The sequence below is a fragment of the Streptomyces sp. NPDC037083 genome (assembly GCF_055606485.1).
In genome coordinates this window covers 1-57671 of sequence record NZ_JBVJSQ010000011.1, presented here as the reverse complement: position 1 = coordinate 57671, position 57671 = coordinate 1, and the positions used below count along the sequence as shown (strand labels likewise).

46 protein-coding genes, 1 tRNA gene, 1 rRNA gene and 2 pseudogenes (1 of these 50 running past the window's edge) are annotated in these 57671 nt (G+C 71.4%); 19 read left to right on the top strand and 31 right to left on the bottom strand.

Going from position 1 to position 57671, the window contains the following annotated elements; genetic code table 11:
• The 6 genes from hflX to miaA all read right to left on the bottom strand — a co-directional run.
• On the bottom strand, positions 1–1096 hold the 5' portion of the coding sequence (gene hflX, locus ACZ7DE_RS27310) for a GTPase HflX (protein ID WP_470765617.1). It extends 398 nt beyond the left edge of the window; only the first 1096 of its 1494 coding nucleotides appear in the window; the start codon lies at positions 1094–1096; its stop codon lies off the left edge, out of view.
• A 137-nt stretch (positions 1097–1233) separates the two neighbouring features.
• Complete coding sequence (locus ACZ7DE_RS27305; protein ID WP_470765615.1) at positions 1234–2736, bottom strand: M1 family metallopeptidase; 1503 nt, start codon at positions 2734–2736, stop codon at positions 1234–1236.
• 137 nt (positions 2737–2873) lie between these two features.
• Positions 2874–5060 (bottom strand): RelA/SpoT family protein, encoded by a 2187-nt coding sequence (locus tag ACZ7DE_RS27300; RefSeq protein WP_470765613.1) that lies wholly within the window; start codon positions 5058–5060, stop codon positions 2874–2876.
• A 298-nt stretch (positions 5061–5358) separates the two neighbouring features.
• Positions 5359–6228: a diaminopimelate epimerase gene (gene dapF, locus ACZ7DE_RS27295; protein ID WP_470765611.1), complete on the bottom strand. Its 870-nt coding sequence runs from the start codon at positions 6226–6228 to the stop codon at positions 5359–5361.
• Positions 6229–6301: 73 nt separating this feature from the next.
• Positions 6302–6811 (bottom strand): hypothetical protein, encoded by a 510-nt coding sequence (locus ACZ7DE_RS27290; RefSeq protein ID WP_470766070.1) that lies wholly within the window; start codon positions 6809–6811, stop codon positions 6302–6304.
• Between the two features lie 108 nt (positions 6812–6919).
• Positions 6920–7858, bottom strand: coding sequence for a tRNA (adenosine(37)-N6)-dimethylallyltransferase MiaA (gene miaA, locus ACZ7DE_RS27285; RefSeq protein ID WP_470765609.1), 939 nt, complete (start codon positions 7856–7858; stop codon positions 6920–6922).
• A 219-nt stretch (positions 7859–8077) separates the two neighbouring features.
• Here miaA and ACZ7DE_RS27280 point away from each other — a divergent pair, with 219 nt between their 5' ends.
• Both ACZ7DE_RS27280 and ACZ7DE_RS27275 read left to right on the top strand, forming a co-directional pair.
• A complete protein-coding gene (locus tag ACZ7DE_RS27280; RefSeq protein ID WP_470765608.1) occupies positions 8078–8329 on the top strand; it encodes a hypothetical protein in 252 nt (83 codons plus the stop codon).
• Positions 8330–8353: 24 nt separating this feature from the next.
• Positions 8354–8623 (top strand): antitoxin, encoded by a 270-nt coding sequence (locus ACZ7DE_RS27275; RefSeq protein WP_470765606.1) that lies wholly within the window; start codon positions 8354–8356, stop codon positions 8621–8623.
• Between the two features lie 173 nt (positions 8624–8796).
• On the opposite strand, the gene ACZ7DE_RS27270 is transcribed toward ACZ7DE_RS27275, so the two are convergent.
• From ACZ7DE_RS27270 to ACZ7DE_RS27260, 3 genes and pseudogenes are all read right to left on the bottom strand, one after another.
• The gene (locus ACZ7DE_RS27270; protein WP_470765604.1) at positions 8797–9513 is read right to left on the bottom strand and encodes a class III extradiol dioxygenase subunit B-like domain-containing protein; all 717 of its coding nucleotides are present in this window, start codon (positions 9511–9513) and stop codon (positions 8797–8799) included.
• A gap of 145 nt (positions 9514–9658) precedes the next feature.
• The gene (gene miaB, locus ACZ7DE_RS27265) at positions 9659–11188 is read right to left on the bottom strand and encodes a tRNA (N6-isopentenyl adenosine(37)-C2)-methylthiotransferase MiaB (protein ID WP_470765602.1); all 1530 of its coding nucleotides are present in this window, start codon (positions 11186–11188) and stop codon (positions 9659–9661) included.
• Between the two features lie 66 nt (positions 11189–11254).
• Positions 11255–11602, bottom strand: a pseudogene (locus tag ACZ7DE_RS27260) (LuxR C-terminal-related transcriptional regulator); the annotation flags it as partial.
• Here ACZ7DE_RS27260 and ACZ7DE_RS27255 point away from each other — a divergent pair.
• Positions 11597–12241: pseudogene (locus ACZ7DE_RS27255) on the top strand (cation:proton antiporter); the annotation flags it as partial. The pseudogenes ACZ7DE_RS27260 and ACZ7DE_RS27255 overlap by 6 nt on opposite strands.
• Positions 12242–12482: 241 nt before the next feature.
• Here ACZ7DE_RS27255 and ACZ7DE_RS27250 read toward each other — a convergent pair.
• Positions 12483–12887 carry a pyrophosphohydrolase domain-containing protein gene (locus ACZ7DE_RS27250; RefSeq protein ID WP_470765601.1) on the bottom strand — a complete coding sequence of 135 codons (405 nt, stop codon included), beginning with the start codon at positions 12885–12887 and terminating at the stop codon, positions 12483–12485.
• A gap of 97 nt (positions 12888–12984) precedes the next feature.
• Between ACZ7DE_RS27250 and ACZ7DE_RS27245 the strand changes: the two genes are divergently transcribed.
• A complete protein-coding gene (locus ACZ7DE_RS27245; protein WP_470765600.1) occupies positions 12985–13983 on the top strand; it encodes a TAXI family TRAP transporter solute-binding subunit in 999 nt (332 codons plus the stop codon).
• Positions 13984–13993: 10 nt separating this feature from the next.
• Here the strand turns inward: ACZ7DE_RS27245 and ACZ7DE_RS27240 are convergent, their stop codons facing one another.
• Both ACZ7DE_RS27240 and ACZ7DE_RS27235 read right to left on the bottom strand, forming a co-directional pair.
• Positions 13994–15406, bottom strand: a complete 1413-nt coding sequence (locus ACZ7DE_RS27240) for a sensor histidine kinase (protein ID WP_470765598.1) — start codon at positions 15404–15406, stop codon at positions 13994–13996.
• 11 nt (positions 15407–15417) lie between these two features.
• Positions 15418–16104 (bottom strand): response regulator transcription factor, encoded by a 687-nt coding sequence (locus ACZ7DE_RS27235; RefSeq protein ID WP_470765596.1) that lies wholly within the window; start codon positions 16102–16104, stop codon positions 15418–15420.
• Between the two features lie 322 nt (positions 16105–16426).
• On the opposite strand from ACZ7DE_RS27235, the gene ACZ7DE_RS27230 reads away from it, so the two are divergent.
• From ACZ7DE_RS27230 to ACZ7DE_RS27195, 8 genes are all read left to right on the top strand, one after another.
• Complete coding sequence (locus ACZ7DE_RS27230; RefSeq protein WP_470765594.1) at positions 16427–17203, top strand: amino acid ABC transporter ATP-binding protein; 777 nt, start codon at positions 16427–16429, stop codon at positions 17201–17203.
• 72 nt (positions 17204–17275) lie between these two features.
• Entirely contained in the window at positions 17276–18139 is an 864-nt protein-coding gene (locus ACZ7DE_RS27225) for a glutamate ABC transporter substrate-binding protein (RefSeq protein ID WP_470765592.1), read from the top strand.
• A gap of 111 nt (positions 18140–18250) precedes the next feature.
• Positions 18251–18916 carry an amino acid ABC transporter permease gene (locus ACZ7DE_RS27220; protein WP_470765590.1) on the top strand — a complete coding sequence of 222 codons (666 nt, stop codon included), beginning with the start codon at positions 18251–18253 and terminating at the stop codon, positions 18914–18916.
• Positions 18913–19821 carry an amino acid ABC transporter permease gene (locus ACZ7DE_RS27215; protein WP_470765588.1) on the top strand — a complete coding sequence of 303 codons (909 nt, stop codon included), beginning with the start codon at positions 18913–18915 and terminating at the stop codon, positions 19819–19821. The genes ACZ7DE_RS27220 and ACZ7DE_RS27215 overlap by 4 nt, the downstream gene beginning before the upstream one ends.
• Positions 19822–19998: 177 nt before the next feature.
• On the top strand, positions 19999–21630 hold the full coding sequence (locus ACZ7DE_RS27210) for an FAD-dependent monooxygenase (protein WP_470766068.1): 1632 nt from the start codon (positions 19999–20001) through the stop codon (positions 21628–21630).
• Between the two features lie 314 nt (positions 21631–21944).
• On the top strand, positions 21945–22058 hold the full coding sequence (locus ACZ7DE_RS27205) for a putative leader peptide (RefSeq protein ID WP_470766065.1): 114 nt from the start codon (positions 21945–21947) through the stop codon (positions 22056–22058).
• A 99-nt stretch (positions 22059–22157) separates the two neighbouring features.
• Positions 22158–22685 (top strand): cupin domain-containing protein, encoded by a 528-nt coding sequence (locus tag ACZ7DE_RS27200; RefSeq protein ID WP_470765586.1) that lies wholly within the window; start codon positions 22158–22160, stop codon positions 22683–22685.
• Positions 22682–23110, top strand: a complete 429-nt coding sequence (locus ACZ7DE_RS27195; protein WP_470765584.1) for a rhodanese-like domain-containing protein — start codon at positions 22682–22684, stop codon at positions 23108–23110. The genes ACZ7DE_RS27200 and ACZ7DE_RS27195 overlap by 4 nt, the downstream gene beginning before the upstream one ends.
• A 46-nt stretch (positions 23111–23156) precedes the next feature.
• Here the strand turns inward: ACZ7DE_RS27195 and recX are convergent, their stop codons facing one another.
• Positions 23157–23948 carry a recombination regulator RecX gene (gene recX, locus ACZ7DE_RS27190; protein WP_470765583.1) on the bottom strand — a complete coding sequence of 264 codons (792 nt, stop codon included), beginning with the start codon at positions 23946–23948 and terminating at the stop codon, positions 23157–23159.
• Between the two features lie 2 nt (positions 23949–23950).
• Positions 23951–25081, bottom strand: coding sequence for a recombinase RecA (gene recA, locus ACZ7DE_RS27185; RefSeq protein WP_470765581.1), 1131 nt, complete (start codon positions 25079–25081; stop codon positions 23951–23953).
• Between the two features lie 170 nt (positions 25082–25251).
• Between recA and ACZ7DE_RS27180 the strand changes: the two genes are divergently transcribed.
• Complete coding sequence (locus ACZ7DE_RS27180; RefSeq protein WP_470766085.1) at positions 25252–25578, top strand: hypothetical protein; 327 nt, start codon at positions 25252–25254, stop codon at positions 25576–25578.
• A complete protein-coding gene (locus ACZ7DE_RS27175) occupies positions 25575–26267 on the top strand; it encodes a hypothetical protein (RefSeq protein WP_470766063.1) in 693 nt (230 codons plus the stop codon). Before ACZ7DE_RS27180 ends, ACZ7DE_RS27175 begins: the two co-directional genes overlap by 4 nt.
• A gap of 185 nt (positions 26268–26452) precedes the next feature.
• On the opposite strand, the gene ACZ7DE_RS27170 is transcribed toward ACZ7DE_RS27175, so the two are convergent.
• On the bottom strand, positions 26453–27718 hold the full coding sequence (locus tag ACZ7DE_RS27170) for an AI-2E family transporter (RefSeq protein WP_470765579.1): 1266 nt from the start codon (positions 27716–27718) through the stop codon (positions 26453–26455).
• A gap of 60 nt (positions 27719–27778) precedes the next feature.
• A complete protein-coding gene (locus ACZ7DE_RS27165) occupies positions 27779–27973 on the bottom strand; it encodes a DUF3046 domain-containing protein (protein WP_470765578.1) in 195 nt (64 codons plus the stop codon).
• A 78-nt stretch (positions 27974–28051) separates the two neighbouring features.
• Between ACZ7DE_RS27165 and ACZ7DE_RS27160 the strand changes: the two genes are divergently transcribed.
• Positions 28052–28996, top strand: a complete 945-nt coding sequence (locus tag ACZ7DE_RS27160) for a hypothetical protein (protein ID WP_470765575.1) — start codon at positions 28052–28054, stop codon at positions 28994–28996.
• A gap of 157 nt (positions 28997–29153) precedes the next feature.
• Here the strand turns inward: ACZ7DE_RS27160 and ACZ7DE_RS27155 are convergent, their stop codons facing one another.
• The 3 genes from ACZ7DE_RS27155 to ACZ7DE_RS27145 are packed head-to-tail and all read right to left on the bottom strand — an operon-like array spanning position 29154 to position 31113.
• Positions 29154–29462 carry an AzlD domain-containing protein gene (locus ACZ7DE_RS27155; RefSeq protein ID WP_470765573.1) on the bottom strand — a complete coding sequence of 103 codons (309 nt, stop codon included), beginning with the start codon at positions 29460–29462 and terminating at the stop codon, positions 29154–29156.
• Positions 29459–30250: an AzlC family ABC transporter permease gene (locus ACZ7DE_RS27150; protein ID WP_470765571.1), complete on the bottom strand. Its 792-nt coding sequence runs from the start codon at positions 30248–30250 to the stop codon at positions 29459–29461. Before ACZ7DE_RS27150 ends, ACZ7DE_RS27155 begins: the two co-directional genes overlap by 4 nt.
• Positions 30151–31113, bottom strand: coding sequence for an AraC family transcriptional regulator (locus ACZ7DE_RS27145; RefSeq protein WP_470765569.1), 963 nt, complete (start codon positions 31111–31113; stop codon positions 30151–30153). The genes ACZ7DE_RS27150 and ACZ7DE_RS27145 overlap by 100 nt, the downstream gene beginning before the upstream one ends.
• Positions 31114–31345: 232 nt before the next feature.
• On the opposite strand from ACZ7DE_RS27145, the gene ACZ7DE_RS27140 reads away from it, so the two are divergent.
• The 3 genes from ACZ7DE_RS27140 (at position 31346) to ACZ7DE_RS27130 (ending at position 38349) form a co-directional block, all read left to right on the top strand.
• Positions 31346–36295 carry an ATP-dependent helicase gene (locus ACZ7DE_RS27140; RefSeq protein WP_470765567.1) on the top strand — a complete coding sequence of 1650 codons (4950 nt, stop codon included), beginning with the start codon at positions 31346–31348 and terminating at the stop codon, positions 36293–36295.
• Positions 36296–36515: 220 nt separating this feature from the next.
• Entirely contained in the window at positions 36516–37358 is an 843-nt protein-coding gene (locus ACZ7DE_RS27135) for a DNA-formamidopyrimidine glycosylase family protein (RefSeq protein ID WP_470765565.1), read from the top strand.
• A gap of 226 nt (positions 37359–37584) precedes the next feature.
• Positions 37585–38349 carry an SDR family NAD(P)-dependent oxidoreductase gene (locus tag ACZ7DE_RS27130; RefSeq protein WP_470765561.1) on the top strand — a complete coding sequence of 255 codons (765 nt, stop codon included), beginning with the start codon at positions 37585–37587 and terminating at the stop codon, positions 38347–38349.
• A gap of 606 nt (positions 38350–38955) precedes the next feature.
• On the opposite strand, the gene ACZ7DE_RS27125 is transcribed toward ACZ7DE_RS27130, so the two are convergent.
• The 9 genes from ACZ7DE_RS27125 to ACZ7DE_RS27085 all read right to left on the bottom strand — a co-directional run bounded on the left by ACZ7DE_RS27125 (position 38956) and on the right by ACZ7DE_RS27085 (position 53471).
• Positions 38956–39426 carry a Dps family protein gene (locus tag ACZ7DE_RS27125; protein ID WP_470765559.1) on the bottom strand — a complete coding sequence of 157 codons (471 nt, stop codon included), beginning with the start codon at positions 39424–39426 and terminating at the stop codon, positions 38956–38958.
• 202 nt (positions 39427–39628) lie between these two features.
• Positions 39629–40009 (bottom strand): helix-turn-helix domain-containing protein, encoded by a 381-nt coding sequence (locus ACZ7DE_RS27120; protein WP_057575292.1) that lies wholly within the window; start codon positions 40007–40009, stop codon positions 39629–39631.
• A gap of 109 nt (positions 40010–40118) precedes the next feature.
• The gene (locus ACZ7DE_RS27115) at positions 40119–40664 is read right to left on the bottom strand and encodes a CinA family protein (RefSeq protein ID WP_470765556.1); all 546 of its coding nucleotides are present in this window, start codon (positions 40662–40664) and stop codon (positions 40119–40121) included.
• On the bottom strand, positions 40661–41524 hold the full coding sequence (gene pgsA / locus ACZ7DE_RS27110; protein WP_470765554.1) for a CDP-diacylglycerol--glycerol-3-phosphate 3-phosphatidyltransferase: 864 nt from the start codon (positions 41522–41524) through the stop codon (positions 40661–40663). The genes ACZ7DE_RS27115 and pgsA overlap by 4 nt, the downstream gene beginning before the upstream one ends.
• Entirely contained in the window at positions 41521–42990 is a 1470-nt protein-coding gene (gene rimO / locus ACZ7DE_RS27105; protein WP_470765550.1) for a 30S ribosomal protein S12 methylthiotransferase RimO, read from the bottom strand. Before rimO ends, pgsA begins: the two co-directional genes overlap by 4 nt.
• Positions 42991–43079: 89 nt before the next feature.
• Positions 43080–43919 (bottom strand): helix-turn-helix domain-containing protein, encoded by an 840-nt coding sequence (locus tag ACZ7DE_RS27100; RefSeq protein WP_470765548.1) that lies wholly within the window; start codon positions 43917–43919, stop codon positions 43080–43082.
• 254 nt (positions 43920–44173) lie between these two features.
• The gene (locus ACZ7DE_RS27095; protein ID WP_470765546.1) at positions 44174–46897 is read right to left on the bottom strand and encodes a DNA translocase FtsK; all 2724 of its coding nucleotides are present in this window, start codon (positions 46895–46897) and stop codon (positions 44174–44176) included.
• A gap of 163 nt (positions 46898–47060) precedes the next feature.
• Positions 47061–47747, bottom strand: a complete 687-nt coding sequence (locus ACZ7DE_RS27090; RefSeq protein ID WP_470765545.1) for a response regulator — start codon at positions 47745–47747, stop codon at positions 47061–47063.
• Positions 47748–48008: 261 nt separating this feature from the next.
• The gene (locus ACZ7DE_RS27085) at positions 48009–53471 is read right to left on the bottom strand and encodes a HAMP domain-containing protein (RefSeq protein WP_470765542.1); all 5463 of its coding nucleotides are present in this window, start codon (positions 53469–53471) and stop codon (positions 48009–48011) included.
• A 376-nt stretch (positions 53472–53847) separates the two neighbouring features.
• Between ACZ7DE_RS27085 and ACZ7DE_RS27080 the strand changes: the two genes are divergently transcribed.
• Positions 53848–56586 carry a SpoIIE family protein phosphatase gene (locus tag ACZ7DE_RS27080; RefSeq protein ID WP_470765541.1) on the top strand — a complete coding sequence of 913 codons (2739 nt, stop codon included), beginning with the start codon at positions 53848–53850 and terminating at the stop codon, positions 56584–56586.
• A gap of 64 nt (positions 56587–56650) precedes the next feature.
• Here the strand turns inward: ACZ7DE_RS27080 and ACZ7DE_RS27075 are convergent.
• The 3 genes from ACZ7DE_RS27075 to rrf all read right to left on the bottom strand — a co-directional run.
• Positions 56651–56726: transfer RNA gene (locus ACZ7DE_RS27075), tRNA-Thr, on the bottom strand.
• 75 nt (positions 56727–56801) lie between these two features.
• On the bottom strand, positions 56802–57464 hold the full coding sequence (locus ACZ7DE_RS27070) for a DegT/DnrJ/EryC1/StrS family aminotransferase (protein WP_470766062.1): 663 nt from the start codon (positions 57462–57464) through the stop codon (positions 56802–56804).
• A gap of 114 nt (positions 57465–57578) precedes the next feature.
• A 5S ribosomal RNA gene (gene rrf, locus ACZ7DE_RS27065) occupies positions 57579–57671 on the bottom strand; the annotation flags it as partial.

Genomic DNA, 57671 nt, shown 5'->3' with positions numbered 1-57671 from the left:
GGTGCGAGCCGTCCACCACGTGCAGGATCAGGTCGGACTCGCCGACCTCCTCCATGGTGGAGCGGAACGCCTCGACCAGGTGGTGCGGCAGGTGCCGGACGAAGCCGACGGTGTCCGCCAGCGTGTACAGGCGGCCCCCGGGGGTCTCGGCCCGGCGCACGGTCGGGTCCAGGGTCGCGAACAGGGCGTTCTCGACCAGGACGCCCGCGCCGGTGAGGCGGTTGAGCAGGGACGACTTGCCGGCGTTGGTGTAGCCCGCGATGGCCACGGACGGCACCTTGTGGCGCTTGCGCTCCTGGCGCTTGATCTCGCGGCCGGTCTTCATCTCCGCGATCTCCCGGCGCATCTTCGCCATCTTCTCGCGGATCCGTCGCCGGTCCGTCTCGATCTTGGTCTCACCGGGGCCGCGGGTGGCGAGGCCGCCGCCCTTGCCGCCGCCCATCTGACGGGACAGCGACTGACCCCAGCCGCGCAGCCGCGGCAGCATGTACTGCATCTGCGCGAGCGCGACCTGTGCCTTGCCCTCCCGGGACTTGGCGTGCTGGGCGAAGATGTCGAGGATCAGGGCCGTGCGGTCGATGACCTTGACCTTGACGACGTCCTCGAGGTGGATCAGCTGGCCCGGGCTGAGCTCACCGTCGCAGATGACGGTGTCCGCGCCCGTCTCGAGGACGATGTCGCGCAGCTCGTTGGCCTTGCCGGAGCCGATGTAGGTGGCTGCGTCGGGCTTGTCACGGCGCTGGATGACGCCGTCGAGCACGAGCGCGCCGGCGGTCTCCGCGAGGGCGGCCAGCTCCGCGAGGGAGTTGTCCGCGTCCTGCGAGGTCCCCGTGGTCCAGACGCCGACGAGCACGACCCGCTCCAGGCGGAGCTGGCGGTACTCGACCTCGGTGACGTCCTCGAGCTCGGTGGAGAGGCCCGCCACGCGGCGCAGGGCCGCGCGCTCGGAGCGGTCGAACTGATCGCCGTCCCGGTCTCCGTCGATCTCGTGGCTCCAGGCGACGTCCTCTTCCATCAGGGCATCGGCCCGAAGACCTTCGGGGTAGGCGTGCGCAACGCGCTGGGTGTCCTGGGAAGGGGAAGAAGAGGAGGTCATTGGGTCCTTACGTCGTTGGGGTTGCCGATTCGGCGCCCTGCATGAGGGACAACGCACGAGTGCCCCGGGAGATTCCCGTGTCCCGTGCCACGCCGACCTCACGATGGTCGCACGGTACGGCCCGTCTCGTCACGGCCTTATTTCGCGGCCAGGGCGGCCTTCGACGCGGCCTGCGGCTCGCCCTTGGCCACCGGCGCGGCCGGCTTCCAGTCCGGGTGTCCGGGCATCGCGGGGGTCTTCTCGCCGTACAGCCAGTCCTTGAAGAACAGGGTCAGGTCGCGTCCGGAGATCGCCTCGGCGAGGCGCTCGAAGTCGGCCGTCGTGGCCGTGGAGTCGCGGTGGTTGTGCACCCAGGCCCGTTCCAGGCTCTCGAACGCGCGGGTGCCGATCTCCTGGCGCAGCGCGTACAGGACGAGGGCCGCGCCGTCGTAGACGTTGGGGCGGAAGATGCCGATCTTCTGGCCCGGCTTGGGCGCCTTGGGCAGCGCCGGGGGGCCTCCCGCGGCGCGCCAGCGGTCGGAGGCGCCGTACGCCGCCTTCATGCGCGCATCCAGGGTGTGGCCCGCGCCCGCGTTCTCCTCCGCGTAGAGCGCCTCGTACCAGGTGGCGTGCCCCTCGTTGAGCCACAGGTCGGACCAGCTGCGCGGACTGACGCTGTCGCCGAACCACTGGTGGGAGAGTTCGTGCACCATGATCGACTCGATGTACCACTTGGGGTAGCCGGGCTCGGTGAAGAGGTCCCGTTCGAAGAGGGAGAGGGTCTGCGTCTCGAGTTCGAACCCGGTGGAGGCCTCGGCCATGAGCAGGCCGTACGTCTCGAAGGGGTAGGGGCCGACCTTGCCCTCCATCCAGGAGATCTGGGCGGGAGTCTTCGCCAGCCACGGTTCGAGCAGGTCGCGGTCCTTGGTGGGCACGACGTCCCGGACGGGCAGTGCGTGCGGCCCCTCACGGTGCACCACGGTGGAGCGGCCGATGGAGACCTGGGCGAGTTCGGTGGCCATGGGGTGCTGGGTGCGGTACGTCCACGTGGTGGCCGCGCCGACCCGTTCGACACCGGCCGGCAGTCCGCCCGCGACGGCCGTGTAGTCGTTGGGGGCGGTGATCCGGATGGTGAACATCGCCTTGTCGGAGGGGTGGTCGTTGCACGGGAAGACCAGGTGGGCGGCGTCCGCCTGGTTGGCCATGGCGAGGCCGTCCGCGGTCCTGACCCAGCCGCCGTCGCGGTCGTCGGCGCTCACGGGATCGCTGGTGTGCCGCACGGTGATCCGTGTCCAGCTGCCCGGGGGCAGCGAGCTCTGCGGGGTGACGACCAGGTCGTCGCCGGCGCCTGCGAAGTCGGCGGGCCTGCCGTCGACCTCGACCGAGGCGACCTTGCCGTGGGCGAAGTCGAGGTTGATCCGGTCCAGGGCGGTCGTGGTCCAGGCGTCGATGGTGGTGACCGCCTGGAGGGGCTCGCTGTTGGTGCCGGAATAGGTCAAGGACAGGTCGTACGACGCGACGTCGTACCCGGGGTTGCCCAGGTACGGGAAGAGACGGTCGCCGACGCCGAGCGGGACCGCCGGGGCGCTCGCGGCGACGAGGCAGACGGACACGGCCGAGGCGAGCAGCGCGGACTTGAGCCGGAGGCGGGGGGTGAGCATGCACCACCGCTACCAGCGCGCACGTGTGCCGCGTCGGCGACGCGCGCCCGGCCCACCCGAACGGGTTGCTCACGCGCGTGTGGGCGGACGGCCCGGGTAAAACCGGGGCTCGCCGGCGCACGCACGCGTGGAGGCGCCTACGCGGGTTCTGCGGAGGCCTGCGCATGGTGCTGCGCGCGGCCCACGTCGTACACGCCGGGCACGTTGCGCATGGCCCGCAGGAGGGTCGGCAGGTGGGCGGCGTCGGGGAGCTGGACGGTGTAGGTGTGGCGTACCCGTTGCTGGCTCGGGGGCTCGACGGTCGCGGAGACGATCTCGGCGCCCTCCAGCGCCATGGCCTCGGTGAGGTCGGCGAGCAGATGGGGCCGGCCGAACGACTCGGCGACCAGGGTGACCCGGCAGCCGGTGGTGTCGCCCCAGCGCACGTCGACCTCTTCGCGCCCCGCGCTCGCCATGCGCGCCACGGCGGCGCATTCCGCGCGGTGCACGGTGACCACTCCCCCGCGTACGAGGAAGCCGGTGACCTCGTCGAGCGGTACGGGCGTGCAGCACCCGGCGAGCCGCACGGTGGCGTCGGGCCGGTCGACGACCGTGATGGCGGCGCCGGGCCGGGGTGCGGGCGCTTCGGCTCCGGAGGCGTCCGCGGTGGCCCGCGCCGTCGCCTCGGCGGCCCTGGCCGCTCCGGGGGACTCCGCGCGTACCTCGCCCTCGTCCTCGGCGGGCGCCGGGTGCGTCGCCAGCCACCGTTGGATGGCGATCCGGGCCGCCGGGGTGTGGGCGTGCTCCAGCCACTCCCGGGACGGCTCCGAGGCCGGATCCTGGCCCATCAGGAGCTGCACGGTGTCGCCGTCCCGCAGCACCGTGCTGAGGGTTGCCAGGCGGCCGTTCACCCGGGCGCCGATACAGGCGTGGGCGTCCTCGCCGTACTGCGCGTAGGCGGCGTCGACGCAGGTCGCGCCGTCGGGCAGGCCGAGGGTGCCGCCGTCCGGCCGGAAGACGGTGATCTCGCGGTCCTGGGCGAGGTCCTCGCGCAGGGTGGACCAGAAGGTGTCGGGGTCGGGCGCGGCCTCCTGCCAGTCCAGGAGGCGGGAGAGCCAACCGGGCCGGGTGGGGTCGACGCGCTCCTCGTCGGCCGCGCCTGTCTGCCGGGCGTGCTCCTCGGCGGGGGCCGTGTAGGGATTGCCGAGCGCGACCACGCCGGCCTCCGCGACCTTGTGCATCTGGTGCGTGCGGATGAGGACTTCGGCGACCTGGCCGTCCTCGCGGGCGACCGCGGTGTGCAGCGACTGGTACAGGTTGAACTTGGGGACGGCGATGAAGTCCTTGAACTCCGAGACCACCGGCGTCATACAGGTGTGCAGTTCGCCCAGGACGGCGTAACAGTCGGCGTCCTCGTTCACCAGCACCAGCAGGCGGCCGAAGTCGCAACCGCGCATCCGTCCGCGCTTGCGGGAGACGCGGTGCACGGAGACGAAGTGCCGCGGGCGGATGAGGACTTCGGCCTGGATGTCGGCGTCGCGCAGGACCGCGCGCATCGCCTCGGCGAAGTCCGCGAGGGGGTCGTCCGCGCGGGAGGCGTTCTCGACGATCAGCTCGCGCGTGCGCTCGTACTCCTCGGGGTGCAGGATCGCGAAGACGAGGTCTTCCAGCTCGGTCTTGAGGGCCTGGACGCCGAGGCGTTCGGCGAGCGGGATGAGGACGTCCCGGGTCACCTTGGCGATGCGCGCCTGTTTCTCGGGGCGCATCACGCCCAGGGTGCGCATGTTGTGCAGCCGGTCGGCGAGTTTGATCGACATCACGCGGACGTCGTTGCCGGTGGCGACGAGCATCTTGCGGAAGGTCTCGGGCTCGGCGGCGGCGCCGTAGTCGACCTTCTCCAACTTGGTGACGCCGTCGACGAGATAGCGCACCTCGGCGCCGAACTGCTCGCCGACCTGATCGAGCGTCACATCGGTGTCCTCGACGGTGTCGTGGAGCAGCGAGGCGGTCAAGGTCGTGGTCTCCGCGCCGAGTTCGGCGAGGATGAGGGTCACGGCGAGCGGGTGGGTGATGTAGGGCTCGCCGCTCTTGCGCATCTGGCCGCGGTGCGAGGACTCGGCGAGCAGGTAGGCGCGGCGCAGGATTTCGAGGTCGGCGTCGGGGTGGTGGGCGCGGTGGACCTCGACGACATGGCCGATCGCGTCCGGCAGCCGGCCGCGCGAGGCGGGGCCGAGCAGCGCGGCACCGACCAGGCGACGCAGGTCGATCCGGGGACGGCTGCGCCTGCGGGGCGTGGCCGGCGCTACCGGGCCTGGGGTCGCAGGGTTCGTGGCCTCCGCACTCATGGGCACCTCCGGCTGCGTGGACCGGCGGACGGGGTGTCCCAGGGCGGACACGGCTCAGGGGACTGGTAACGGTCCCCCGTCCGGGCCGGTGCTTGATGCTACCGAGCCCATCACGCCCGACCGGCCGCCTCTCGCCGAGCGTGAAACGGATCACCCATTCGAGCGATGGTCCGGGAGTTTACGTTTTCGAGCCACCCATCCTGACGCCGGTCGGGCATTCGAACCCAGGGATCGACCCTGAGGCGGCTCCGGCATGCTTCCAGGCCGTCCCGCCCTCCGATACCAAGCCGCTCCCGGATCAGCGGACGACTTTTTCCAGCCACTCGGGATCGATCTCCCCTGTGGCGACGATCACTGCGGGCCCGGTCATCTCGATCTCCCCGTCGGGCCGCTCGGTGATCACCAGACGTCCGCCGGGCACGTCCACGGTGTAGGTGGCCGGCATCCCGGTGACCGCCGGGTCCGCGCCGTCCCTGCGCGCGGCCGCCACGGCGACGGCGCACGCGCCCGTGCCGCACGAACGGGTCTCGCCCGCTCCGCGCTCGTGCACGCGCAGGGCGACGTGCCGCGGGCCGCGGTCGACCACGAACTCGACGTTGACGCCGCCCGGGTAGGCGGCGGCGGGACTGAAGGGCGGCGGGGCGAACAGGTCGCCTGCGTGCGCGAGGTCGTCGACGAAGGCGACGGCGTGCGGGTTGCCCATGTTGACGTTGCGCGCGGGCCAGCTGCGCTCGCCGACGCTCACCGTGACGTCCCCTTCGGGGAGGCGGGCCCTGCCCATGCCGACGGTGACGTCCCCCTCCTTCGCGAGGTGGACGCTCTTGACGCCCCCGCGCGTGGCGACCGCCAGGTCCCCCTCGGCCACGAGACCGGCGTGTTGCAGGTAGCGGGCGAAGACCCGGACTCCGTTGCCGCACATCTCGGCGATCGAGCCGTCGCCGTTGCGGTAGTCCATGAACCACTCCGCCTCGGCCGCCATGTCCTTCGCCTCGGGGTGGGCGGCGGACCGCACGACGTGCAGCAGCCCGTCACCGCCGATGCCCGCGCGTCGGTCGCACAGGGCGGCGACGGCGGCCGGGGGGAGGTCGAGGGCGTTGTCGGGGTCCGGAACGATCACGAAGTCGTTCTCGGTGCCGTGCCCCTTGAGGAAGGCGATCCGCGTGCTCATCCCTCGATCGTACGGGGTGGCGCCGACACCGGGCCCGGGGCCGGAAACCGAGGGCCGCACGCGCGCGTGGGGCTCAGCGGAGCCGGGCGACCCGCCAGACTGCCAGCGCCACCACCGCCGCGACCATCACGACGTAGGCGAGGACGACCCGCCAGTCGGGGCGGCGCCCGGAGCCGCGCTGGGGCAGGCCGGGCCACGTGTAACCGACGCGGCGCGCGGCCATCATGCCCCAGCCGGCGGCGCAGGAGCAGATCAGCAGCCCGAGCATGGCGATCATGGCCCCGCTGTCGCCGAAGTCGAAGGCGAGCGGGAAGGCGAACATCAGCGAGCCGCTGGCTGCCAGGGCCACGATGGGCGCGAGCTGCCAGATCCGCAGCCGGCGCTGCGGGCGCAGCTCGACCTCGACCTCGGGGCCGCTCGAGAACATCTCCTCGGGCTCGGGACCGTCGTCGGTCACACCGCCCTGGGTGTCGTCCTCGTCCGGCCCGTCGGGGCTCAGACGGGCTTCCTCGGGCTCCGGTTCACCGCTTCCGGTGATGCGGTGCTCGGTGCCTTGTGCGGTGTCGCGAGGGCCGGCCTCCATCGCCACGCGCCCTCCCAACTCGGACTCCACTTGGTCGATCGAAGCTCGATGATGGCACGGCGTCGGAGGCCCGGATGACGGGCTGGGCGTCCCGATGCCATGACGTGATCAGGCTGTGACCGGTCGCTCCACGAACGCCAGCGCGAGTTCCGGAAGTTCCGTGAGGTCGGCCGCGGCCCCACTCAACCAGTGCACCCGCGGATCGCGCCTGAACCAGGAATCCTGACGGCGCGCGAAGCGCTTGGTGGCACGCACGGTCTCGTCGCGCGCCTCGGCCTCGGTGCACTCACCGCTCAGGGCCGCCAGGACCTGCTGGTAGCCGAGCGCGCGCGAGGCCGTACGCCCCTCGCGCAGGCCCCGCGCCTCCAGCGCGCGGACCTCGTCCACGAGCCCCGCGTCCCACATCCGGTCGACGCGGCGGGCGATGCGCTCGTCGAGTTCGGGACGCGCCACGTCCACCCCGATCTGGACCGTGTCGTAGACGGAGTCATGACCGGGCAGGTTGGCCGTGAACGGCTTGCCGGTGATCTCGATCACCTCGAGGGCCCGGACGATGCGGCGGCCGTTGCCGGGCAGGATCGCCTGGGCGGCCTCGGGGTCGGCGGCGGCCAACCGGGCATGCAGCGCGCCCGAACCGCGCAGTGTGAGCTCCTCCTCGAGCCGGGCGCGGACCTCGGGGTCGGTACCGGGGAACTCCAGGTTGTCGACGGCGCCGCGGACGTACAGCCCGGAGCCGCCGACGAGGATCGGCCAGCGGCCCTGGGCGAGCAGGGCGTCGATCCTTTCGCGCGCCAGCCGCTGGTACTCGGCGACGGAGGCGGTGACCGTGACGTCCCAGACGTCCAGGAGGTGGTGCGGGACGCCGGCGCGCTCCTCGGGCGTCAGCTTGGCGGTGCCGATGTCCATCCCTCGGTAGAGCTGCATGGAGTCGGCGTTGACGACCTCGCCGCCGAGCCGCTGTGCCAGGAATACGCCCAGATCGGACTTTCCTGCTGCGGTCGGTCCGACGACGGCGATGACGCGGGGGGCGGGGGGTGCGCTTCTCACGGGACCAGTCTCGCAAACGTCGGCCCCGCCCTCGAACGAGTTACGTGACGGCGTCCGTCCGAGGTCGTTGCCCGTTGCGGGATTCCCGTCGCCCTTCGCGGGGCGGCGCCCCCCGGTGGCGCGAACGGACGCACCGGACGACGCGGGATTTCGCCCGCACGAGTACCGTATGGAGTTGATATGGGCGTTTTGGCGCGACTTTTCCGGAGGTCGAAGTCCTTGGAGGAGCCTGCGACGGAGGAGGCGGCCGTCGCCGCCGATTCCTCGGCCGACGCGCCGCACGACGGCGCCGAGGCGGAGCAGACCGCCGAGGCCCCGAAGGAGGGGGCCGAGGCCGGGGACGTCACGCACACGGTGACGGGTACGGGGCCGGCCGAGGAGCCCGCCGCCGCCGACGGCGTCGAGATCCCCCACCAGCAGTCCGCCGAGGAGACGGCCGACAGCGAGGCCGACGAGGGCGCCCGCACGTAACCCACCCGCCAGGGAAGGTGACCCATGGGTCTCATGGACAATTTGAAGGCCAGGCTGGCTCCGGCCAAGGGCAAGGTCTCGGACCTCGCGCACCAGCACGGAGACAAGGTCCATCACGGTCTCGACAAGGCCGCCCAGGCCGTCGATCACAGGACCAAGGGCAAATACAGCGACAAGATCCATACGGGCACCGACAAGGCCAAGGGGGCCATGGACCGGCTCGCACACAAGGACGAGCGCTCCACTGGCGGCGGCGACACGTTCGTCCCGCCGAACCCCCCGCCGGCTTCCTGACCGGTTGTCGGACGGCGGACGGCCGCGGAGCGGGAACGCTCGCGGCCGTCCGCCGTCCGCCGTCCGCCGTCCGCCGTCCGAGACCCTCCGGCCCCGCAGCCGTGCATCCCTGCGGCGGTGCGGCGGTTGCGGCCCTGTGACAGTGCGGCCCTGTGGTGGTGAGGCCCAGACCGCTAGGACCAGGTCGCGACCATGTATCCCACGCCGTACGGCGCGTCCTCGTACAACAGCGCGCCGGTGAGCCCGGCGTTCTCGGCGGCACCCGCGAGCACCTGCCAGGGCGCCCGGCCCGAGGCCTTGAGGTCCTGCGCCAGCGCGGAGTCGAGTGCCCTGAGGGCCGCCAGGTCCGCCGCGCCGAGCGCCCGCGCGACCTCCGCGTCGAAGGGCGCGGCGCGCTCGTCGAGATAGCCGGGCGCCTTGAGCGTCCGGCACGCGCTGGCGTCGCCCATCACCAACAGGGCGACCCGTCCGGGCGCCGCGCCGATCTGCCTTCCCGCCTCGACGCACCGTGCGGTCGCGAGCGGCTCCCCCACGCCGAGCCCCTCGACCGGGGAGGCCGACCACCCGGTCCGTTCCAGCAACCAGGCGCCGACGGCGAGGGACGGCGGAAGGTCGCGGTCGGTCGGCGCGTCCCCGTCGCCGCGGCCCAGCCGCACCGAGAGGTCCACGCCGAAGCCGCGGAACGAACCCCGCGCGCCCTGCGGATGCGGGCCGCGCCCCGCCTCATCGGCGGGGCCCACGACCACGAGCCGGTCCGGCCTGGCGGCGGCCAGCACGGCCAGCGCGTCGGAGCAGGCGCTACGGGCGGCGTCCAGCTCGGGAGCGGCGCCCGCGGCCACCTCCGGCACGAGGAGGGGCGGACAGGGGCAGACTGCGGCGGCGACAAGCATGATCGGCAGGGTAACCCCGTGGGCCGCGCCCGACCACGGGCTCCCGCCCCGTCCACCGGGCGTGGCGCCCGCCCCGGTGTACCGGGGGCATCGTCGCCTGCCCCCGTGTACCGGGGGACCGTCGGCCGGGCCCGTCCCGGCCGGGTCAGTCGCAGCCGCAGCCGCTGCCCGTGGCCACCGGAAGCGGCGCGGGCACACCGATCTTGGGCAGACCGAGCAGGACGCCGGCCGGCTTCGCCGCCTTCTCCGCGGTGCGCTTCTCCCAGGCGTCCCCCGCGCGCGTGCGGCGCACGTCGATGACGTCGCCCTCGGCCAGGAGGTGGTGCGGAGCGGCGTAGGTGATCTCGACCGTCACCACGTCACCGGGCCGCACCTCCTGCTCCGGCTTGGTGAAGTGGACCAGGCGGTTGTCGGGGGCGCGGCCGGAGAGGCGGTGGGTGGCGCCGTCCTTGCGGCCCTCGCCCTCGGCCACCATCAGCTCCAGGGTGCGGCCGACCTGCTTCTTGTTCTCCTCCCAGGAGATCTCCTCCTGCAGGGCGACGAGACGCTCGTAGCGCGCCTGCACGACCTCCTTGGGGATCTGGTCCTCCATGGTCGCGGCCGGGGTGCCGGGCCGCTTGGAGTACTGGAAGGTGAACGCCTGCGCGAAGCGGGCCTCGCGGACCGCGTGCAGGGTCTGCTCGAAGTCCTCCTCGGTCTCGCCGGGGAAGCCCACGATGATGTCGGTGGTGATCGCCGCGTGCGGGATGGCGGCGCGGACCTTCTCGATGATCCCGAGGTAGCGCTCCTGCCGGTAGGAGCGGCGCATCGCCTTCAGGACCGTGTCCGAGCCCGACTGCAGGGGCATGTGCAGCTGCGGCATCACGTTGGGCGTCTCGGCCATGGCGGCGATGACGTCGTCGGTGAAGTCGCGCGGATGCGGAGAGGTGAAGCGGACGCGCTCCAGGCCCTCGATCTGCCCGCAGGCGCGCAGCAGCTTGCTGAAAGCCTCGCGGTCGCCGATGTCGGAGCCGTAGGCGTTGACGTTCTGGCCGAGCAGGGTGATCTCGGAGACGCCCTCGGCGACCAGCGCCTCGATCTCGGCGAGGATGTCGCCGGTGCGGCGGTCCTTCTCCTTGCCGCGCAGGGCCGGGACGATGCAGAAGGTGCACGTGTTGTTGCAGCCGACGGAGATCGACACCCAGGCCGCGTAGGCGCTCTCGCGCCGCGTCGGCAGGGTGGAGGGGAAGGCCTCCAGCGACTCGGCGATCTCGACCTGCGCCTCTTCCTGCACGCGCGCGCGTTCCAGCAGGACGGGCAGCTTGCCGATGTTGTGCGTGCCGAAGACGACGTCCACCCAGGGCGCCTTCTTCACGATGGTGTCGCGGTCCTTCTGCGCGAGACAGCCGCCGACCGCGATCTGCATCCCGGGCCGGCTCGCCTTCCGCGGCGCGAGCCGGCCGAGGTTGCCGTAGAGCCGGTTGTCGGCGTTCTCGCGCACCGCGCAGGTGTTGAAGACGACGACGTCCGCGTCGCCGTCCGACCCCTCGGGGGCCCGCACGTACCCGGCCTCCTCGAGCAGCCCGGACAATCGCTCGGAGTCATGGACGTTCATCTGGCACCCGTACGTGCGGATTTCGTAGCTCTTGGGGGCTTGGACGTCCACTGCGAGGCTCCGGTCGCTGCTGCTGGTCATGGCTCAAGGGTAGGCGCTCCGCGGAGAACGCCCGCCGCCCCTCCGCTCACGGGCCCGCACCCGGCCTCAGGGGTCGATCAGGCCGGCGCGGATCGCGTAGCGGGTGAGTTCCAGACGGTCGCGCATGCCTGGCTTGTGCAGGAGGGTGGCGCGGTGCCGTGCGACCGTCTTGGCGCTGATGAAGATCAGCGCGCCGATCTCCCTTGATGTGTGGCCCTCGGCCACGAGCTTGAGTATTTCCTCCTCGCGCTCGGTGATGGGCCGTTCGGGCCGGCCGTCGACGTCGCCGCCGCGGTGCAGCCGGTCCAGGTACGAGCGGACGAGCGCCCGCTCCGCGCCCGGGTAGATGAACGGCTCGCCGCGCACGACCGCCCGGCACGCCTCGACCAGGTCCCGGTCGGCAGCGGAGTCCAGTTGCGGTACGGCCGGGTCATCTCGCGTTTCGTGTCGAGCGACGATCCGGAGAAGCTGCTCCTGGTCGTGCTGGGCCTGACGATCCTGGTCGCGGGCGTGGCGCAGCAGCTGCAGGTGTCCGCGGCGGTCGGGGCATTCCTGGTGGGCATCGCGCTGTCCGGGGAGGTCGCCGAGGGCGCGCACACCCTGCTGAGCCCGCTGCGGGACCTGTTCGCCGCCGTCTTCTTCGTCTTCTTCGGGCTGCACACCGACCCGGCGAGCATCCCGCCCGTCCTGCTGCCGGCCCTCGCGCTGGCGGTCGTCACCGCCGCGACGAAGATCGCCACCGGTTACTGGGCGGCCCGGCGGTCCGGGATCTCGGTCAAGGGGCGCTGGCGGGCCGACGGCGCGCTGGTGGCACGCGGGGAGTTCTCGATCGTCATCGCCGGACTGGCGGTCACTGCCGGAATCGAGCCGTCCCTCGGACCGCTCGCGACGGCGTACGTGCTGATCCCGGTCGTCATGGGCCCCCTCACCGCCCGCTACACGGAGCCGCTGGCGGCGTGGTGGGCACAGCGCCGGGAGCCTCGGGACGGAGCCGGGGACGGCACACCGGAGCGCCTGCCCGAGGCGCGGACCCAGACACCGGTGGACGACTGAGGCGGACGGGGGAGGCGCGATCGTGGACGGCGAAGGCCACCCGGGTGCGCGGACCGCACGGACCGCACGGACCGCACGGACCGCACGGACCGCACGGACCGCACGCAAGGCTCCCCGCCGTCGCCGGCCAACGCCGGTCCGCTCCGGTCAGAAGCTCGATGGCCCGGGCGTCCTCGCGGCCCGGGCGTCCTCGCGGCCCCGCCGACACAGCCGACGCGGCCGACGCGGCGACGCGGCCGGGTCACGCGACGCCGGGCGCCCACCCCTGTCGGCGCAGCACCGCGGACACGTCGGGCGCCTCGTAGTACTCGCCCTTGAGGACCTTGCCGTCGGCACGGCGGGCGACCTGGCCGTCGGGGCCCAGCTTGGTCATGTTGGAGCGGTGGATCTCGGCGAGAACCGCGTCGAGGTCGATCCCGTGCACCAGAGCCGTGCCGTACGCGACGTACACGACGTCGGCCAGCTCGTGCGCGAGCCGGTCCAGCGGACCGCTCACCGACACCTCGGCGACCTCCGCCGCCTCCTCGGCGAGCAGCTCCCCGCGATGGGCGGCGAGTCGGGGGGACACCTCCGTCGGCGTACTGCGGGCGTCGAGCCCGAAGGCACGGTGGAACTCACGGACGAGATCGGCGGGCGAGGAACTCATGCACCGACTGTAACGACGACCACTGACAGGGCCGTCCGCACGGGCCTGGGGGCCCCGCCCTGGTCAGCACCTCGCACGGGCTGGCAGGATCGCGGGCATGTCCAAGGTGTTCTCCGGTATCGGCAGGCGCGGCGTCCTGCGGGGCGCGGCCGTCGCCGTCGTCGCCATGGGGCTGCTGCTGTGGTGGCTGCTGCCGCTGGGCGAGGAGCCGCCGAGCGGTTCGATCACCTTCAGCACGGGCACGACGAGCGGCGTCTACTACGAGTACGGCAGCCAGCTGCGCGACGCGCTCGCCAAGGACATGCCCGAGCTCAACGTGGACCTGACGACCAGCAACGGGTCGCCGGAGAACGTCGAGCGCGTGGCGACGGGCGAGGCCGACTTCACCATCGCCGCGGCCGACGCCGTGCAGACGTACGAGGCACAGCACCCCGGCGCCTCCGCCCGGCTGCGCGGGGTGGCCCGGCTGTACGACGACTACGTCCAGCTCGTGGTGCCCCGCGACTCGGACATCCGCTCCATCGCCGACCTCCGGGGCAGGACCGTGGCGACGGGCCTGCCCCGCTCCGGTGTGCGACTGATCGCCGAGCGGGTGCTCAGGGCGGCGGGCCTGGACCCGAAGAAGGACATCAAGGCCGCGACGGAGGGCATCGACACCGGTCCCGAGAAGCTGAAGCGGGGCGAGATCGACGCCTTCTTCTGGTCCGGCGGCGTGCCGACGGCCGGGCTGGAGAAGCTCGCCGACACCTTCACCTTCCGGTTCGTGCCGATCAGCTCCGAGCTCGTCGCCCGGATGCACGACCAGGACGACTCGACCGGCTACTACCGGGCCACGAACATGCCCGAGTCGGCCTACCCCACCATCCAGAACGGCTCCACGGTGGCGACGATCGCGGTGTCCAACCTGCTGATCACCCGCACGGACATGGCTCCCCGGCTCACCGAGTGGCTGACCCGCACCGTGATCAAGAGCCGGGACGGCATCGGCGCGCACGTGCACTCGGCCCAGCTGGTCGACCTGCGCACGGCCATCTACACCGACCCGCTGAAGCTGCACGAGGGCGCCCGGCGCTACTACCGCTCGGTCAAGCCCTAGAAGCCTGCCGCTACGACGTCGGCGACCGGGGCACCGACACCGTCGCCGTAAGTCCGCTCGGCTCGTGGTGGGCGTACGACAGGGAGCCGCCGCCCGCGGCGAGCAGCGCCCGGGAGATGGACAGCCCCAGACCCGAGCCCTTGACGTTCTGGTGGCGGCCGCTGCGCCAGAAGCGGTCGCCCACGCGCGTGAGTTCCTCGTCGGTCAGGCCCGGCCCGTTGTCCGTGACGACGACGGTCGAGGTGTCGCCGTCGGCCACGACCGCGACCTCTACGCGCTCGCCCTCCGGCGTGAACTTCACGGCGTTGTCGATGACGGCGTCCAGCGCGCTGGACAGCGTCACCGGGTCGGCCCACGCCGTGGTGGGCGGGCAGTCGCCCACCAGTCGGACGCCCTTCGCCTCGGCGGTGGGCGCCCAGGCGGCGACCCGCTCGGCGGCCAGCGCGCCGATGTCGGTGACCCGCAGGTCGGCCTCGGCGTGCTCGGCGAGAGCCAGATCGAGCAGGTCGTCCAGGACCTGTGCCAGGCGCTTGCCCTCGTTCTGGACTGAGGCGATCTCCTCGTTGCCCTCCGGGAGCTCGTACCCCAGCAGTTCGATGCGCAGCAGCAGCGCGGCGAGCGGGTTGCGCAGCTGGTGCGAGGCGTCGGCGACGAAGGCACGCTGCTGCTCCAGCACGTCCTCGACGTTGTCCGCCATCTCGTTGAACGCTCCGGCCAGCCGCCGGAGTTCCGGGGGCCCGCCGGCCACCGCGACCCGGGACTTCAGCCGGCCGCTCGCGATCTCGTGGGTGGTGGCGTCCAGGACCCGCACCGGCCGCAGCACCCAGCCGGTGAGCCGCAGGGCGGCGCCGATGGCCAGCAGCATCGCGGCGACCTCGCCCGCGCCGACCGTCAGCCAGCCGTGCAGGATCCGGGACCGCATCGGCCCGGTGGGTGAGTCGGTGACGACGACGGCGACGACGTCGCCGTCCCGGATCACCGGCGAGGCCACGATCAACCGGTTGCGCTGCCACGGCCACACCTGCCGGGGGTCATGGCTGCGGCGGCTGAGCTTCGCTTCCTCGAAGGCGTCCCGCACCTCGCCCGTTTCGGGGAGGTACCAGTCCCGCGGGGCATGAGCCATGGGGGTGTCGGTGCCGTAGAAGACACCGGCGCGAATGCCGTAGACGTCGTAGTAGCTGGCGAGCTCCCGGCTGAGCGTCTCGCGCCGCTCGTCGGTCGACGCCGACGTGGAGTCGCCCGTGCCCGACGAGGAGGCGGTGACGAACTGGGCCAGGGCCGCGAAGCGCGCGGTGTCGTCGATGCGGTCGACGACCACCTTCTGCTGCTGGGCACCCGCCACGCTGATCGCCAGCGGCACCCCGAGGGCCAGCAGCACGGCCGCCATCAGGACGATGAGCAGCGGCAGAAGACGTGTACGCAATCCGGTCCCCGCTATGCGGCCGGGGTGACGAGCCGGTAGCCCACGCCCCGCACGGTCTCGATCAGCGCCGGCATGCGCAGCTTGGCGCGCAGCGAGGCCACGTGCACCTCCAGGGTGCGCCCGGTCCCCTCCCAGCTGGTGCGCCACACCTCGCTGATGATCTGTTCCCTGCGGAAGACCACACCGGGGCGCTGGGCGAGCAGCGCCAGGAGGTCGAACTCCTTGCGGGTGAGCTGGACGACCGTGCCGTCCACCGTGACCCGGCGGGTGGGCAGCTCGATGTGCACGGACCCCAGTCGCAGCCCGCTCTCCTGCTCGGCGGCCGGGTCCTCGTGGACGGTGCGGCGGCTGACGGCGTGGATGCGGGCGAGCAGCTCCCCGGTGTCGTACGGCTTCACCACGTAGTCGTCGGCGCCCAGGTTGAGGCCGTGGATGCGGGAGCGCACGTCGGAGCGGGCGGTCACCATGATCACCGGTGTGGCGGTGCGCTTGCGGATCTTGCCGCAGACCTCGTACCCGTCCTGGTCGGGCAGGCCGAGGTCGAGCAGGACGACCCCGAAGCCGGGGCCCTCCGGGACGAGCGCCTGCAGCGCTTCCTCGCCACTGCGCGCGTGGGTGACGTGGAAACCGTGCCGCTTCAGGACCGCGGACAGGGCGGCGGCGACATGGTTGTCGTCCTCGACGAGCAGCAGTCTCATCCCGGCCTCCTCCGGTTCGGTTCCTCGGGCATACGGTCTGACTCACTCCGACGGGCGGGCGGTTTCGCGACGCACGAAAAAATGCGGGCACACGCGTGTGTGCATCATGGCAGTCACGCTGATGGACGAGGACGCCGTCAAGAGGGTTCCGGTTGCACGGGCCTTTAGTTATCCGGCCGATACGCCCGCAGGTCACAAGTGCTACGACGTGTGTCCGATTGCTATCGGATCGTGATGCTCAGATTCCCCTCAGATGTAATGACGCTGGTCGGGGCGGGTCACTACTGTCCTGCGAAACCGAGGAGGACGGAGCCCCCGAGCGATGACCGAAGTATCGGTGACCAAGGAAGACGCGGTACCGAGCGGTGACCTGGTCGTCCTGAAGAGCGTCAACAAGCACTTCGGCGCGTTGCACGTTCTCCAGGACATCGACCTGACGATCACCCGCGGAGAGGTCGTCGTGGTCATCGGCCCCTCCGGGTCCGGGAAGTCGACCCTGTGCCGCACCATCAACCGGCTGGAGACGATCGACGAGGGCGCGATTACGATCGATGGCAAGCCCCTCCCGCAGGAGGGCAAGGCGCTGGCCCGGCTGCGCGCCGACGTCGGCATGGTTTTCCAGTCGTTCAACCTGTTCGCGCACAAGACGGTGCTCGAGAACGTGATGCTGGGCCAGATCAAGGTCCGCAAGATCGACAAGAAGAAGGCCGAGGAGAACGCACGCGCCCTCCTCGACCGGGTCGGCGTGGGCACCCAGGCCGACAAGTACCCGGCGCAGCTCTCCGGCGGCCAGCAGCAGCGCGTCGCCATCGCGCGGGCGCTGGCGATGGACCCGAAGGTCATGCTCTTCGACGAGCCGACCTCGGCCCTCGACCCCGAGATGATCAACGAGGTCCTGGAGGTCATGCAGCAGCTGGCCCGGGAAGGCATGACGATGATCGTCGTCACCCATGAGATGGGTTTCGCACGATCGGCTGCAAACCGCGTGGTGTTCATGGCGGACGGACGCATCGTCGAAGAGGCTGCGCCCGACCAGTTCTTCAGCAATCCGCGCAGCGACCGTGCCAAGGACTTCCTGTCGAAGATCCTTCACCACTGATCTGCCCCCTGGCTGAACCCGCAGAGCCCGCAGCGCCCGCAGTACCTCACCACTCTTCTTAAGGAAGTCACCATGAAGCTTCGCAAGGTCACCGCCGCCTCGGCCGCAGCCCTCGTCCTCGCCCTGACCGCCACCGCGTGCGGCGGCGACAACAAGGACGACGACACGAGCAGCAGCGCCAGCGCCGGCGGCGGTGGCGGCAAGATCAAGGTCGGCATCAAGTACGACCAGCCCGGTCTGGGCCTGAAGAAGCCCGACGGATCCTTCGCCGGCTTCGACGTGGACGTCGCCACGTACGTCGCCAAGCAGCTCGGCTACGAGCCGGACCAGATCGAGTTCGTCGAGACCAAGAGCGCCGACCGCGAGAACGCCCTCGCGCGCGGCGACGTCAAGTTCATCGCGGCCACCTACTCGATCAACGACGAGCGCAAGAAGAAGGTCGACTTCGCCGGCCCGTACCTGCTGGCCCACCAGGACCTGCTGGTCAAGTCGGACTCGGACATCTCCAAGGGCACGGACCTCAACGGCAAGAAGCTGTGTTCCGTGGTCGGTTCGACGTCGGCGCAGAACGTCCAGAAGTCGATCGCCCCGGACGCGAAGCTCAAGCAGGTGAGCTCCTACTCGGAGTGCATCGCCGGCCTGCAGAGCGGCGCCGTCGACGCGGTGACCACCGACGACTCGATCCTCGCCGGCTTCGCCGCCCAGGAGCAGTACAAGGGCAAGTTCAAGCTCGCGGGCCTGAAGCTGAGCAACGAGAACTACGGCGTCGGCGTCAAGAAGGGCGACACCGCCACCGTCGACAAGATCAACAAGGCGCTCGAGCAGATGGTCAGCGACGGCTCCTGGGACAAGGCCGTGAAGGCCAACTTCGGCCCGGCGAACTACAAGAACGAGCAGGCCCCGAAGATCGGCGTCGTCGTTCCGAACCCCTCGTAACCAGAGCTCAGCCATAGCGGGGTTCCTGCGGTGCGCCGCCGTCCGTCGCGATCACGGCGGCGGCGCGCCCCGCCCTCCTCATACGCCACCCACCCGGAAGCGCGGGAGATCGTGTTCGACTTTCTTGAAGGTTACGACGTCCTAGGGGCGTTCTGGATGACGGTGAAGCTCACCGTCATCTCCGCCGTGGGCTCCCTGATCTGGGGCACCCTGCTGGCCGCGATGCGAGTGAGCCCGGTCCCGCTGATGCGCGGGTTCGGCACCGTCTACGTCAACATCGTCCGGAACATCCCCCTGACGGTCATCATCCTGTTCAGCTCGCTCGGCCTCGCGGACATCTTCGGCATGACCATGGGGAGCGACGACTTCGACGTCCAGGGTTTCCGGCTGGCCGTGCTCAGCCTGGTCGGCTACACCGCGGCCTTCGTGTGCGAGGCGATCCGCTCCGGCATCAACACCGTGCCGCTCGGTCAGGCGGAGGCGGCCCGGGCCATCGGCCTGAGCTTCAGTCAGACCCTGAGGCTCATCGTGCTGCCGCAGGCCTTCCGCTCGGTCATCGGACCGCTGGCCAACGTCCTGATCGCGCTGACCAAGAACACCACGGTGGCGGCCGCCATCGGCGTCGCCGAGGCCGCCTACCTGATGAAGACGATGATCGAGAACGAGGCGCAGACGCTGCTCATCGGCGCGGTCTTCGCGTTCGGGTTCGTGGTTCTGACCCTGCCGACCGGCCTCATCCTCGGCTGGCTCAGCAAGCGACTGGCGGTGAAGCGATGACCTCGGTCCTGTACGACACTCCCGGACCTCGCGCCAAGCGGCGCAACGTCCTCTTCTCGGTGCTCTTCACCGTCCTGCTCGCCCTCCTCCTGTGGTGGGTGTGGCAGAAGATGGAGGACAAGGACCAGCTCACCTCCGCGCTGTGGAAGCCCTTCATCGAGTCCGAGGCGTGGACGACCTACCTGCTGCCCGGCCTCGCCAACACCCTGAAGGCAGCGGCGCTCGCCATGGTGATCGCCCTTCCGCTGGGCGCCGTCTTCGGCATCGCCCGCCTCTCCGACCACCGCTGGGTGCGCGGCGCGGCCGGCACGGTGGTGGAGTTCTTCCGGGCCATCCCGGTGCTGCTGCTGATGCTGTTCGCCAACGAGTTCTACTCCCGCTACACCGACGTCGGCAGCGAGGACCGCCCCTTCTACGCCGTCGTCACCGGTCTGGTGCTCTACAACGCGGCAGTCCTCGCCGAGGTCGTCCGGGCCGGCATCCTCTCCCTGCCCAAGGGCCAGACGGAGGCCGCGTACGCCATCGGTCTGCGCAAGGGGCAGACGATGAGCAGCATCCTGCTCCCTCAGGCGGTCACCGCGATGCTCCCGGCGATCGTCAGCCAGCTGGTGGTCATCGTGAAGGACACGGCGCTGGGCGGTGTGATGATCGGCTTCACCGAGCTGCTCAACTCGCGCGGCACGCTCGCGGCCAACTACGCCAACGTCGTTCCGAGCTTCATCGTGGTCGCGGTGATGTTCATCCTGTTGAACTTCATCATCACCAGCTTCGCCGGCTGGCTGGAGCGCTACCTGCGGCGCAGCAAGCGCAGCACGGGCGCGGTCCTCGGCGCCGACAAGGTCGACGAGCTGAACGCGGCAGAGGTCGGCGGCACCTACGGCACCGGCGCCGGAGGCGGCATCTGACACACGCTCAAGGAACCTGACTGGTACGGAAGGCAGTGGCGGGCGCGCCGCTGCCTTCCGTCGCTTGACGCAAACAACGACAATGGGTTGCATACGTTCTGTGATCGTGCACCCTGCTCCACCCTGTTGTTCACTCAAGCCCGCGAGGACACCGTCGAAGGCAGGGAGCGCCGCGCCGTGGACCCGGTGATCATCGTCGGAGCGGGGCCGGTGGGGCTCACGCTCGCCCTGGCGCTGGCGCGTCAGCAGGTGCCGTCCGTGGTCCTCGACGAGGGCCCCGGCAAGGACGAACCGCGGCTCGCGCGCACGGTCGTACTGCGCGAGGACACCGCGGCCCTCATGGCACGGCTGACCGGAGCCCCCCTCGACCGGGCCGGGCTGCGCTGGGCCGGATGGCGGTCGATGCGCCGCAAGCAGGTGATCCGCGAGGTCGCGTTCGACGACACCCTCGAAACCGCCGACCCCGCTCCCCTGCACATCGCCCAACACGTGCTGACCGGCGCCCTGCGCGCCGCGCTCGAGGGCGAGCGGCTGGTGAAGATCGTCGTGGACAGCCGGCTGGACGGTGTCGAACAGGAGCCCTCCGGCGTCACGGCCCACACGCGCGGCCCCAAGGGCACCTGGTGGCGTGGCAGTCACCTGGTCGGGTGCGACGGTCCGCGCTCCACCGTCCGCAAGCTCCTCGACATCCGCTTTCCCGGCCGTACCGCGGTGGAACGACACGCCGTGGCCGCCCTGCGCGCGGAACTTCCGTGGGCGGACGAGGCGTTGCTCCATCGGACGCCGCCGTGGCGGACGACCGGCCCCTCTGCCGGGGAAGTCACCGGACGTCCGCTGCCGGACGGCGTCTGGCGACTGGACTGGCTGCTGCCGCCGGGCAAGGACCTCGTCACGCCCGAACTGCTGGTCGCCCGTGTCCGCGAGACCCTGACAGGCTGGAGCGGCGGCTCCACGCCCGCCTACGAGCTGCTGGACACCGGCGTCCACACCGTGCACCACCGGCTGGCCCGCCGCTGGCGCGTGGGGCGGGTCTTCCTCGCCGGGGACGCCGCGCACCTGCTGGGCGCGTTCGGCGCGCAGGGCCTCGACGAGGGCCTGCGCGACGCCGACAACCTCGCCTGGAAACTCGCGCTGGCCTGGCACCACGGGCGGCACGAGACACTGCTCGACAGCTACCAGGAGGAGCGGCGCGCGGCCGTCTCCGCCCGGCTGCGCGCCGCCGACCAGGCGCTGCCGCTGCTGCGCGGCGGCGGTGGCATAAGGGCGTACGTGCCCGGCGCGGCCCGCGGTCACGACGTGCTGCTCACCGACGGCCACCTGGGGCGCGGCCCCCTCGGCGCGCCCGGCGGCTACGAGGGCTCCCCTCTCGCGCCCCGTCGTCTCGACGCGGAGGTGCCGGTGGGCACACCCCCCGGCGCGCAGGTCCAGGACGTTCGCGTGACGGCGGAGGACGGCACGTTCGTCCAGCTGCGGGACCGCCTCGGGCGGGGCGCGCTGCTCGTCCTGTTGATCGCGCCGGGCACCGGCGTGTGGGAGCGCCGGCACTGGGTGGGCGCCGGGATCATGCCACGGCTCGCCGCCGCGGTGACCGCCCTGCCGAGCCCGGCCGAACTGCTGGTGGCGGAGAGCTATCCGGGCGCGGCCGCCCACACCGTCCTGCTGATCCGGCCGGACGGCCATCTGGTCACCGCGCTCAACGGAGTGCGCCCGGCCGATCTGTACGCCGCGGCGGAAGCGGCCGTGGGAGGCCCGGCGAGGGCGCAGGCGACGTCCGCGGCGGGGGCGGCGGCGGGCACCGCGGCGAAGTGACGTCGGGGGGAGCGCGACCGCACCCCGCTCCCCCGGACGACCGAGCCATCGCGCAACCTCGACCTCGCCACTACGCGCCCCGGCAAACCCACAGGCCGATAGCCGCACACCCCCCACAGCCGCACAACCCCGCAGGCCCCTTAGCCGCACGCCCCCACAGCCGCACAACCCCGCAGGCCCCTTAGCCGCACGCCCCCACAGCCGTGCAACCCCGCAGGTCCGCAGGTCCGCAGGTCCGCAGGTCCGCAGCCGCAACCCCACAGCCGTACTGACTGTCACTGTGCGGTCCACATGGTGACAGTGAGTTGACCGAGGTGGACCGGCGTGGTGTACTCCGGATCGTGACCGACACCGATGTGCGCCTGTGGCGGAGGGTCCATATGGACCTCGTCCGCTATGCGGGCTGCGTGTGTCGTCCGTCCTGCTGAATTCGCATCCCCTGTCCCATCGGCGCGCGCCGCCGCTGCGCATCCGCGCTCGTGCGCCCGCCTGCGCGCCTCCCCGCGAACATTCACCGGACGGTACCCGTGTCTGTCTCCCCCTCCCTGCCCGCCGCCGTCGCCGCGCCGACGCAGGCGGACCTCCTCGACTTCGTCCGACGCACGGCCGCCGATGCCGAGCTCATCTCCTCACTGCCCCTCGACCCCGAGGGCCGCACCTGGGTCCGTCTGGAGGGCCCCGGCGGCAGCGAGGCCTGGCTGATCGGCTGGCCGCCCGGCTCGGGCACCGGCTGGCACGACCACGCCGACTCGGTGGGCGCCTTCCTGACCGCCCGGGGGGCGCTGAAGGAGTACTCGCTCAACGCGCGGCTACCCACCGACGGCTGGAAGACCCTGGAACTCGCGGACGGCATCGACCGGGAACGCTCCCTCACCGCCGGCCGTGGCCGATCCTTCGGCCGCCACCACGTCCATGAGGTCCTCAACGAGTCCACCGAGGAGCACGCGGTGTCCGTGCACGCCTACTACCCGCCGCTGCCGCGCATCCGCCGCTACAGCCGCACGGGTCACGTGTTGCGGCTGGAGCAGGTCGAACGTCCGGAGGACTGGCAGTGAGCGGCGCGAACGCATCTCAGGACCGTCGGGCGGACGGCCAACGCCCCCTGGGCATAGACGAGTTGCTCGAACGAGTACGTTCCGGGTACGCGCGCGTGGAGGCGCGGGAGGCCTACGAGGACGCTCGCGCGGGCCGGGCGCTGCTGGTCGACATCCGCTACGCGGCCCTGCGCGAGCGGGACGGTCTGATCCCCGGCGCCCTGGTCGTCGAGCGCAACGAGCTGGAGTGGCGTCTCGACCCCCAAGGCAGTCATCGTCTTCCCGAGGCCACGGGGCACGACGTGCGGGCGATCGTGATCTGCAACGAGGGCTACGCGTCGAGCCTCGCCGCGGCGTCGCTGCACCAGCTGGGGCTGCACCGGGCCACCGACCTGGTCGGCGGTTTCCAGGCGTGGAAGGCGGCCGGGCTCCCGGTGACGCCGTAGCGGGTCGCGGCGGGCGGGCCCAGTCCGTCTTCGGTCCTCGACGGGCTCAGAACGCGTCGCCCTCCAGGAACTCCGTTTCCTCGCCCTCTTCCTCCAGCGCCTGCCGGACCACGCGCAGGGCCATGCCCTCGGGGTAGCCCTTGCGCGCGAGCATGCCCGCCAGGCGACGCAGTCGCTTGTCGCGGTCGAGTCCGCGGGTCGAGCGCAGCTTGCGGGCGACGAGTTCGCGCGCCGTCTCCTCCTCCTGATCGGAGTCGAGCTGGGAGACGGCCTCGTCGATCAGCGCCGAGTCGACGCCCTTGGTCCGCAGTTCCTGGGCTAGCGCGCGCCGGGCCAGTCCCCTGCCGTGGTGACGGGACTCCACCCAGGCGTCCGCGAAGGCGCTGTCGTTGATCAGCCCGACCTCCTCGAACCGCGAGAGCACCTCCTCCGCCACATCGTCCGGGATCTCCCGTTTGCGCAGGGCGTCGGCGAGTTGCTTCCGCGTGCGCGGGGTCCCGGTGAGCAGGCGCAGGCAGATCGCCCGTGCCCGCTCAGCCGGGTCCCCTGAAGACGCCCCCTGCTCGGCCCTCGACGAGGAAGCGGCGTCTTCGTCCTCGGCGGACGGTTCTCCGAAGCCGCGCCGACGGCGCCCACGCCCGCCACGTGGACCGCCTTCGCCGCCGCGCCGTGCCCGGCCGCCTCGGGGCCGGGCGTCGCCGTCCGCCCGCTCGCTCCGGCGCCGGACGCCGTCCGACCGGTCGTCGCCGTCCTGGGCAGGGCCGTCGTCGATCCCGCTCTCCTCCTCACGGGGGACGTCGGGGTAGACGTAATCGGCCCAGTCCGTTCGTCGCGTCACGGTCAGCTCTTGGCGGTCGCGGCCTTGGTCTTGGCGGCCTTGGCGGCGGGAGCGGGAACCGCCTTGGCCGCGTCCTCCGCGAGCGTGCCCGCAGCCACCGCGGCGTCCGCGCCCGGTTCGGCGACGGGCTCCTCGGGGCGCACGCCGACGCCCAGCTTCTCCTTGATCTTCTTCTCGATCTCGTTGGCGAGATCGGGGTTGTCCTTCAGGAAGTTACGGGCGTTCTCCTTGCCCTGACCGAGTTGGTCGCCCTCGTACGTGTACCAAGCACCGGCCTTGCGGACGAAGCCGTGCTCCACGCCCATGTCGATCAGACCGCCCTCGCGGCTGATGCCCTGGCCGTAGAGGATGTCGAACTCGGCCTGCTTGAAGGGCGGCGCGACCTTGTTCTTGACGACCTTGCAGCGGGTGCGGTTGCCGACGGCCTCGGTGCCGTCCTTCAGGGTCTCGATGCGCCGGATGTCGATACGCACCGAGGCGTAGAACTTCAGGGCCCGGCCACCGGTCGTGGTCTCCGGGGAGCCGAACATGACGCCGATCTTCTCGCGGAGCTGGTTGATGAAGATCGCGGTGGTCTTGGACTGGTTGAGCGCGCTGGTGATCTTCCGCAGCGCCTGGCTCATGAGACGGGCCTGGAGACCCACGTGGCTGTCGCCCATCTCGCCCTCGATCTCCGCACGCGGGACGAGCGCGGCGACGGAGTCGATGACGATCAGGTCGAGGGCGCCGGAGCGGACCAGCATGTCCACGATCTCCAGAGCCTGCTCGCCGTTGTCGGGCTGCGAGAGGATCAGGTTGTCGATGTCGACGCCGAGCTTCTTCGCGTACTCGGGGTCGAGGGCGTGCTCCGCGTCCACGAACGCGACCTGGCCGCCGGCCTTCTGGGCGTTCGCCACCGCGTGCAGCGTCAGTGTCGTCTTACCGGAGGACTCCGGGCCGTACACCTCCACCACACGGCCGCGCGGCAGGCCGCCGACGCCGAGGGCGACGTCGAGTGCGGTCGACCCGGTGGGGATGACCTCGATGGGCTCGTTCGGCCGCTCGCCGAGGCGCATCACGGCACCCTTGCCGAACTGCCGTTCAATCTGTGCGAGTGCGGCGTCCAACGCCTTCTCGCGGTCGGTTCCTGCCATGGGTTCCACCCGATTTGCTTGAGTCGATCGCTTCACGTCAAAGACGCTAACGCCTGCCACTGACAATGCGTCCTGACGCCGGTCCGGCCTGTGGATAACTCAGGGGTTTACCCATCCAAAACGGGACGAAATGCTCGCCGAACGCTTCTCCGGAGCTTCCATCAGAATGGATGTTCGATTTCCGTGTCAAGCGCACCACGCGGCACTCCCGAGACCGTGTCCACCGAGCCGACGACACCCCGGACCGGCCCGACGCAGCCGCCGCGCCGCCGGCCGCGCCCCGGGCTCCCGGCTACTTCGCGGGGCGTACGGCAGGTGTCTTCGGCCGGACGACGACGGCGATCGACGCGGCCGGGAAGCTCGGTGCATGGACGTGGACGAGCAGAGGACCAGGCAGCCCCGAGGCGAAGCCTCACCGGGACGTACGAGCCCACCACGGCACCCTGGGTACGCGGGTTCCCTCCATCGGCTCCACGGGGCGACCGCGCTCCTTCTGATCCTCTCCGGCCTCTTCCACCTCGTGGTGTTCGCCGTGGACGGCGGCCCGTGGAACGGTCCCGTCTCCTGGCGCAAGCCGGTGACCTTCGGGCTCTCCTTCGGAGTGACGCTGCTGGCGGTCGTCTGGGTGACGTCGTATCTGCGGATGGGGCCGCGGCTGCGCACCGCCCTGCTCGGGGTGTTCGCCGCCGACTGCGTGGTGGAGGTCGGGGGGATCACCCTCCAGGCGTGGCGCGGAGTGCCCTCGCATCTGGACATGGAGACGCCCTTCGACACGGCGGTGTCCATGACGCTCGCGGTCGGCGGCGGGGTCCTGGTGGTGCTCCTCACCGCGTTCGCCGTGATCTCCTTCCGGAACCGTCCGACGGGCCCCGTCGGAATGGGGCTCGCGGTGCGCTCCGGTTTCGCGATCCTGCTGGTCGCGCTGGCCTCGGGCGCGGCGATGATCGCGCGCGGGGTCGTACTCACCCGCACCGGGCACCAGGAGGCCGCGTACCGGTCGACGGCCTCGCTGAAGCCGCTGCACGGGGTCGCTCTGCATGCGGTGCTGGTGCTGCCCGCGCTGGCCTGGCTGCTGTCCCGCACATCCTGGAGCCGGACGACGCGCCGGCGGATCGTGACGGCGGCGGTGGGCTGTTACGCGGCCGCGGTCGCCGCTGCCGGGGTGTGGGCCGTCCTCACGTACTGACGTGCTGACGCCCTGCCTTGCTGCCTTGCTGATGTCCCGGCGCACCGACGCACCGACGATCTACTAGGTACTGACCGACCGACTGACCTACCGCCCCCGGTGACGCTCGCTCCCGTTTGCCGACTCGGCCGTCGGCGCCACCCACCCCGGCCGGTCCTCCCTTCCTCGATCGGCCCCTCCGGTCCTCAGCCGGTCCCCCCTGAGCCCCCTGAGCCCTGCCCCGGCCCGCCCGTCCGGTGTCGCACACGCGTCCACAGCCCCCGCGCGCGGGTGAGCGGTCCCTCGCCCCGGTCCCGGTGGCCGTGCACGCGGGGATCGTCCGTGACGGCGTAGCGCTTCACGTACGCGCCCAGGAACGCCTGCAGCGTGGCGACCGCCGGGATGGCGATCAGCGCGCCGACGACGCCCAGGAGGGCGGTGCCGGCGACGACGGAGCCGAAGGCGACGGCGGGGTGGATGTCGACGGTCTTCGACGTCAGCTTGGGCTGCAGCATGTAGTTCTCGAACTGCTGGTAGACCACGACGAAGATCAGCACCCAGAGCGCGTACAGCGGCGAGACCGTGAAGGCGATCAGCATGGGCAGGGCGCCCGCGAGATAGGTGCCGATGGTGGGGATGAACTGCGAGACCACGCCCACCCAGACGGCGAGCACGGGCGCGTAGGGGATCCCGAGGGCCTCCAACAGCACGTAGTGCGCCACGCCGGAGATCAACGCCATCAGCCCGCGTGAGTACAGGTAGCCGCCGGTCTTGTCGACGGCGATCTCCCAGGCACGCAGCACCTCGGCCTGCCTGGCCGGGGGCAGGACCGAGCACACCGCGCGGCGAAGGCGAGGCCCGTCGGCGGCGAAGTAGAACGAGAACAGGGCGATCGTCAGCAGCTGGAAGAGACCGCCGAGGACCTGTGTGGAGACGTCCAGGACTCCTGCGGCGCTGTTCTGGGCGTACTTCCTCAGCCAGTCGGAGTGGAGCAGGCCTTCCTGGATGTCCACGCGTCGGAGTTCGGTGTGGAACGTGGTGTTGACCCAGTTGATCACCGAGTCCAGGTAGTCCGGGAAGCCCTCGATCATCTTGATGATCTGTCCGGCGAGCATCGAGCCGAGCAGCGTGAAGAAACCGGCCACGACGATCAGCAGGCTCAGGAAGACCAGGAACGTGGCGAGCCCCCTGCGCATCCCGCGGGCGGACATCCGGCTGACCGCCGGCTCCATGGCGAGGGCGAGGAAGAACGCGATGAGGATGTTGAGCAGCAGGCCGATGAGCTGGTGGAAAGCCCAGGTGCCCAGTTGGAAGGCACCGAAGAGGGCGAACGCGAGCACCATGGCGCGTGGGAGCCAGCGCGGCATGCGCGCGGCCTGCCCGGCGTCGCCCTGGACCGGGGGCGGCCCCGGGGGCGTACCGGGCGGGGATGCGTTCTGGGCGGAGTGCCCGGTCTCGTCAGTGGGTGCCACGGACCAAGTCTCGCCTACGCCACCGACAATCGGAGCGCCCCGGGCGATCTTCGCGGAGGATCAGCGCATCTCGTGCGGAACGTTCATCGCCGTGCACACCACCCGCCACACGTCCTTGGCGTCCCAGCCGTCCGCCAGCGCCTCGTGCACGGTGCGTCCGCCGAGCTCGGCCATCACGTGGTCGCGCGCGAAGGTCTCCGCGTACCCCGTGCCGAAGTGCTCGTCCATCCGCTGCCAGAAGACCGTCAACCGCATGACACCAGTATCCCGCGCGCGGGGGTGCCCCTCGCCGGGACCGCCTGCCGAGACCGCTTTCCGCCCTACGGTCTGACCATGGCCGAAACCGGAGCATCCCCACTCCCCCCGACGCCCCCGGCGCACTCCCCGCTCTTCCGCGCCGAGCACTTCGTCTGGCTCACCGCGCGCGTGCTGGAGCAGCGCCTCTTCGCACACGACTTCCTCCACGGCGCCGCCGAACCCGTCGAGACCGCCCTCGACGCCTACCGCAACGAGGACGGCGGATACGGCCACGCGCTCGAACCCGATCTGCGCGGCCCCGTCAGCCAGCCCCTGCACACCGTGCGCGCACTGCGCGTCCTGGACTCGATCGGGTGCCTCGGCGGCCGGCGTCTGGAGCGGGTGTGCCGCTACCTGACGTCCGTCTCCACCAGCGACGGCGCGCTGCCGGCGGTCCATCCCAGCCAGCGCGGGTACCCCGTTGCGCCCTTCATCCCGGTCGTGGACGACCCGCCCAGCGAGCTGCTGTCCACCGGGCCGGTGGTGGGTCTGCTGCACCGCAACGAGGTGTGGCACGCCTGGCTGTTCCGGGCCACGGACTTCTGCTGGCAGGCCGTGGACTCGCTGGAGCGGTCGCACCCGTACGAGGTCGAGGCGGCCGTGGCCTTCCTGGACTCGGTTCCCGACCGCCCGCGCGCGGAGGCGGCCGCCGATCGCCTGGGCCGTCTGGTGCGCGACCACCGGCTGGTCGTGCTCGACCCCGACCGCCTCGACGCCTATCCGGTCGCCCCCGGTTACGCACCGGGTGAGCATCACTTCCCGTACGACTTCGCGCGGACACCGCAGTCGCTCGCGCGCGCGTGGTTCACCGACGACGAGATGACCCGCTCTCTGGATCATCTGGCCGGCGAGCAGCAGAAGGACGGCGGCTGGCCCGTCCGATGGCGCTGCTGGGCGCCCGGCATCACGCTCGAGGCACGCCCCATGGTGACGATCGAGGCGCTGCGCACCCTGAGGGCCTACGGCCGCGCCATCGGCTGAGCCGGTCCGACGACCGTGAAGCGTGGCCTCTAGCCTCCGGGCCGTGGCCACGCCCTCCGCCGTCCCCCACGTCCGCCCTCCGCTCCCTCCCCCGCGCGCTGCTGTCCGTTTCCCTGCCTCGCCCTTTCCCTGTCTCTCCCGGCTCCTGGCCCGCCCTTCACCCGCCCAGGGCGCGCATCCCCGCCGTGACCGCCACGGCGGCCGCGACGACCAGCAGGAAGGGGGCCCGCAGCACGAGGGCGACCACGGCCGCGGCGAGCCCCGCGGCCCTCGCGTCCAGCACGAGCGCATGCCCGTCCGCGAAGGTCTGCTGGGCCGTGAGGGCGGCGAGCAGGGCGACGGGGAGCAGGGCCGCGAACCGTCTGACGAGAGGGCGTTCGAGGAGCCCCGCGGGGACGAGCAGCCCGGCGAGCTTGACGGCGTAACAGCCGAGAGCGGTCGCACCGACCGCGATCCAGGTGTTCACCGCTCCCCCTCCTGCCCGGTGTCGCGTCGGCCGCCCGCCCGCCGAACGGTCGCGTCCTGGCCGATCGTCTCCTTGTCGGTCGCGCGCCGGCCCTCGAGATACAGAACGACCGGTACGGCCAGCGCGGCCCCCAGGACGGGCACTCCCGCGGGCAGAACCGGCAGCAGACCGAGCCCCAGGAGCACCGCGAGCCCGGCGACGGCCCGCTCGGCGGCGCTCTTCAGCATGGGCGCGAGCAGCGCCAGGAAGACGGCGGGCCCGGCCACGTCGAGTCCCCACGCATCCGTGTCCCCGAGGGCCTCGGCGCCCAGGGCGCCGAGCAGAGTGGTGAGGTTCCACAAGACGTACAGGCTCGCGCCGGTGACGGCGAAGCCGATGCGGGCGGCCCGCCGTCGTCGCTGCGCCAGCGAGACCGCCGTCGTCTCGTCGATCACCCAGTGGGCGGCGAACGGGCGCACCGCGCGCGGGAGGTTCAGCGACTGCGACAGACGCAGGCCGTAGAACGCGTTGCGTACGCCCAGGAAGAACGCGCCGGCGGCCGCCGTCAGCGGACCACTGCCCGCCGCCAGCGCCCCGACGAGCGCGAACTGGGACGCGCCGGTGAACACCAGGAGACTGAGCGCGCAGGTCTGCCACACCGAGAGTCCGCTGCCTGACGAGGTCACCCCGAAGGCGAATCCGGAGAGCCCTACGGCGACTCCGACCCCGAGGGCGTCGCGGACGACGGCGGTGTCGGGCCTTCCCCGACTCTCGGCTCGTACGTCTGTGCGCGCTGTCTGTTCTGCCACGACCAGGACGGTAGGAGCGGCGGCTCCCCCGGGTCTTGTACGTTCTTGCGCTCCCGTTGGTAGGCCCCCGGCGGGACTCCCACGATCCGGGCGAAGTGACGGTTGAGGTGCGGCTGGTCCGTGAACCCCACGGCGACCGCTGCCTCGGCGGGCGCCGTCCCCGCGTCCAGCAGCCGCCGTGCCCGGCGTACCCGGGCATCGGTGAGCCAGGCGTGGGGCGGCAGCCCGTAGGCGTCCCGGAAGGCCCGCAGCAGGGCGAACGGGCTGGTCCCGAGATCTGCGGCCAGTTGCTCCAGCGTCGGCGGTTCGACCAGCCGTTCCTCCAGCACGGCACGCGCGCGTGCGGCGATACGCGCTCCGGCCGACCGGATCTGGCGCTGCGGCAGCGGCCCGCCGTTGAGCCGCAGCAACCGTGTCACCGCCACTCGCAGGAGGGTGTCGGCGGCCAGGGCGTTGCCCTCCTCGGCGGCTCGGAGCACCTGGTGCACCAACGCGACGGCGTAGGGATCGTCGAGCACGGGACTGACGAATCCCGGGGCGCCGCGAAGGGTCGTCGTCTCGGCAGCGATCCCGGCCACGACGTCGGGCGACGGGTACACGGCCCCGTATCGCCAGCCCTCCGGCACCCCGGCCCGCCCGGTGTGCGGGGTGTCCGGGTTGACCAGGGCGAGCGCCCCGGCCCCCGCGTACTGATCGGCTCCGCGGTGGGCGAAGACCTCCACCCCTTCGGCGATGGCGGCGATCACGAAGTGCTCGTGGGTGTGACGCACGAACGCCTTGCGGACATACCGGGCGCGCAGCAGATCGACGCCGGGCAGCTCGGCATACCGCCAGTGCCGCGCCAGCTCACTCGAACCCGCCATGCCCCCATTCTCCGCGACGACCGAATCGCCCCGGCCTCCCGTCTCCCCACTGGCCGTCTCCCTGCTTCCGGTCCCCCGGCCTCTCGCTGCCCCTCTCCCGCTTCGCTCCCGCCTCCCGCCCTCCCGTCTCCCGCGCCGTCACGCCCCGCCCCGCCACGCCGTAAATCGCGCCGTGCCGCGGGAGAGTCCGCAGGTCAGCGCCATTGTCAGTGGCTGGGTGCAGGATGGACGCATGGTCAGCTCCGCACACCGAGCCCTCGACGGCTTCTCGCCCGCGACCCGCGGCTGGTTCACGGGGGCGTTCTCCGCGCCCACCGCGGCCCAGGCGGGCGCGTGGCAGGCCATCGGCGAGGGTTCGGACGTGCTGGTGGTGGCCCCCACCGGCTCCGGCAAGACCCTGGCCGCCTTCCTCGCGGCACTGGACCAGCTCGCTTCGGCTCCGCCGCCCGCCGACCCGAAGAAGCGCTGCCGGGTCCTGTACGTCTCCCCCCTCAAGGCCCTCGCGGTCGACGTGGAGCGCAACCTGCGCAGTCCCCTGACGGGCATCCGGCAGGAGTCCGTGCGCCTGGGCCTGCCCGAGCCCGAGGTCAAGGTGGGCATCCGCTCGGGCGACACCCCGCCCGCCGAGCGCCGAGCACTGTCCACCCGCCCGCCGGACATCCTGATCACGACCCCGGAGTCCCTGTTCCTGATGCTCACGTCGGCCACCCGCGACGCGCTGACCGGCATCGACACGGTGATCCTGGACGAGGTGCACGCGGTGGCGGGCACCAAGCGCGGCGCGCACCTCGCACTGTCCCTCGAGCGGCTCGACGAACTGCTGCCGAGGCCGGCCCGGCGCATCGGCCTTTCGGCCACGGTCCGCCCGGTCGACGAGGTGGCGCGCTACCTCTCCCCGCACCGCAAGGTGGAGATCGTCCAGCCGAAGTCCGGCAAGGAGTTCGACCTCTCGGTCGTCGTCCCCGTGGAGGACCTGGGCGAGCTGGGCGGCTCGCCCGTCGCCGACGGCTCCGAAGGCGCGGAGCGCCCGTCGATCTGGCCGCACGTCGAAGAGCGGATCACCGACCTCGTCCAGGCCCATCGCTCCACGATCGTCTTCGCCAATTCCCGCAGGCTCGCCGAGCGCCTGTGCAACCGGCTCAACGAGATCGCCTACGAGCGGGCCACCGGCGAGCCCCTGGACGAGCACCACTCCCCCGCCCAGCTCATGGGCGGCTCGGGCGCGGCCCAGGGGGCCCCGTCCGTCATCGCGCGCGCCCACCACGGCTCGGTGTCGAAGGAACAGCGCGCGCTCGTGGAGGAGGACCTGAAGGCGGGCCGGCTGCCCGCCGTGGTGGCGACCTCCAGTCTCGAACTCGGCATCGACATGGGCGCGGTGGACCTCGTCGTGCAGGTCGAGTCGCCGCCCTCGGTGGCTTCCGGCCTGCAGCGCGTCGGCCGCGCGGGACACCAGGTGGGCGCGGTGTCCACCGGCGTGGTCTTCCCGAAGTACCGCGGTGACCTCGTCCAGGCGGCCGTGGTCACCGAGCGCATGCGGACGGGCTCGATCGAGTCCCTGAGGGTCCCCGCCAACCCGTTGGACGTCCTGGCCCAGCAACTCGTCGCGATGACGGCCCTGGACACCTGGCAGGTGGACGACCTGCTGGCCACGGTCCGCCGCGCCGCGCCCTTCGCGTCGCTGCCGGAATCCGCCTTCACGGCCGTCCTGGACATGCTGGCCGGCCGCTACCCGTCCGACGCGTTCGCCGAACTGCGCCCGCGCGTGGTGTGGGACCGGGTCGCCGGCACGGTCACCGGCCGTCCCGGCGCCCAGCGCCTGGCGGTCACCTCCGGGGGCACCATCCCCGACCGCGGGCTGTTCGGGGTCTTCCTCGCCGGATCCGACCCCAAGAAGGGCGGCGGCCGGGTCGGCGAGCTCGACGAGGAGATGGTCTACGAGTCCCGCGTCGGCGATGTCTTCACCCTCGGCACCAGCTCCTGGCGCATCGAGGACATCACCCGCGACCGCGTCCTCGTCTCCCCCGCCCCCGGGGTCCCGGGCCGCCTGCCCTTCTGGAAGGGCGACCAGTTGGGCCGTCCGCTGGAGCTGGGCCGCGCGGTGGGCGCGTTCCTGCGCGAGGTCGGCTCCCTGCCCAAGGAGGACGCCAGGCTGCGTCTGCTCACCGCCGGCCTGGACGCCTGGGCGGCCGACAACGTGCTCTCCTACCTGGACGAGCAGCGCCAGGCCTGCGGCCACGTCCCGGACGACCGCACGATCGTCGTGGAGCGCTTCCGCGACGAACTCGGCGACTGGCGGGTCGTCGTCCACTCCCCGTTCGGCGCGCAGGTCCACGCCCCCTGGGCCCTCGCGCTCGGCGCCAAACTCTCCGAGCGGTACGGCATGGACGCGCAGGTCATGCACGCCGACGACGGCATCGTGCTGCGCCTGCCGGACGCGGACCTGATGAGCCTGGACCTGCTCGACCAGGAACCGACGAAGATCGGCACGGAGTACGACGCCGACCAGGCCCCCGTCGGCGCGGCGGACGTCGTCTTCGACAAGGGCGAGGTCGACCAGATCGTCACCGACCAGGTCGGCGGCTCGGCGCTGTTCGCGGCCCGCTTCCGCGAGTGCGCCGCCCGCGCACTGCTGCTGCCGCGCCGCAACCCCGGCAGGCGCACGCCCCTGTGGCAGCAGCGCCAGCGGGCCGCTCAACTGCTCCAGGTGGCGAGTGAGTTCGGATCGTTCCCGATCGTCCTGGAAGCGGTCCGCGAGTGCCTTCAGGACGTCTTCGACGTCCCCGGCCTCGTGGAGCTGATGGGCGACCTGGAGTCCCGCAAGGTGCGCCTTGTCGAGGTCACCACCGCGGAGCCGTCCCCCTTCGCCCGGTCCCTGCTCTTCGGATACGTCGCCCAGTTCCTCTACGAGGGGGACTCCCCGCTCGCCGAGCGCCGCGCCGCCGCCCTCTCCCTGGACTCGCGGCTGCTGGCCGAGCTGCTCGGTCAGGCCGAGCTGCGCGAACTGCTCGACGCCGAAGTCCTCACCGAGCTGGAACAGGAGCTCCAGTGGCTCACCGAGGACCGCCGGGTGAAGGACGCGGAGGGCGTGGCGGACCTCCTGCGCCTCCTCGGCCCGCTCACCGACGCCGAACTGGCCGAGCGCGGAGCCGAACCGCACTGGGCGCAGGAGCTGGCCACCGCGCGCCGCGCCATCCGGGTCCGCGTCGCCGGCGCCGAACACTGGGCCGCGATCGAGGACGCGGGCCGGCTGCGCGACGCGCTCGGCACTGCCCTGCCGGTGGGCGTGCCGGAGGCCTTCACCGAACCGGTCAAGGATCCTCTCGGCGACCTCCTCGCACGCCATGCCCGTACCCACGGCCCCTTCACCTCCACCGCCGCGGCCACCCGCTTCGGCCTCGGCGTGGCGGTCACCGAGGGGGCCCTCCAGCGGCTCGCGGCGAGCGGGCGCGTCGTCCAGGGCGAGTTCCACCCGGCCGGCATCGGCCAGGAATGGTGTGACGCGACAGTCCTGCGCAGGCTGCGCCGCCGCTCCCTGGCCGCGCTGCGGCACGAACTGGAGCCGGTCCCGCCGCCCGCGCTGGCCCAGTTCCTGCCCCAGTGGCAACACATCGGCAAGGGCCATTCCCTACGTGGCGTCGACGGTCTGGTGCGCGCCGTCGAGCAACTCCAGGGCGCGTCGGTGCCCGCCTCGGCCCTGGAGAAGCTCGTCCTGCCGTCGCGCGTACGGGACTACGCGCCCGCGATGCTCGACGAACTCACCGCGGCCGGCGAGGTGGTCTGGGCCGGGGCCGGCGCCCTCCCCGGCAAGGACGGCTGGGTCTCGCTGTACGTGGCGGACGCCGCGCCCCTGCTGCTTCCGCCGCCCCACCCCCTGGAGCTGACGGCGTTGCACCAGTCCGTCCTGGACGCGCTCTCCGGGGGCTACGGCCTGTTCTTCCGTCAGATCGCCGACCAGGTCCGCGCCACCACCCATCCGGACGCCACCGACCCCCAGCTCGCCGACATCGTCTGGGACCTGGCCTGGTCCGGCCGGCTCACCAACGACACGCTCGCCCCCATGCGCTCCCTGCTGGGCTCGGGCCGCACGGCCGGCTCCACGGCCCACCGCGCCAAGCGCACGATCCCGCGCGGCCGGTACGGCTCGCTGACGGGCGCGGCCCGCCCGGCCTCCCGCAGCGGTCCCCCGACCGTCGCGGGCCGTTGGTCCCTGCTGCCGGCCCACGAGCCCGACGCCACCGTCCGCGCCCACGCGCTCGCCCGGACCCTTCTCGACCGGCACGGTGTGGTCACTCGGGGCGCGGTCGCGGCCGAGGGCGTCGAGGGCGGCTTCTCGGCGACGTACCGCATCCTCTCCGTCTTCGAGGAGAGCGGTCAGGCGCGTCGCGGGTACGTCGTCGAAGGCCTCGGCGCCGCGCAGTTCGCCATGGACGGCGCCGTGGACCGCCTGCGCGCGGTGGCCAACGCCCGCGACCGCGGCGAGCCCCTGCCCGCCCCCGGCCCGTCGGCGGGCGCCCCGGACGACTTCGTCTTCCCCGACGGCTCCCCGTCCGACGACGTGTGGAACGTCCCCGACCTCGACGCCCCCTTCGCCTCGCCGTTCGGCGCTCCGGGGGCACCCGCCTCGCCGGGCGAGTACGTCTCGCCACGGGACCTGGCGGCTCCGGGCGCCGGAGGACCACGGGGAAGCAGCGGCGCGCGAGGAGGGAGCGGCTTCTCCAACGGCTCGGTCCCGACCGGCCGCCCCTTCCGCGGTCACGCCCAGGGCCGCAACCGCGACGGCAACGCCTCCCGCGCCGTCGTCCTCGCCGCCGCCGACCCGGCGAACGCCTACGGCGCCGCCCTGGGCTGGCCCGAACCACCGAGCGGGGCCGGGCACAAGCCGGGTCGCAAGGCCGGCTCCCTGGTGGTGCTCGTCGACGGCGAGCTGACGCTCTACATGGAGCGCGGCGGCAAGACCCTGCTGGCCTGGCCCTCCGCCCCGAACAGCGAGGACACGCCCGCGGACGATCCGCGCCTGCACACCGCGGCGGAGGCCCTCGCGGAGGCCGCGCGCGCGGGCTCCCTCGGCACCGTCACGGTGGAACGCGTCAACGGCGCCTCCGCCCTCACCTCCCCCATCGGCAACCTCCTGGAAGGAGCGGGCTTCATCGCGACCCCGCGGGGCCTACGCCTGCGCGCATGACAGCAAGCGCCTGCAGCACCACACACACCACACCGAACCCACCCCCCGACTCGACTCCACTCCACCGACCCGGTCACGCCAAGCCCCCGCCCACCACCACCACCACCACCGAGCGGGGGACCGGACCCGCCGGCGGACCTCCCCACCGACCACAGCGCTGACCGCAGCGCACGCCCACGCCGTCCGGCGCCCTCCCGCTCACGCATGTCACCCTTGACCCATGCCCGAAGGCGACACGGTCTGGCAGGCCGCGAGACGTCTGCACGACGCCCTCGCGGGAAAGGTGCTGACCCGCTCCGATCTCCGGGTCCCCAAGTACGCCACCGCCGACCTCACCGGACGAGCCGTCCTGGACGTCACCCCGCGCGGCAAGCATCTCCTCACCCGTATCGAAGGCGGCCTCACGCTCCACTCGCACCTGCGGATGGACGGCGCCTGGAAGGTCTACCGGAACGACCAGCACTGGACCGGCGGCCCGGCACACCAGATCCGGGCGATCCTCGGGGCCCACGACCGCACCGCCGTCGGCTACCGGCTCCCCGTCCTCGACCTGATGCGCACCGCCGATGAGCAGCGAGCCGTCGGTCACCTCGGTCCCGATCTGCTCGGCCCCGACTGGGACCCCGAGCAAGCACGCGCCAACCTGTTCGCGGACCCCGACCGCCCACTCGGCGAGGTCCTCCTCGACCAGCGGAATCTGGCCGGCATCGGCAACGTCTACAAGAGCGAGCTCTGTTTCCTCCTGGGCGCCACCCCGTGGCTCCCGGTCGGCGCGCTCCCCGCCGACCGCGCCGCGAAGCTGCCCGCACTCGCGAAGAAGCTGCTGGAGGCCAACCGGGACCGCCCGGTCCGCAACACGACGGGCCGACGCGGCCCGGACCTGTTCGTCTACGGCCGCACCCCCCGCCCCTGCCTGCGCTGCGGCACACAGATCCGCGTGGCCGACCAGGGCGACGGCTCCCGCGAGCGCCCGACCTACTGGTGCCCGACCTGCCAGACGGGCCCCGCCCCGGCGCCGGGCTCCCCGCCGACACACCGTTTCCGTTCCCGCACCGCCCGCTGACGCGCTCAGTCGCCCCGACCGCCCGTCGGCGCCCCCGACCGCCGCCGCCCCCACCGCTAGTCGACCGCACCGCCTGCCGAAGGCGCCATCAGTCGACCGCACCACTCATCGACCCCACCCGCCCGTGGACCGCACCACTCATCGACCGTGCACGAGAGCCAACGACAGCCGCCGATACGCACTCTGACAATTGACGGACCGTCAGAAACCCTCGTACCGTCCCTTCATGGCCGTGAAGGCGTACGACCTCACCGGACGCACCGCATTCGTCACCGGCGCCGCGAGCGGAATCGGCCGCGCCTGCGCCGTACTGCTCGCCCGGGCGGGCGCCACCGTGCACGGCGCGGACCGCGACGCGCAGGGCCTGCGGGAGACGGCGAGGCTGATCGAGGACCTGGGCGGAACCGCCCGGACCCACCACCTCGACGTCACCGACCGCGTCCAGGTCCGCGAGGCCGTGGAGTCCTGCGAGCGGCTGGACGTCATGGCCGCGGTCGCCGGGATCATGCACAGCAGCCCGGTCCTGGAGACCCGGGACGAGGACCTGGACCGGGTCCTGGCCGTCAACTTCAAGGGCGTGCTGTACGCCTGCCAGGAGGCGGCCCGCCTGATGCTGACGCGCGACACCGGCGGCAGCATCGTCACCATGGCCTCGGGCGCCGTGGACACCGGCGGCCCCGGACTGCTCTGCTACGGCGTCGCCAAGGCGGCCGTGGTCCAGCTGACGAAGACGCTGGCGACGGAGGTCGGCCGCTACGGCATTCGCGTCAACGCGGTCGCCCCGGGCTGGATCCGCACCCCCATGACCGATCGTCACGACGCGGGCGCACAGGCGCAGACCGAGGCGCGAATGGCGCGCATGTCGCCGCTCGGCCGGGTCGGAGAGCCGGAGGACATCGCCCACGCCGTCCTCCACCTGGCCTCGGACGCCTCGGCGTTCACCACGGGCCAGATCCTCCGCCCGAACGGGGGCGTGGCAATGCCCTGGTGACCAGATTCCCCAGATACCCCCGCACCGCCCCTCAACCCACCCCCGCCCCCGCACTCCCACCACGACCCCCGACATCACCACTCTCCACACCGGCACCACCACCGCCACCCGCACCCGCACCGGCACCCCGACCAGGACCCCCGCCCTCACCACTCCCCGCACCAACACCAGCACCAGCCACGCCCCCCAAATCCCCGCCACTCCCCGGCTGCGGCCCAGCCCCCCACCCCAGCCCCCTCCCCTGCCCCCGCCAAGCGGCTCTCCACCGCCCTTCCGCGACCGCCCCCACCGCCCGCGCCTTGGCAACGCAGTGCACCGGGAGCAGGCTCAGCCCCCAGCCCCCGGCGGCCACCGTTCCCTCCAGGACGCCGGCGCCGGGCACCACGGCGAGCCTCACCACCGCCCACCACCACAGCGCGCCCAGCCCCAGACACAACGCCAGTCCCGGCCCTGACACGGCCCCACGCCTCGCTATGCGCACCGCCATGGCCGTCGCCTCCAGCCGAGTCTCGAGCGGATCACGCGCAATCCGTCCACGACATCACAACGACGGGGCCGTCACCGGGCCGCCCGCAGCGCTCTGCCGCCTCTGCCGCGTCCGCCGCCTCACGCGTTCTCCGCCTGGAACATCCAGTGGTGTTTCTCGAGATCGGCCGTGATCCCGATGAAGATGTCCTGGCTCACGGGATCCGCGTCACCGGTCGCGGCGACCCGTTGACGCATCCGGGTGATCACCGCACCCAGAGCCGCCACCAGCGCCCCGACCGCGTCGGAGTCCTTGACCCAGCCCTCCGGCACCGCGTCGATGCCGCTGCCGGCCGCCACCGTGGCCGCCCGCCCGTCCGGCGAGACGCCCAGTGCCGAGGCTCGCTCCGCCACGGTGTCGGAGTGGACGCGGGCGACGTCCACGACCTCGTCGAGTTGGAGGTGCACGGAACGGAAGCGGGGCCCGACGACGTTCCAGTGGACCTGTTTGGCGACGAGCGACAGGTCGACCAGATCGACGAGAGCGCCCTGCAGCGCCTCGGAGACGGTCGTCAGGTCGGTGTCGGAAAGGGAACTCTTCACGACGTACATCCGTACCTCCGGTGTTCGGCTCCCACCGTGCCCCTCCACGATGACCTCGGCCGCCGACACCGGCAAACGGACCCCGGACGCGGAAAACCCCGACCGCACCTTCCCCGGGTCCATCCGGAGAAGCCCCGGCCGGGGCCTCACTGCCTGTGCACGTACCTGCGGACGTGCCGGCGCGGGCTCAGGAGCCCACGCCGCGTGCCTCTCACGCGGCGACCACGTCCACCGCTTCTGCGGGTGCCTTGATGGTCACCCGCTCCGGTGGCACACCGGTCACCGACACGGAACCCAGCATCGGGCGAACCGACGTGGGCACAGGCTGGCTGGGGGTGGCCGCTGCAGACTGTGCCAGCTCGGCGAGGGCGAGCTCGTCGCTCACTTCTCGCATGAGCTCGGACATCCGTACGTCCAACGCGTCGCAGATGGCGGAGAGCAGCTCGGAGGAAGCCTCCTTCTGCCCCCGCTCCACCTCGGAGAGATAGCCGAGTGAGACTCGGGCGGACGAGGAGACTTCGCGCAGAGTACGGCCCTGGCGCTGGCGCTGCCGACGCAGCACGTCACCCAGCAGGCGACGGAGCAGAATCATCGGTGGCTCCCTCCTCGGACCGCGTAGCCGCATCCTTCACGCCCCACCGTACCGCCTCGCGCTGCGGCCGTGCGGGGAGCGATGTCGTGTTCACTCAGGGCTGCAAACATCAAAACCCCCCGTTCTGTTCCGTATCCTGTGCCCGCTCATTCCCGGTGTGTTCGCCCGCAAGCTCTGTCAGGAGCAGTGCGAGTACGCTCCGTACACTCTCTCTACGAATTTCCGCCCGGTCGCCGTTCAACCGCAGGGCCTCCACTTTTCCGCCAGCGGCAGAACCGGAATCCACCGCGGAAGGCCCGTCCAGCGCCACGTAGACCGTCCCCACGGGCTGTCCGTCCTGCGCGTCCGGCCCGGCTACGCCGGTGGTCGCGACGCCCCAGTCGGCCCCGAGCGTCTTGCGCGCTCCGGCCGCCATCTGGGCCGCGACCTGCGCGTCCACGGCCCCACGGGCTTCCAGGAGGCCGGCGTCGACGCCGAGCAGCTCGTGCTTGAGGTCGGTGGCGTACGCCGTGACCGAACCACGGAAGACCTTGGACGCTCCGGGGACCGCTGTGATCTCCGCCGCGACCAGGCCACCGGTCAGCGACTCGGCCACGGCGAGCGTCTCCCGCCTCACTGTGAGTAGTCGCACCACGTCGGCGGCCGTGGAATTCACGCTTCCGTCTCCTCCGACGCGGCCCTGCGCTCCGCGATTCCCTGCCTGCGCAGCACAATGGCCTGTCTCACATAGTCCAGCCCGGTCACCACGGTCAGGACGACCGCAGCGGCCATCACCCAGAACCTCAGGGTGGCCAGCCAGCCCGTCAGCGCCAGGACGTACATGCCGACGGCCACGCCCTGGGTGAGCGTCTTGAGCTTGCCGCCCCGGCTCGCCGGGATGACGCCGTACCGGATGACCAGGAAACGCAGCAGGGTGATGCCGAGTTCCCGGCCGAGGATCACGATCGTCACCCACCACGGCAGGTCGCCGAGCGAGGAGAGGCAGATCAGCGCCGCTCCCATGATCGCCTTGTCGGCGATGGGGTCGGCGATCTTCCCGAAGTCGGTGACGAGGTTGTACGTGCGCGCCAGGTGCCCGTCGAACAGGTCGGTGATCATGGCGATGGCGAAGGCCGCCCAGGCGAACGACCGCCATGCCGGGTCGTAGCCGCCGGCGGCCAGCATCAGCGCCACGAAGCCGGGCACCAGGAGCAGCCGAAGCATCGTCAGGAGATTGGCGATGTTCCAGACGCTCGCCTGGTTGACGGCGGCGGCCGCGATCTTCGCGCCGCGCGGCGGCTTGGCGCCCCCCTGAGGATCCGTGGTCCCGGCGGCGGCGTCCGCGACGGCGGACACGCCCGCGGGACCGGCCACGGGCCCACCGGTGGGCCCCGCCACGGCCACCTCGGCCTGTGCGGCCTGTGCGGCCTGTGCGGCCTGTGAAGCCTGCGGGCCCTTCGGGGCCTGCGCATCCGATGCGTGGGCCGCCGAGGCCTGCGAGGAGCCGCCCGGAGCCGACGCCGGAACACCCGTCATCTGGCCGCCTCCTCACTACACCCGGACGAGCCCGGCAGGGGCTCGGCCACCAGGTCGACGCCTTCCGTGCCGACCACCTTCGCCTCGACCATACGACCGACGCTCAGGCCTTCGCCCGATGTGAGCAGCACCTGGCCGTCCGTCTCGGGCGCCTGGTGCGCGCCGCGGCCGTGCACGCCCTCGTCGTCCACCGACTCCACGAGCACGTGCACGGTCTCGCCCACGCGTTCCTCGGCCCGCTGCGAGACGAGCTCCTCGGCGAGCCGGGAGACCCGGGCCAGCCGCTCCGCGACGACGTCCACGTCCAGCTTGTCGTCGTACGTCGCGGCCTCGGTGCCGTCCTCGTCCGAGTAGCCGAAGACGCCGATGGCGTCCAGCCGCGCGCCGTTCAGGAAGCGCTCGAGCTCGGCCAGATCGGCCTCGGACTCACCGGGGAAGCCCACGATGAAGTTGGAGCGCACGCCCGCCTGGGGTGCCTTGCCGCGGATGGTGTCGAGCAGTTCGAGGAAGCGGTCGGTGTCGCCGAAGCGGCGCATCGCGCGCAGCACGCCGGGCGCGGAGTGCTGGAAGGACAGGTCGAAGTAGGGCGCGATCTTCGGCGTCGAGGTGAGCACGTCGATGAGACCCGGCCGCATCTCGGCCGGCTGGAGGTAGCTGACACGCACCCGCTCCAGTCCGTCGACCTCGGCGAGCTCGGGCAGCAGCGACTCCAGCAGACGGATGTCGCCGAGGTCCTTGCCGTAGGAGGTGTTGTTCTCGGAGACCAGCATGATCTCCTTGACGCCCTGCTCTGCCAGCCAGCGCGTCTCGTTCAGCACATCGCTCGGCCGGCGCGAGATGAAGGAGCCGCGGAAGGACGGGATGGCGCAGAAGGAGCAGCGCCGGTCGCAGCCGGAGGCGAGCTTGACGGAGGCCACGGGGGCGCCGTCCAGCCGTCGCCGCAGGGGCGCGCGGGGTCCGGACTGCGGGGCCAGGCCCTCGGGCAGGTCCGTGGGAGCGCCGTGCCCGGGAAGGGCCACGTCCGCCGCCGACTGTCGCTCGGCCGGGCTGATCGGCAGCAGCTTGCGCCGGTCGCGCGGGGTGTGGGAGGCGTGGATGCCACCGTTCAGGATGGTCTGGAGGCGGTCGGAGATGTCGGCGTAGTCGTCGAAACCGAGCACGCCGTCGGCCTCGGGGAGGGCGTCGGCGAGCTCCTTGCCGTACCGCTCGGCCATGCAGCCCACGGCCACGACGGCCTGGGTTCTGCCGTGGCTCTTGAGATCGTTGGCCTCCAGCAGGGCGTCGACGGAGTCCTTCTTGGCGGCGTCGACGAAGCCGCAGGTGTTGACGACGGCGACGTCGGCTTCCTCGGCGTCCTCCACGAGCTGCCAGCCGTCCGCCTCCAAACGGCCTGCGAGCTCCTCCGAGTCCACCTCGTTACGGGCGCAGCCAAGGGTGACGAGTGCGACGGTACGGCGTTCAGGCATGGGCTCAAGACTACTTCGTCTCGCTGACAGCCCATGTCGACGGGGTTGGCGATCTTCGCCAACCCCGTACGCACCAAGGCACGCCGGGCTCAACCCGCCTGCGGGTCGCCCTTCGTGTACGTCAGACGCTCCACCGCTCCGGGCTGGAAGTCGTCGTTGAGCTTCTTTCCGTTGACGAACAGATCGATCGCTCCGGCGTCGCCGAGCACGAGGTTGATCTTCTCGCTGTCCTGGAAGGTCTTCGAGTCGCCCTGCTTGAGCAGGCCGTCGAAGAGCATCCGTCCGTTGTGGTCCCTGGCGGAGATCCAGCTGCGTCCGTCGGCGGCGCTGACCTGGACGGTCACCTTGTCCTGGGGAGCCGCGGCGATGGCGCTGTCGGTGGGCTCCGGAGTCTGGTCGGCGGGCTTTTCGGTCTTCGGCGTGGGCGAGGCGGTCTTGCCGCTCGAGGGGGTGCCGCCGTCGGCGACCTGCTCCTTCGATCCGCCGTCGTCGCCGCCCTGGAACGCGGTGAAGCCGACGAACCCGACGACGGCGACGATCGCGGCGACCATGGCGGCGGTCCAGTTCGGCCCCCGCCGCTCGGGGCGGATGCGTTCCGCCTCGAACATGGGTGCGGCCGGGGTGGGCGCGGGGCGTCCGCCGTGGGTGGCGTCGTACCGCTCGATCAGCGGGGCGGGGTCGAGGTGGACGGCTCTGGCCAGGGTCCGGATGTGCCCGCGCGCGTAGACGTCCCCGCCGCAGGGGGCGAAGTCGTCCGCTTCGATGGCGTGCACGATGGCGATGCGGACCCGGGTGGCGGTACTGACGTCGTCGACGGTCAGCCCGGCCGCGATGCGCGCCTGCTTCAGGGCGCGACCGATGGAGACGGGGGCTTCCTCGGACGGGTCTTCGAACGGACGCTCGTCTTCAGGGGAGTTGCCGATGGACACGGGGGCGCCTTTCGAGCGTGTAGCCACCTGTGCTGGAGGTTCAGTCTAGGGGGGGTGCCGAACGGAGGGGCAACCGGACGGTGGGACCTTTACGCCATCGGTATGGCCGGACACGCCGACGGCGGGCCGGTTACGGCACCGACGGGAGCCGCACCTGTCCTCTTCGCTCAACTTGACGTACGGCGAAGGGAAACGGTTGCCCGACGTTCTCTAACGGGTGAGTCACGGCCGCCTCCGCTCCCCTCGACCGACGTCTACCCCTCAGACTGCCCCCGGATCACGGCGAGGACTCCGTCCAAGTCGTCGGGCTTCACGAGAACGTCACGCGCCTTGGAGCCCTCGCTGGGCCCGACGATGTTCCGAGACTCCATCAGGTCCATCAGCCGGCCGGCCTTGGCGAAGCCCACGCGCAGTTTGCGCTGGAGCATGGACGTCGACCCGAACTGGGTGGAGACGACCAGTTCGGCCGCCTGGCACAGCAGGTCGAGGTCGTCGCCGATGTCCTCGTCGATCTCCTTCTTCTGCTTCGTGCCGACGGTGACGTCGTCCCGGAAGACGGGCGCCATCTGGTCCTTGCAGTGCTGGACGACCGCCGCGACCTCGGCCTCGGTCACGAACGCGCCCTGCATACGGGTGGGCTTGTTCGCGCCCATCGGCAGGAACAGCCCGTCGCCCTTGCCGATCAGCTTCTCGGCGCCCGGCTGGTCGAGGATGACCCTGGAGTCGGCGAGCGAGGAGGTGGCGAACGCGAGCCGTGAGGGCACGTTCGCCTTGATCAGACCGGTGACGACGTCGACCGACGGGCGCTGCGTGGCGAGCACCAGGTGGATTCCGGCCGCGCGCGCGAGCTGCGTGATGCGCACGATCGAGTCCTCGACGTCCCGCGGCGCGACCATCATCAGGTCGGCGAGCTCGTCGACGATCACCAGCAGGTACGGGTACGGCTGGAGCTCGCGCTCGCTCCCCTCGGGCGGCTTGACGGTCCCCTCGCGCACGGCGCGGTTGAAGTCGTCGATGTGCCGGTAGCCGTAGGCGGCGAGGTCGTCGTAGCGCAGGTCCATCTCGCGGACGACCCACTGGAGCGCCTCGGCGGCCCGCTTGGGGTTGGTGATGATCGGCGTGATCAGGTGCGGGATGCCCTCGTAGGCGGTCAGCTCGACGCGCTTGGGGTCGACGAGGATCATCCGGACGTCCTCGGGGGTCGCCCGGATCATGACCGAGGTGATCAGGCAGTTGATGCAGGACGACTTGCCGGATCCGGTGGCGCCGGCGACCAGTATGTGCGGCATCTTCGCCAGCGAGTGCATGACGTAGCCGCCCTCGACGTCCTTACCGAAGGCGACCAGCATCGGGTCGTCGTCCTCGGCGGACTCGGCGAGCCGCAGCACGTCGCCGAGGTTGACCATCTCGCGGTCGGTGTTGGGGATCTCGATGCCGACCGCGGACTTGCCCGGGATCGGACTGATGATCCGCACGTCGGGGCTGGCCACGGCGTACGCGATGTTCTTCGCCAGCGCGGTGATCCGCTCGACCTTGACGGCGGGCCCGAGCTCGACCTCGTAGCGCGTGACCGTCGGCCCGCGGGTGAAGCCGGTGACGGCGGCGTCGACCTTGAACTCGGTGAAGACGTTCGTCAGCGAGGCGACGACGGCGTCGTTGGCGGCGCTGCGCGCCTTGCCGGGGCCGCCGCGCTCCAGGAGGTCGAGCGAGGGCAGGGCGTAGGTGATGTCGCCGGAGAGCTGGAGCTGCTCGGCGCGCGAGGGCAGCTCGCGGATCTGCTCGGGGGCCGCCTTGGTCAGGTCGGGTACCGCACCCCCGGTCTTGAGCTTCTCCTGCTTGGGCCGGGGGGCCGGCGCCGGGACCGGCGTCGGCGTGGTCGGCTCCGCGTCGCCCGCGCTCACCCCCTGGGTGAGGTCGGCGACGATCCGCGAGGGCGGCATGCCGTGCAGGACGGCGCCGTCGAGATCGGCCGCCGCGGCCGCGGCGAAGTCCACGGCGTCCAGCTGCCGGTCCATGGCCGGCTGCGGCACCGCGGAGCGCCGGGGGCGGCCGCGCCGCCGGGTCAGCGCCTCCTGCTCGGCGCTGTCGGGGTCGTACGACTGGGGGGCGCTCGAACGCCTCCGGGGGCGCCCGGGCAGCGCCTCGCGCCACTGCTCGTCGTAGCGCGCCTCGTCGTCGCCGAACTCGGCGTACTCGTCCTCGACCGGCTCGGCCAGGATTCCGAGGCGCACGCCGAGCTGCCGCAGCCGCTGCGGGACGGCGTTGACCGGGGTGGCCGTGACGACCAGCAGACCGAAGACGGTCAGCAGCACCAGCAGCGGCACGGCGAGGACGTCGCCCATCGTGTAGGTGAGCGGGGTCGCCGCGCCCCAGCCGATGAGGCCGCCGGCGTCCCTTATGGCCTGCATGCCGGCGCTGCGGGCGGGCGCGCCGCAGGCGATGTGGACCTGTCCGAGCACGCCGATGACAAGCGCGGACAGACCGATCACGATGCGGCCGTTGGCCTCGGGCTTCTCGGGGTGGCGGATGAAGCGCACGGCGATGACGGTGAACAGGATCGGCACGAGCAGGTCGAGCCGGCCGAAGGCGCCGGTCACCAGAATCTCGACGAGATCGCCGACGGGACCGCGCAGGTCGGCCCAGGTGCCCGCCGCGACGATCAGCGCGACGGCCAGGAGCAGCAGCGCGACGCCGTCCTTGCGGTGGGCCGGATCGAGGTTCTTCGCGCCGTTCCCTATGCCCCGGAACACGGCGCCCACGGCGTGCGCCAGGCCGAGCCAGATGGCGCGTACGAGCCGGTAGACGCCGCCGGTGGGACTGGGAGCCGGTGCGGGCACGGGTTTCCTGGCCGCGGCTTTCCTGGCGGGCGCCTTCTTCGCCGGGGCCTTTTTCGCAGCGGCCTTCTTCGCCGGAGCCTTCGCGCGAGCAGCCGCCTTCCTGGCGGGCTGCTTCTTGGCTGCGGAGGGACGTGAGGCCATGGTGTGAGGTTACCGGTGGAGACCACAGGGGACACGCGTGCCCACTGCTTCACCCGTTCGTGTCGCCCCCGCCGAGGCGCGAAACTGACGCGTCCACCGGTCCGGGGGACGGAACTGACGCGCTTTCACGCCCAACTCCGCGCATCGCACGCGCCAGTTCCGTTCAGTTCGGCGACGGCACCGAGGGCGGTCCGCCGCCGGTGCCCGGCTCCAGGGCGTCCAGCGCCCGCCGCAGACCGGTGAGTTTGCGTTCCAGGTGGGCCGCCGTGGCCACCGCGGCCGCGTCCGCCGACTCGTCGTCCAGTTGCTTGGACAGGGCCTCCGCCTGCTCCTCGACGGCGGCGAGGCGCGCGGAGAGCTCGGCGAGCAGCCCCGCCGGCTCCTTGGCCTCTCCCGCGGCGGCCTTGGCGCCACCGCCCTCCAACTGCAGCCGCAGCAGCGCCGCCTGCTCGCGCAGCTGGCAGTTCTTCATGTACAGCTCGACGAACACCGAGACCTTCGCTCGGAGCACCCACGGGTCGAACGGCTTGGAGATGTAGTCCACCGCGCCGGCCGCGTACCCGCGGAAGGTGTGGTGCGGCCCGTGGTTGATCGCGGTGAGGAAGATGATCGGAATGTCCCTGGTCCGCTCTCGCCGCTTGATGTGCGCGGCCGTCTCGAATCCATCCATTCCCGGCATCTGGACGTCCAGCAGAATGACCGCGAAGTCGTCCGTCAGCAGTGCTTTGAGCGCCTCTTCCCCGGACGATGCCCGCACCAGCGTCTGATCGAGCGCAGAGAGGATCGCCTCCAGCGCCAGCAGATTCTCCGGCCGGTCATCGACCAGGAGGATCTTGGCCTTCTGCACCATGGCCCGCCCTCCTCGCCCCGGCAGTGCACCGGGCGCCGCCCCTGGGGACGACTCCTTTGCGCCGCCCTTCCTTGTGCCGGTCATGGTAGCCGCACCCCGACCGTCGCCACACCCTGTCACCGTGATGTCACTGTGCACGTAGCAGGAACGCAGCAGGAGACCAGAAGGTTCCCCGAATTCCGCCCCGCTACACGGCGACGGCCACCCTGAGTCAACAACTCCGGGCGCACGCCGCATGTTCCCGTCACCTCGCCGGTCCCCTCACGCGTCCCGCATCCACTGCTGCATCACGGTCAGCAGGTGATCGGGGTCGACCGGCTTCGTGACGTAGTCGGAGGCGCCCGACTCGATCGCCTTCTCCCGGTCGCCCTTCATCGCCTTCGCGGTCAGCGCGATGATCGGCAGCCCCGAGAACTGCGGCATCCGCCGGATCGCCGTCGTCGTCGCGTAGCCGTCCATCTCGGGCATCATGATGTCCATCAGGACGACCGCCACGTCGTCGTGCTGCTCCAGGACCTCGATGCCCTCCCGGCCGTTCTCCGCGTACAGCACCGACAGCCCGTGCTGTTCCAGGACGCTGGTCAGCGCGAACACGTTGCGGATGTCGTCGTCCACGATCAGCACCTTCTCGCCGCCGAACCGGATGCCCGCGCGCGCGGGCGTCTCCGTCTGCTGGCTGCGGGCCGGCCACTGGTCGGGCCGGCCGACCTGCTCGCCGCCGCTCACCAGGCGCCGCCGGCGCCGGAAGAGCGCCGCCGGACCGTTCTGCGCGTCCTGGTACGACCTCACCTCCGCCGGCGTCTGGATCTCCGCCGGCGACAGCTCCGACAGCTCGACCGCCCCGTTCTCCGAGGCCACCAGGTCGCCGGCCTCCAAGGCGGGCACCACCTGCTGGTACCCCTGCGGGGGCAGCTCGCTCGGGTGCAGCGGCAGGTACAGCGTGAACGTGGAGCCGCGCCCCGGCTCGCTCTGCGCGTGGATCTCACCGCCCAGCAGCTGGGCGATCTCCCGCGAGATCGACAGCCCGAGGCCCGTACCGCCGTACTTGCGGCTGGTGGTGCCGTCCGCCTGCTTGAACGCCTCGAAGATCACCCGCATCTTGCTGGCCGCGATGCCGATGCCGGTGTCGGTCACCGAGAACGCGATCAGCGGGGCGTCCGGGTCGGTCAGCGAACCGGCCTCCAGCAACTGCTCCCGGATCGGCACCGGCACCTCCGCACCGGCCGGCCGGATGACCAGCTCGACCGACCCGGAGTCGGTGAACTTCACCGCGTTCGACAGCAGGTTGCGCAGCACCTGCAACAGCCGCTGCTCGTCCGTGTGCAGCGTGGCCGGCAGCTCCGGCGAGACCCGCACGGACAGGTCGAGGCCCTTCTCCGCGGTCAGCGGACGGAAGGTGGCCTCCACGTAGTCGACCAGCTGGACGAGCGCGATGCGCGTCGGGGAGACGTCCATCTTGCCCGCCTCGACCTTCGACAGGTCCAGGATGTCGTTGATGAGCTGGAGCAGGTCCGAACCGGCCCCGTGGATCGTCTCGGCGAACTCGACCTGCTTCGGCGAGAGGTTGCCCTCCGCGTTGTCCGCGAGCAGCTTCGCCAGGATCAGCAGCGAGTTGAGCGGCGTCCGCAGCTCGTGCGACATGTTGGCGAGGAACTCGCTCTTGTAGCGCATCGACACCGCGAGCTGCTCGGCGCGCTCCTCCAGGACCTGGCGCGCCTCCTCGATCTCGGTGTTCTTCACCTCGATGTCCCGGTTCTGCTGGGCCAGCAGCTCGGCCTTCTCCTCCAGTTCGGCGTTGGACGCCTGCAGCGCCTTCTGCCGCTGCTCCAACTCCGCCGAACGCTCCCTCAGTTGCTCCGTCAGCTCCTGCGACTGCTTCAGCAGCTGCTCCGTCTTGGTGTTGACGGAGATCGTGTTGACGCTGGTCGCGATCATCTCGGCGAGCTGGTTGAGGAAGTCCTTCTGGATCTGCGTGAACGGCGTGAACGACGCCAGCTCGATCACGCCGAGCACCTGCCCCTCGAACAGCACCGGCAGCACGATCACCTGCGCGGGCGGGGCCTCACCGAGGCCCGAGGAGATCTTCAGGTAGCCGCTCGGGGCGTTCGCGACGAGGATCGTCCGCTTCTCCTCGGCGGCCGTCCCCACCAGCGCCTCGCCCGGCCGGAACGACGACGGCATCGAGCCCATCGAGTAGCCGTACGAGCCCAGCATCCTCAGTTCGTACTGGTCGGCGTCGCCGTCGGCCGGCGGCATCGCCAGGAAGAACGCGCCGTGCTGCGCGGCCACCAGGGGCGGCAGCTCGCTCATGATCAGCGAGGCCACGTCCTGGAGGTCCCGCCGGCCCTGCATCAGTGCGGACACGCGCGCGAGGTTGCCCTTGAGCCAGTCCTGCTCCTTGTTGGCGATCGTGGTGTCACGCAGGTTGGCGATCATCTTGTTGATGTAGTCCTGGAGCTCCTGGATCTCCCCGGAAGCGTCCACGTCGATCTTCAGGTTCAGATCGCCCCTGGTCACCGCCGTCGCCACCCGGGCGATCGCCCGCACCTGCCGGGTCAGGTTCCCGGCCATCTCGTTCACGGACTCGGTCAGGTCGCGCCAGGTGCCGTCGACGTCACGCACGCGTGCCTGTCCGCCCAGCTGCCCCTCGGTGCCCACCTCGCGGGCCACACGCGTGACCTCCTCGGCGAACGACGACAGCTGGTCGACCATCGTGTTGATCGTCGTCTTCAGCTCGAGGATCTCCCCGCGCGCGTCGATGTCGATCTTCTTCGTCAGGTCGCCCTTGGCGATCGCCGTCGTCACCATGGCGATGTTGCGCACCTGACCGGTCAGGTTGGACGCCATGCCGTTCACCGAGTCGGTGAGGTCCTTCCACGTGCCCGCCACACCCGGCACATGCGCCTGACCGCCCAGGATGCCGTCCGTGCCCACCTCACGGGCCACCTTGGTGACCTGCTCGGCGAACGAGCTCAGCGTCTTCACCATGGTGTTGAAGGTGTCGGCGAGCTGCTGGACCTCGCCGCGCGCCTCGATCGTCACCTGCCGCGTCAGGTCGCCGTTGGCGACGGCCGCAGCGACCTGGGAGATGTTGCGCACCTGCATGGTCAGGTTCTTGGCCATCAGGTTGACGTTGCCGCTGAGGTCCTTCCAGATGCCCGTGACGCCCGGCACGTGCGCCTGACCGCCCAGGATGCCCTCGGTGCCCACCTCGCGGGCCACCCGGGTCACCTGCTCGGCGAACGACGACAGCTGGTCGACCATCGTGTTGACGGTGGTGACGAGCTCCAGGATCTCGCCCTTGGCGTCGACGGTGATCTTCTTCGACAGGTCGCCCTTGGCGACCGCGGTGGTGACCTCGGCGATCTGACGCACCTGGATGGTCAGGTTGTTCGCCATGAAGTTCACCGACTGCGTGAGGTCCTTCCAGGTGCCGGAGACGCCCTGCACCTCGGCCTGACCGCCGAGCTGCCCCTCCGTGCCCACCTCACGCGCCACACGCGTGACCTCCTGGGCGAACGACGACAGCTGGTCCACCATCGTGTTCAGGGTGTTCTTCAGCTCCAGGATCTCCCCGCGCGCGTCCACGGTGATCTTCTGGGAGAGATCGCCCCGGGCCACCGCGGTGGCGACCTGGGCGATGTTGCGCACCTGGGCGGTGAGGTTGCCGGCCATGCCGTTCACCGAGTCCGTCAGGTCCCGCCACACACCGGCCACACCGGGCACCTGCGCCTGCCCGCCCAGCCGGCCCTCGGTGCCCACGTCCCGCGCGACCCGGGTCACCTGGTCGGCGAAGGCGGAGAGCTGGTCGACCATCGTGTTGATGGTGTTCTTCAGCTCCAGGATCTCCCCGCGCGCGTCCACGTCGATCTTCTGCGACAGGTCGCCGCGGGCCACGGCCGTCGTCACCTGGGCGATGTTGCGCACCTGCGAGGTCAGGTTCCCGGCCATCGAGTTGACGGAGTCCGTGAGCTCCTTCCAGGTCCCCGAGACGCCGTCCACCCGCGCCTGGCCGCCCAGCCGGCCCTCGGTGCCCACGTCCCGGGCCATCCGCGTCACCTGGTCGGCGAACGACGACAGCTGGTCCACCATCGTGTTCACGGTGTTCTTCAGCTGCGCCATCTCGCCGGAGACGTCCACGGTGACCTTCTGCGACAGGTCGCCGTTGGCCACCGCCGTGGTGACCTGCGCGATGTTCCTCACCTGTCCGGTGAGATTCCTGAACGCCGTGTTGACGGAGTCCGTCAGGTCCTTCCAGGTGCCGGCCGCGCCCGACACCTGCGCCTGACCGCCCAGCTCGCCCTCGACCCCGATCTCCCGCGCCACCCGCGTGACCTCGGCGCCGAAGGCCGACAGCTGGTCGACCATCCCGTTGACGGTGTTCTTCAGCTCCAGCATCTCGCCGGCCACGTCCACCGTGACCTTCTGCGACAGGTCGCCGCTGGCCACGGCCGTCGTCACGGCCGCGATGTCCCGCACCTGCGTGGTGAGGTTGCGGAACACGGTGTTGACGGAGTCCGTCAGGTCCTTCCAGGTGCCGGCCGCACCCGGCACGTTCGCCTGGCCGCCCAGCTGCCCGGCGGCGCCCACCTCGTTGGCGACGCGCGTGACCTCGTCGGCGAAGGTCCGCAGCGTCTCGGTCATCTGGTTGATCGTGTCGGCGAGCTGCGCGACCTCGCCGCGCGCCGACACCGTCACCTTCTGCGACAGATCGCCGTTGGCGACCGCCGTCGTCACCTCCGCGATCCCGCGCACCTGGGCCGTCAGGTTCCCGGCCATGGTGTTCACCGAATCGGTGAGCTCCTTCCAGACGCCGTCCACACCGGACACCTGCGCCTGACCGCCGAGGATGCCCTCGGTGCCCACCTCGCGCGCGACCCGGGTGACCTCGGAGGAGAACGCGGAGAGCTGGTCCACCATCGTGTTGACGGTGTTCTTCAGCTCGAGCATCTCGCCCTCGACGTGAACCGTCACCTTCCGGGACAGATCGCCCTTGGCCACGGCCGTCGTCACCAGCGCGATGTCGCGCACCTGCGCCGTCAGCCGGTACGCCATCGTGTTGACGGACTCCGTGAGGTCCTTCCACGAACCCGACATACCGCGCACCTGGGCCTGCCCGCCCAGCTTGCCCTCGGTGCCCACCTCGCTGGCCACGCGCGTGACCTCGTCGGTGAATGTCGAGAGCTGGTCGACCAGGTTGTTGACCGTCCGCCCGACCTTCAGGAACTCCCCGCGCAGCGGATGCCCGGCCCCCTCCGGCGTATGCGTCCGCAGCTCCATCCGCGGCGACAGATCACCCTCGGCCACCGCCGACAGCACCCGCCCGACCTCGGACACAGGCCGTACGAGGTCGTCGACCAGCGCGTTCGAGTTGTCGATGGCGGTCGCCCAGGACCCCTCGCAGGCTCCCGTCTCCAGCCGCTCGGTGAGCTTTCCCTCGCGTCCCACCATGCGCCGCACGCGCGACAGCTCGCCCGTGAGGTGCAGATTACGGTCCGCGACCTCGTTGAACACGGCCGCGATCTCCGACATCACGCCGTCCCCGGACACCGTGAGCCGCTTGCGGAAGTTCCCGTCCCGCATCGAGACCAGGGCCACCATCAGCCGGTTCAGGGCCGCCGTGTCCACGACGGTCGTCCCGCCCCGCGGCGTGCGTGGCCTGCTCAGAGACTGTCCGCCTTTCGCGCGCGCCTTAGTGCCCCGCGTCGCTGCGCCAGACTCCACTTGATCCCTCCCGCAGGGGTCGACCGTTACCGCTGTGCCTGGGTGCTGCTTCTCGCCGTGCCCGTTACCCATGGGTATTCCGCCCGATGAAACCAGGCGTGCCCGAGGGGCTGCTGCCCCCTGTACTCAGAAGACACTCAGTCCGCCCGGACCTTCACAAGACACCTGCCCAGTGTTTCACCCTTGCCGAACCAGGCCATAACAGTTCGGCAGCTTCGCACACGGTCCGCACACCCTCGGGCGGAAACACCGGCGACCGGCATCCGCACGGCCCCGGAAGGTAAGTAACCTTGCATGCGGCTGTCCAGCCACACCGGTCCGACCGGTCTGGGCGGTGGCACCAGCACGAGCGGGCATCGGAGGGGCGACCGCACACATGACCACCGGACTGATCCCGGGGGGACAGACCCCGGACCCCCGGCCCTCAGGCACGCGCCCGCCCCGGCAGCGGCGCGACCAGACCGGCCAGGGAACCCTGTCCGCAGACAACCGGCCGAGGAGTTCTGTGATCACCGCGCGCGCGGCCGCCAGCTTCGAGCCCGTCGGGCGATCGGTGGCGACCGCCCGGTCCTTCGTCCGCGACACCCTCCAGGGCTGGGGCTTCGGCGACATCATCGACGACGCCGTGGTGCTCACCAGCGAACTGGTGACCAATGCCGTCGTCCACGCGGGCACCCACGCCGACGTCCTGTGCCTGCGCAGCGACGACGGCGTACGCATCGAGGTGGCCGATCGGTATCCGGAACGCGAGATCCCCCTCCAGGGCTCCCTGGCCACCATGGGCAGCCCCGACCGCGAGGGCGGCCGCGGCCTCCAGCTGTGCGCGGCCATCGCCGCCCGCTGGGGCGTCGAGTACACGCCGACCCACAAACAGGTCTGGTTCCGACTCGATCTCCCCGACCGCCCGGTGGGCACCCGCGCGGCCGGCCCTTCTCTGCCGGCGAACCTTCTCCCGCTCGCCGACAGTCGCGTGCGCGTGGCGGTCGTGCAGATCGACCGCACGGGCGCCATCTCCGCCTGGAACGAGGACGCCGAGGAACTCTTCGGCTACCCGGCCGACCAGGTCACCGGCAAGCCCCTCACCGATCTCGCCGCCTGGCCGCACACCCCCGGCACCAGCACCGGGATCGTGGAAGCCCTCCAGCTGTCGCGCTGGGAGGGCAGCTACGGCATCCGCGGCGCCAACGGCCGCGTCACGCCCGTCTACGCCTCCCATCTGCGCGTCCGCGACACCGACGGCGAGCCGTCGACCGTCTGCCTGCTCGTCCGTGACCACGAACGGGCGGTCCTGCAGACGCCGTTGCGCGTCCCGGCCGACACGACCACCGGCTCCGACGGCCAGAGCACCGACCCCTTCGAGGTGTTCATCGGCTCCCCCGCGCCGGACGACCTCGACGGCCTCCTGCAGCGCACGGTGGAACGCGCCCGCGACATGCTGGACGCCGACTCCGCCTTCCTTCTCCTGGCCACCGACGACGAAACGGAGTTGGAGGTCCGCGCCTCCACCGGCCTGCCCTCCGCCCGCCAGCGCTTCGCGCGCGTGCCCGTCGAAGCGGGCCCGGGCCGCTACGGCTCGGCCCGGATGCCGGCCGTCCACGAGGACCTGCTGGCCGTGCCCGGCGCCGTCCCCCTGCTGAGCGGCACGGGCATGCGTTCCGTCGTCACGGTCCCGCTGAAGGTCGAGGGCCGGCTGACGGGATCGCTCGGCGTGGCGGCCGAGGGGCCGGGCCGCTACTCCAACGAGGAGGCCCTGCGCCTGCAGTTCGCCGCCGACCGCATCGCGCTGGCCGTGGAGTCCGCCCGCCTGGGCGAGCTGGAACGCCTGCGCCGGGGTTCCCTGAGCTTCCTCGTCGAGGCGTCCGATCTCCTCGCGGGCACCCTGGACCGCGACCAGACCCTGGCCCTGATGGCCCAGATGACGGTGCCGACCCTGGCCACCTGGTGCGCTGTCTACACGATCGCCGACCAGGCTTCCGACCCCTACCTGTCGTACGTCCTGCACGAGGACGAGGAACTCATCGACGGCATCAAGTCGTTGCTGTCGAAGGTCGCGCCGCCGGACCCGGTCCCCACCCCCGGCGCCCGGGTCTGGCCGGCCCCCGCGGAGGCCGCGCACGACGCGGCCCTTCGCAGCTCCATGCGCAGCCTCGGGCTGACCGGCGGCCCGACCCACCAGGTGGCCTCGGGCATCGGCCCCACGCTGGCCACGGCGTCCGCGGTCGGCGGCGAGACCGTGGTCCTTCCCCTGGTCGCCCGCAACCGCGTCATCGGCATGCTGACTCTCGGCAAGCCCACCGACGAGCACTTCCGCCAGGAAATCCTGGAACTGGCCGAGGACTTGAGCCGCAGAGCGGCCCTCGCCCTCGACAACGCCCGCCTCTACTCGGAGCGGACGGCCATCAGCCAGTCCCTGCAGCGCAGCCTGCTGCCTCCGGAGCTCCCCTCGATCGACGGCGTCGAGGTCGAGGTCATCTACCGCGCGGCCGGCGAGGGCAACGAGGTCGGCGGCGACTTCTACGACGTCTTCCCGATCAGCGACGGCGCGTACGGCTTCGCGATCGGCGATGTCTGCGGCACGGGCCCGAACGCCGCGGCGGTGACGGGCCTGGCCAGACACGCCTTGAGGCTCCTGGCCCGAGAGGGCCTCAGCGGCCCGGCCGTGCTGGAGCGCCTGAACTCGGCCATCCTCGACGAGGGCGCCCGCAGCCGCTTCCTGACCCTCCTCTACGGCGAGATGCGCCCGCAGGAGGACGGCAGCGCGGAGCTGAAGGTGGTCTGCGCCGGCCACCCGCTCCCCCTGCGCCTCCGCCAGGACGGCACGGTCGAACCGGCCGCCGAACCGCAGCCGCTGCTGGGCGTCATGGAGGATCTGCAACTGTACGAGCAGACCGTCACCCTCGACCCGGGCGATGTCCTGCTCTGCGTCACGGACGGTGTCACCGAGCGCCGCGAGGGCACCCGCATGCTGGGCGACGACGGCCTCGCCGACGTCCTCACGACCTGCACGGGCCTCACGGCCGGCGCGGTCGCCGCCCGCATCATGCGCGCCGTGGAACGCTTCGCCTCCGACGCCCCTTCCGACGACATGGCGATCCTGGCGATGCGCGTGGCGTGAGAAGGGCCCGGGGAGGGCCCGGACATGAAAAAAGCCCCCGCCCGAGAGGGCGGAGGCTTTTTTGTGGAGCCCCCTAACGGAATCGAACCGTTGACCTTCTCCTTACCATGGAGACGCTCTGCCGACTGAGCTAAGGGGGCCTGTCACTTTTCGAGGTTTCCCTCGCGGCAACGGAATAGATCATACCCCGAACAAGCCGGTGTTCCCAAACTCGTTCAGAGGGCGGGCTGAAGCAGTCCGCCCAGCGCGTTGCAGGCCGACACGATCCGCTGCATGTCCCGCTTCGTCAACGAGGCGTCCACCGGCAACGCGAGTGTCTCGTCAGCCGCCCGCTCGGTCTCCGGCAGCGAGACGCACCGCCTGAACTCGGGCAATCGGTGCGACGGGGTCCTCACCGGCACCCGGCATTCGACTCCCTTGGCGCGCAAAGCCCTTGCGAACGCGTCGCGGTCCGGCCGCCCGTTCCCCGGCACCCGCACGACGTACTGCTGATATGTGTGGCCGGGCCCGCCGTCGGGCATCCGCACCCCACGCAACCGGCCGTCCAGAAACGCGGCGCGCTCCCGACGTTGCGCGATCTCGTCGTACGAAGCCTCATGCTCCTCGTGCTCCACCACCAACAACCCGTGCCTCCGCCCGACTTCGTGCAACCGCCCGACTTCCGCGGGCCGACCGAAGCGGTGTACGACGACGACGGCGACGGTGTGCGAAGTGATGACCGCTTCGACGGCGGCCGCATCAAGGCAATAGGTCATGGGGTCGACATCCGCGAAGACCGGCAACGCACCCGTCACGGTGACCGCGTCGGCGATTTCCACGTTCCCGAAGGCCGGCACGATGACCTCGTCACCGACGCCGACGCCTGCGGCCCGGAGCATTGCAGCAGTACCCATGCCGTGGATGCTGGAGGCGGAACATGAACGTCAAGTGACCACGAACAAAAAAGGGTTGGGACCTGAACCGAAGTTCAGATCCCAACCCTTTGAATGATTGTTCGGCGGTGTCCTACTCTCCCACAGGGTCCCCCCTGCAGTACCATCGGCGCTGTAAGGCTTAGCTTCCGGGTTCGGAATGTAACCGGGCGT

Coding starts and splice junctions, on each gene's coding strand:
- pgsA (WP_470765554.1), bottom strand. CDS start 41,524: ATGACGGGTGTTCCGGCGTCGGCTCCGGGCGGCTCCTCGCAGGCCTCG.
- ACZ7DE_RS27225 (WP_470765592.1), top strand. CDS start 17,276: ATGAAGCTTCGCAAGGTCACCGCCGCCTCGGCCGCAGCCCTCGTCCTC.
- ACZ7DE_RS27305 (WP_470765615.1), bottom strand. CDS start 2,736: ATGCTCACCCCCCGCCTCCGGCTCAAGTCCGCGCTGCTCGCCTCGGCC.
- ACZ7DE_RS27095 (WP_470765546.1), bottom strand. CDS start 46,897: ATGGCCTCACGTCCCTCCGCAGCCAAGAAGCAGCCCGCCAGGAAGGCG.
- ACZ7DE_RS27165 (WP_470765578.1), bottom strand. CDS start 27,973: ATGCGGTTGACGGTCTTCTGGCAGCGGATGGACGAGCACTTCGGCACG.
- ACZ7DE_RS27090 (WP_470765545.1), bottom strand. CDS start 47,747: ATGGTGCAGAAGGCCAAGATCCTCCTGGTCGATGACCGGCCGGAGAAT.
- ACZ7DE_RS27140 (WP_470765567.1), top strand. CDS start 31,346: ATGGTCAGCTCCGCACACCGAGCCCTCGACGGCTTCTCGCCCGCGACC.
- ACZ7DE_RS27250 (WP_470765601.1), bottom strand. CDS start 12,887: ATGAGTTCCTCGCCCGCCGATCTCGTCCGTGAGTTCCACCGTGCCTTC.
- miaB (WP_470765602.1), bottom strand. CDS start 11,188: ATGACCAGCAGCAGCGACCGGAGCCTCGCAGTGGACGTCCAAGCCCCC.
- ACZ7DE_RS27230 (WP_470765594.1), top strand. CDS start 16,427: ATGACCGAAGTATCGGTGACCAAGGAAGACGCGGTACCGAGCGGTGAC.
- ACZ7DE_RS27215 (WP_470765588.1), top strand. CDS start 18,913: ATGACCTCGGTCCTGTACGACACTCCCGGACCTCGCGCCAAGCGGCGC.
- ACZ7DE_RS27125 (WP_470765559.1), bottom strand. CDS start 39,426: ATGTACGTCGTGAAGAGTTCCCTTTCCGACACCGACCTGACGACCGTC.
- dapF (WP_470765611.1), bottom strand. CDS start 6,228: ATGAGCACGCGGATCGCCTTCCTCAAGGGGCACGGCACCGAGAACGAC.
- ACZ7DE_RS27270 (WP_470765604.1), bottom strand. CDS start 9,513: ATGCTTGTCGCCGCCGCAGTCTGCCCCTGTCCGCCCCTCCTCGTGCCG.
- rimO (WP_470765550.1), bottom strand. CDS start 42,990: ATGCCTGAACGCCGTACCGTCGCACTCGTCACCCTTGGCTGCGCCCGT.
- ACZ7DE_RS27080 (WP_470765541.1), top strand. CDS start 53,848: ATGACCACCGGACTGATCCCGGGGGGACAGACCCCGGACCCCCGGCCC.
- ACZ7DE_RS27130 (WP_470765561.1), top strand. CDS start 37,585: ATGGCCGTGAAGGCGTACGACCTCACCGGACGCACCGCATTCGTCACC.
- ACZ7DE_RS27245 (WP_470765600.1), top strand. CDS start 12,985: ATGTCCAAGGTGTTCTCCGGTATCGGCAGGCGCGGCGTCCTGCGGGGC.
- ACZ7DE_RS27120 (WP_057575292.1), bottom strand. CDS start 40,009: ATGATTCTGCTCCGTCGCCTGCTGGGTGACGTGCTGCGTCGGCAGCGC.
- ACZ7DE_RS27290 (WP_470766070.1), bottom strand. CDS start 6,811: ATGGAGGCCGGCCCTCGCGACACCGCACAAGGCACCGAGCACCGCATC.
- ACZ7DE_RS27160 (WP_470765575.1), top strand. CDS start 28,052: ATGGCCGAAACCGGAGCATCCCCACTCCCCCCGACGCCCCCGGCGCAC.
- ACZ7DE_RS27135 (WP_470765565.1), top strand. CDS start 36,516: ATGCCCGAAGGCGACACGGTCTGGCAGGCCGCGAGACGTCTGCACGAC.
- ACZ7DE_RS27180 (WP_470766085.1), top strand. CDS start 25,252: ATGTTCGATTTCCGTGTCAAGCGCACCACGCGGCACTCCCGAGACCGT.
- ACZ7DE_RS27235 (WP_470765596.1), bottom strand. CDS start 16,104: ATGAGACTGCTGCTCGTCGAGGACGACAACCATGTCGCCGCCGCCCTG.
- ACZ7DE_RS27300 (WP_470765613.1), bottom strand. CDS start 5,060: ATGAGTGCGGAGGCCACGAACCCTGCGACCCCAGGCCCGGTAGCGCCG.
- ACZ7DE_RS27145 (WP_470765569.1), bottom strand. CDS start 31,113: ATGGCGGGTTCGAGTGAGCTGGCGCGGCACTGGCGGTATGCCGAGCTG.
- ACZ7DE_RS27070 (WP_470766062.1), bottom strand. CDS start 57,464: ATGCTCCGGGCCGCAGGCGTCGGCGTCGGTGACGAGGTCATCGTGCCG.
- recA (WP_470765581.1), bottom strand. CDS start 25,081: ATGGCAGGAACCGACCGCGAGAAGGCGTTGGACGCCGCACTCGCACAG.
- ACZ7DE_RS27275 (WP_470765606.1), top strand. CDS start 8,354: ATGGGTCTCATGGACAATTTGAAGGCCAGGCTGGCTCCGGCCAAGGGC.